General features: G+C 52.5%; 50 protein-coding genes, 1 other RNA gene and 1 pseudogene (2 of these 52 only partly in view). 27 read left to right on the top strand and 25 right to left on the bottom strand.

Annotated features, from left to right (window positions below):
• Nucleotides 1-649: the final stretch of a protein translocase subunit SecD gene (secD, locus tag DCH402_RS15380; RefSeq protein ID WP_071604721.1), read on the top strand. It extends 1199 nt beyond the left edge of the window; 649 of the gene's 1848 nt are visible here — the last part of the coding sequence; the start codon falls outside the window, past its left edge; the stop codon is at nt 647-649.
• 10 nt (nt 650-659) lie between these two features.
• Nucleotides 660-1631, top strand: a complete 972-nt coding sequence (secF, locus tag DCH402_RS15375; RefSeq protein ID WP_012770766.1) for a protein translocase subunit SecF — start codon at nt 660-662, stop codon at nt 1629-1631.
• Between the two features lie 125 nt (nt 1632-1756).
• Here secF and DCH402_RS15370 read toward each other — a convergent pair whose 3' ends face one another.
• Nucleotides 1757-2326, bottom strand: coding sequence for a SadB/YajI family lipoprotein (locus DCH402_RS15370; protein WP_040002079.1), 570 nt, complete (start codon nt 2324-2326; stop codon nt 1757-1759).
• 178 nt (nt 2327-2504) lie between these two features.
• Nucleotides 2505-5216, bottom strand: a complete 2712-nt coding sequence (mgtA, locus tag DCH402_RS15365; protein ID WP_040002077.1) for a magnesium-translocating P-type ATPase — start codon at nt 5214-5216, stop codon at nt 2505-2507.
• Nucleotides 5217-5677: 461 nt separating this feature from the next.
• Here mgtA and nrdR point away from each other — a divergent pair, with 461 nt between their 5' ends.
• The 6 genes from nrdR to pgpA all read left to right on the top strand — a co-directional run bounded on the left by nrdR (nt 5678) and on the right by pgpA (nt 9870).
• Complete coding sequence (nrdR, locus tag DCH402_RS15360) at nt 5678-6127, top strand: transcriptional regulator NrdR (protein ID WP_012770763.1); 450 nt, start codon at nt 5678-5680, stop codon at nt 6125-6127.
• Between the two features lie 65 nt (nt 6128-6192).
• Nucleotides 6193-7305 (top strand): bifunctional diaminohydroxyphosphoribosylaminopyrimidine deaminase/5-amino-6-(5-phosphoribosylamino)uracil reductase RibD, encoded by a 1113-nt coding sequence (ribD, locus tag DCH402_RS15355; RefSeq protein WP_040002075.1) that lies wholly within the window; start codon nt 6193-6195, stop codon nt 7303-7305.
• 121 nt (nt 7306-7426) lie between these two features.
• Entirely contained in the window at nt 7427-7900 is a 474-nt protein-coding gene (gene ribH, locus DCH402_RS15350) for a 6,7-dimethyl-8-ribityllumazine synthase (RefSeq protein WP_040002073.1), read from the top strand.
• 22 nt (nt 7901-7922) lie between these two features.
• Nucleotides 7923-8342, top strand: a complete 420-nt coding sequence (gene nusB, locus DCH402_RS15345; RefSeq protein WP_012770760.1) for a transcription antitermination factor NusB — start codon at nt 7923-7925, stop codon at nt 8340-8342.
• 60 nt (nt 8343-8402) lie between these two features.
• Nucleotides 8403-9377, top strand: coding sequence for a thiamine-phosphate kinase (thiL, locus tag DCH402_RS15340; RefSeq protein ID WP_040002071.1), 975 nt, complete (start codon nt 8403-8405; stop codon nt 9375-9377).
• Nucleotides 9358-9870 (top strand): phosphatidylglycerophosphatase A, encoded by a 513-nt coding sequence (gene pgpA, locus DCH402_RS15335; RefSeq protein ID WP_040002069.1) that lies wholly within the window; start codon nt 9358-9360, stop codon nt 9868-9870. The genes thiL and pgpA overlap by 20 nt, the downstream gene beginning before the upstream one ends.
• Nucleotides 9871-9955: 85 nt before the next feature.
• On the opposite strand, the pseudogene dxs reads toward pgpA, so the two are convergent.
• From dxs to xseB, 3 genes and pseudogenes are all read right to left on the bottom strand, one after another.
• Nucleotides 9956-11817 (bottom strand): annotated as a pseudogene (gene dxs, locus DCH402_RS15330) (1-deoxy-D-xylulose-5-phosphate synthase).
• A gap of 26 nt (nt 11818-11843) precedes the next feature.
• A complete protein-coding gene (ispA, locus tag DCH402_RS15325; RefSeq protein WP_040002067.1) occupies nt 11844-12755 on the bottom strand; it encodes a (2E,6E)-farnesyl diphosphate synthase in 912 nt (303 codons plus the stop codon).
• Complete coding sequence (gene xseB, locus DCH402_RS15320) at nt 12752-13000, bottom strand: exodeoxyribonuclease VII small subunit (protein WP_040003640.1); 249 nt, start codon at nt 12998-13000, stop codon at nt 12752-12754. The genes ispA and xseB overlap by 4 nt, the downstream gene beginning before the upstream one ends.
• 263 nt (nt 13001-13263) lie before the next feature.
• Between xseB and thiI the strand changes: the two genes are divergently transcribed.
• Nucleotides 13264-14712 (top strand): tRNA uracil 4-sulfurtransferase ThiI, encoded by a 1449-nt coding sequence (gene thiI / locus DCH402_RS15315; RefSeq protein WP_040002065.1) that lies wholly within the window; start codon nt 13264-13266, stop codon nt 14710-14712.
• Nucleotides 14713-14776: 64 nt separating this feature from the next.
• On the opposite strand, the gene yajL is transcribed toward thiI, so the two are convergent.
• Both yajL and panE read right to left on the bottom strand, forming a co-directional pair.
• A complete protein-coding gene (yajL, locus tag DCH402_RS15310) occupies nt 14777-15373 on the bottom strand; it encodes a protein deglycase YajL (RefSeq protein ID WP_040002064.1) in 597 nt (198 codons plus the stop codon).
• Nucleotides 15336-16256, bottom strand: a complete 921-nt coding sequence (panE, locus tag DCH402_RS15305) for a 2-dehydropantoate 2-reductase (RefSeq protein ID WP_040002063.1) — start codon at nt 16254-16256, stop codon at nt 15336-15338. The genes yajL and panE overlap by 38 nt, the downstream gene beginning before the upstream one ends.
• Nucleotides 16257-16423: 167 nt before the next feature.
• Here panE and DCH402_RS15300 point away from each other — a divergent pair, with 167 nt between their 5' ends.
• Nucleotides 16424-16915 carry a YajQ family cyclic di-GMP-binding protein gene (locus tag DCH402_RS15300; RefSeq protein WP_040002062.1) on the top strand — a complete coding sequence of 164 codons (492 nt, stop codon included), beginning with the start codon at nt 16424-16426 and terminating at the stop codon, nt 16913-16915.
• Nucleotides 16916-17069: 154 nt separating this feature from the next.
• Here the strand turns inward: DCH402_RS15300 and DCH402_RS15295 are convergent, their stop codons facing one another.
• The 8 genes from DCH402_RS15295 to DCH402_RS15260 form a co-directional block, all read right to left on the bottom strand.
• Nucleotides 17070-18443 (bottom strand): MFS transporter, encoded by a 1374-nt coding sequence (locus DCH402_RS15295; protein WP_040002060.1) that lies wholly within the window; start codon nt 18441-18443, stop codon nt 17070-17072.
• 148 nt (nt 18444-18591) lie between these two features.
• A complete protein-coding gene (gene cyoE / locus DCH402_RS15290; protein ID WP_027712834.1) occupies nt 18592-19482 on the bottom strand; it encodes a heme o synthase in 891 nt (296 codons plus the stop codon).
• A 16-nt stretch (nt 19483-19498) separates the two neighbouring features.
• Nucleotides 19499-19831, bottom strand: a complete 333-nt coding sequence (locus tag DCH402_RS15285; protein WP_040002059.1) for a cytochrome o ubiquinol oxidase subunit IV — start codon at nt 19829-19831, stop codon at nt 19499-19501.
• Nucleotides 19831-20445, bottom strand: a complete 615-nt coding sequence (locus DCH402_RS15280; RefSeq protein WP_012770747.1) for a cytochrome o ubiquinol oxidase subunit III — start codon at nt 20443-20445, stop codon at nt 19831-19833. Before DCH402_RS15280 ends, DCH402_RS15285 begins: the two co-directional genes overlap by 1 nt.
• On the bottom strand, nt 20435-22426 hold the full coding sequence (cyoB, locus tag DCH402_RS15275; protein ID WP_040002057.1) for a cytochrome o ubiquinol oxidase subunit I: 1992 nt from the start codon (nt 22424-22426) through the stop codon (nt 20435-20437). Before cyoB ends, DCH402_RS15280 begins: the two co-directional genes overlap by 11 nt.
• Before the next feature lie 20 nt (nt 22427-22446).
• Nucleotides 22447-23400, bottom strand: a complete 954-nt coding sequence (cyoA, locus tag DCH402_RS15270) for a cytochrome o ubiquinol oxidase subunit II (protein ID WP_040002056.1) — start codon at nt 23398-23400, stop codon at nt 22447-22449.
• A gap of 565 nt (nt 23401-23965) precedes the next feature.
• On the bottom strand, nt 23966-25435 hold the full coding sequence (gene ampG / locus DCH402_RS15265) for a muropeptide MFS transporter AmpG (protein WP_040002054.1): 1470 nt from the start codon (nt 25433-25435) through the stop codon (nt 23966-23968).
• A 59-nt stretch (nt 25436-25494) separates the two neighbouring features.
• Nucleotides 25495-26073: a lipoprotein gene (locus DCH402_RS15260; RefSeq protein ID WP_012770743.1), complete on the bottom strand. Its 579-nt coding sequence runs from the start codon at nt 26071-26073 to the stop codon at nt 25495-25497.
• A gap of 317 nt (nt 26074-26390) precedes the next feature.
• On the opposite strand from DCH402_RS15260, the gene bolA reads away from it, so the two are divergent.
• From bolA to DCH402_RS15220, 8 genes are all read left to right on the top strand, one after another.
• The gene (gene bolA, locus DCH402_RS15255; protein WP_040002053.1) at nt 26391-26705 is read left to right on the top strand and encodes a transcriptional regulator BolA; all 315 of its coding nucleotides are present in this window, start codon (nt 26391-26393) and stop codon (nt 26703-26705) included.
• A gap of 312 nt (nt 26706-27017) precedes the next feature.
• A complete protein-coding gene (gene tig, locus DCH402_RS15250) occupies nt 27018-28322 on the top strand; it encodes a trigger factor (RefSeq protein WP_040002051.1) in 1305 nt (434 codons plus the stop codon).
• A gap of 388 nt (nt 28323-28710) precedes the next feature.
• On the top strand, nt 28711-29334 hold the full coding sequence (gene clpP / locus DCH402_RS15245) for an ATP-dependent Clp endopeptidase proteolytic subunit ClpP (RefSeq protein WP_027712829.1): 624 nt from the start codon (nt 28711-28713) through the stop codon (nt 29332-29334).
• Between the two features lie 127 nt (nt 29335-29461).
• Nucleotides 29462-30736 (top strand): ATP-dependent protease ATP-binding subunit ClpX, encoded by a 1275-nt coding sequence (gene clpX, locus DCH402_RS15240; protein WP_040002050.1) that lies wholly within the window; start codon nt 29462-29464, stop codon nt 30734-30736.
• 189 nt (nt 30737-30925) lie between these two features.
• Nucleotides 30926-33289 carry an endopeptidase La gene (gene lon, locus DCH402_RS15235; protein ID WP_040002049.1) on the top strand — a complete coding sequence of 788 codons (2364 nt, stop codon included), beginning with the start codon at nt 30926-30928 and terminating at the stop codon, nt 33287-33289.
• Between the two features lie 194 nt (nt 33290-33483).
• A complete protein-coding gene (hupB, locus tag DCH402_RS15230) occupies nt 33484-33756 on the top strand; it encodes a nucleoid-associated protein HU-beta (protein WP_040002048.1) in 273 nt (90 codons plus the stop codon).
• Between the two features lie 254 nt (nt 33757-34010).
• The gene (ppiD, locus tag DCH402_RS15225) at nt 34011-35891 is read left to right on the top strand and encodes a peptidylprolyl isomerase (RefSeq protein ID WP_040002047.1); all 1881 of its coding nucleotides are present in this window, start codon (nt 34011-34013) and stop codon (nt 35889-35891) included.
• 138 nt (nt 35892-36029) lie between these two features.
• A complete protein-coding gene (locus DCH402_RS15220) occupies nt 36030-36422 on the top strand; it encodes a ComEA family DNA-binding protein (RefSeq protein WP_040002045.1) in 393 nt (130 codons plus the stop codon).
• A 100-nt stretch (nt 36423-36522) separates the two neighbouring features.
• Here DCH402_RS15220 and queC read toward each other — a convergent pair whose 3' ends face one another.
• Entirely contained in the window at nt 36523-37218 is a 696-nt protein-coding gene (queC, locus tag DCH402_RS15215; RefSeq protein WP_040002044.1) for a 7-cyano-7-deazaguanine synthase QueC, read from the bottom strand.
• Between the two features lie 248 nt (nt 37219-37466).
• Nucleotides 37467-38510, bottom strand: coding sequence for a PLP-dependent cysteine synthase family protein (locus DCH402_RS15210; RefSeq protein WP_040002042.1), 1044 nt, complete (start codon nt 38508-38510; stop codon nt 37467-37469).
• Between the two features lie 178 nt (nt 38511-38688).
• Here DCH402_RS15210 and DCH402_RS15205 point away from each other — a divergent pair, with 178 nt between their 5' ends.
• From DCH402_RS15205 to amtB, 5 genes are all read left to right on the top strand, one after another.
• The gene (locus DCH402_RS15205; protein WP_012770732.1) at nt 38689-39150 is read left to right on the top strand and encodes an Lrp/AsnC family transcriptional regulator; all 462 of its coding nucleotides are present in this window, start codon (nt 38689-38691) and stop codon (nt 39148-39150) included.
• Nucleotides 39151-39231: 81 nt separating this feature from the next.
• Nucleotides 39232-40998 (top strand): SmdA family multidrug ABC transporter permease/ATP-binding protein, encoded by a 1767-nt coding sequence (locus DCH402_RS15200; RefSeq protein ID WP_040002041.1) that lies wholly within the window; start codon nt 39232-39234, stop codon nt 40996-40998.
• On the top strand, nt 40991-42784 hold the full coding sequence (locus tag DCH402_RS15195) for a SmdB family multidrug efflux ABC transporter permease/ATP-binding protein (protein ID WP_040002040.1): 1794 nt from the start codon (nt 40991-40993) through the stop codon (nt 42782-42784). Before DCH402_RS15200 ends, DCH402_RS15195 begins: the two co-directional genes overlap by 8 nt.
• 293 nt (nt 42785-43077) lie before the next feature.
• A complete protein-coding gene (gene glnK / locus DCH402_RS15190) occupies nt 43078-43416 on the top strand; it encodes a P-II family nitrogen regulator (RefSeq protein ID WP_002208627.1) in 339 nt (112 codons plus the stop codon).
• Nucleotides 43417-43459: 43 nt separating this feature from the next.
• Nucleotides 43460-44752: an ammonium transporter AmtB gene (amtB, locus tag DCH402_RS15185; protein ID WP_040002038.1), complete on the top strand. Its 1293-nt coding sequence runs from the start codon at nt 43460-43462 to the stop codon at nt 44750-44752.
• 113 nt (nt 44753-44865) lie between these two features.
• On the opposite strand, the gene tesB is transcribed toward amtB, so the two are convergent.
• On the bottom strand, nt 44866-45729 hold the full coding sequence (tesB, locus tag DCH402_RS15180) for an acyl-CoA thioesterase II (protein ID WP_040002036.1): 864 nt from the start codon (nt 45727-45729) through the stop codon (nt 44866-44868).
• Nucleotides 45730-45947: 218 nt separating this feature from the next.
• Between tesB and DCH402_RS15175 the strand changes: the two genes are divergently transcribed.
• On the top strand, nt 45948-46505 hold the full coding sequence (locus tag DCH402_RS15175) for a YbaY family lipoprotein (protein WP_040002034.1): 558 nt from the start codon (nt 45948-45950) through the stop codon (nt 46503-46505).
• Nucleotides 46506-46535: 30 nt separating this feature from the next.
• Here DCH402_RS15175 and DCH402_RS15170 read toward each other — a convergent pair whose 3' ends face one another.
• Complete coding sequence (locus DCH402_RS15170) at nt 46536-46862, bottom strand: MGMT family protein (RefSeq protein WP_040002033.1); 327 nt, start codon at nt 46860-46862, stop codon at nt 46536-46538.
• A 185-nt stretch (nt 46863-47047) separates the two neighbouring features.
• Between DCH402_RS15170 and ffs the strand changes: the two genes are divergently transcribed.
• An RNA gene (gene ffs / locus DCH402_RS21575) (signal recognition particle sRNA small type) lies at nt 47048-47144 on the top strand.
• 296 nt (nt 47145-47440) lie between these two features.
• Here the strand turns inward: ffs and DCH402_RS15165 are convergent.
• The 6 genes from DCH402_RS15165 to DCH402_RS15145 all read right to left on the bottom strand — a co-directional run bounded on the left by DCH402_RS15165 (nt 47441) and on the right by DCH402_RS15145 (nt 53501).
• A complete protein-coding gene (locus tag DCH402_RS15165) occupies nt 47441-47644 on the bottom strand; it encodes an HHA domain-containing protein (RefSeq protein ID WP_009114000.1) in 204 nt (67 codons plus the stop codon).
• A 53-nt stretch (nt 47645-47697) separates the two neighbouring features.
• Nucleotides 47698-48066 (bottom strand): Hha toxicity modulator TomB, encoded by a 369-nt coding sequence (gene tomB / locus DCH402_RS15160; protein WP_027712818.1) that lies wholly within the window; start codon nt 48064-48066, stop codon nt 47698-47700.
• Between the two features lie 507 nt (nt 48067-48573).
• The gene (gene ykgO / locus DCH402_RS21570; protein WP_012770724.1) at nt 48574-48717 is read right to left on the bottom strand and encodes a type B 50S ribosomal protein L36; all 144 of its coding nucleotides are present in this window, start codon (nt 48715-48717) and stop codon (nt 48574-48576) included.
• A 15-nt stretch (nt 48718-48732) separates the two neighbouring features.
• Nucleotides 48733-48984 (bottom strand): type B 50S ribosomal protein L31, encoded by a 252-nt coding sequence (locus tag DCH402_RS15155; protein WP_040002030.1) that lies wholly within the window; start codon nt 48982-48984, stop codon nt 48733-48735.
• Nucleotides 48985-49150: 166 nt separating this feature from the next.
• Nucleotides 49151-52294, bottom strand: a complete 3144-nt coding sequence (locus DCH402_RS15150) for an efflux RND transporter permease subunit (protein ID WP_040002029.1) — start codon at nt 52292-52294, stop codon at nt 49151-49153.
• 16 nt (nt 52295-52310) lie between these two features.
• Nucleotides 52311-53501 carry an efflux RND transporter periplasmic adaptor subunit gene (locus DCH402_RS15145; RefSeq protein WP_040002028.1) on the bottom strand — a complete coding sequence of 397 codons (1191 nt, stop codon included), beginning with the start codon at nt 53499-53501 and terminating at the stop codon, nt 52311-52313.
• A gap of 142 nt (nt 53502-53643) precedes the next feature.
• Between DCH402_RS15145 and acrR the strand changes: the two genes are divergently transcribed.
• The gene (gene acrR / locus DCH402_RS15140; RefSeq protein WP_040002027.1) at nt 53644-54294 is read left to right on the top strand and encodes a multidrug efflux transporter transcriptional repressor AcrR; all 651 of its coding nucleotides are present in this window, start codon (nt 53644-53646) and stop codon (nt 54292-54294) included.
• A 153-nt stretch (nt 54295-54447) separates the two neighbouring features.
• Nucleotides 54448-57671, top strand: the 5' portion of a protein-coding gene (mscK, locus tag DCH402_RS15135) for a mechanosensitive channel MscK (protein ID WP_081642172.1). The gene runs 178 nt beyond the window's last position; 3224 of the gene's 3402 nt are visible here — the first part of the coding sequence; it begins with the start codon at nt 54448-54450; its stop codon lies off the right edge, out of view.

The raw sequence follows: 57671 nt of genomic DNA, 5'->3' as shown, positions 1-57671 counted from the left end.
TCCTCTGGGTAATAGCTTCCGCATTACCGGCATCAACAATCCGAACGAAGCTCGCCAACTGTCGCTGCTGCTGCGTGCCGGTGCGCTGATAGCGCCGATTCAGATTGTGGAAGAGCGTACCATCGGACCGACGCTGGGGATGCAAAACATTACCCAAGGTCTGGAAGCCTGTCTGGCTGGCTTGGCGGTGTCGATTCTGTTCATGATCTTCTTCTACAAGAAGTTCGGCATGATTGCGACATCGGCACTGTTGTTGAACCTGGTGTTGGTTGTCGGGGTGATGTCGTTGCTGCCGGGGGCCACCCTGACCATGCCGGGGATTGCGGGTATCGTGTTAACCCTGGCTGTAGCAGTGGACGCTAACGTACTGATTAACGAGCGTATCAAAGAGGAACTCAGCAACGGACGATCCGTTCAGCAGGCGATTGACGAAGGCTATCGCGGCGCATTCAGTTCCATCTTCGATGCCAACGTTACGACGCTGATTAAGGTCATTATCCTGTATGCGGTCGGTACCGGCTCGATCAAAGGATTTGCGATTACGACCGGGATTGGCGTGGCGACATCCATGTTTACCGCGATCGTTGGGACCCGTGCCATCGTAAACCTGTTGTACGGCGGCAAACGCATTAAAAAGCTGTCTATCTGAGGAGTGCGTTGTGGCACAGGAATATACTGTTGAACAATTGAACTACGGCCGTAAAGTTTATGACTTTATGCGCTGGGACTACTGGGCTTTCGGTTTGTCCGGTTTGTTGTTGATCCTGTCTATCGCCGTGATGGGCGTGCGTGGTTTCAACTGGGGGCTGGATTTCACCGGTGGTACGGTTATCGAGATTTCGCTGGAAAAATCCGTGGATCTGGAGCAGATGCGTGAAGCGCTGCAGAAAGCCGGTTTTGCGGATCCGCTGGTACAGAACTTCGGCAGCAGCCGCGACATTATGGTACGTATGCCGCCTGCTCACGATGAGTCCGGCGGTCAGGCTCTCGGCAGCAAAGTAGTTAACGTGATCAACGAATCAACCAGTCAGAATGCAGCGATTAAGCGCATTGAATTCGTTGGGCCGAGCGTAGGGGCTGATCTGGCGCAGAATGGCGCCATGGCGTTGATGGCGGCGTTAATCAGTATTCTGGTCTACGTCGGCTTTCGTTTCGAATGGCGTCTGGCTGCCGGGGTGGTGATTGCGTTGGCGCACGACGTGATCATCACGATGGGCATACTGTCGTTGTTCGATATTGAAATCGACCTGACGATTGTGGCGTCGCTGATGTCGGTCATCGGTTATTCGCTGAACGATAGCATTGTGGTGTCTGACCGTATTCGTGAAAACTTCCGCAAGATCCGCCGTGGAACGCCTTACGAAATTTTCAACGTGTCGTTGACCCAAACGTTGCACCGAACCTTGATCACATCGGGAACGACGTTGGTGGTGATCCTGATGTTGTACCTGTTCGGCGGTGCAATGTTGAAAGGGTTCTCGTTGACAATGTTGATTGGTGTGGCTATCGGTACGGTGTCTTCTATTTATGTCGCTTCCGCACTGGCGCTCAAGTTGGGTATGAAACGCGAGCACATGTTGGTGCAGAAAGTGGAAAAAGAGGGTGCGGACCAGCCGTCATTGCTGCCGTAACCTTCTTTGAATGCTGATGGTGCAATCAAAACCCTGCCAACCGGCAGGGTTTTTTTATCAGCCCTAAACCACCGCTCCGGGAGGTGGTGATTGTTCGTGAATAGAGAATAAATGCTGGCGCTGCTTTAGGGGGCGGACGGATTCGGAGCGCTGTGGCGCGGTTCAGGCTCCGCCATCACATCATGCATACGCACAAAACCCAACTGTTCGGGCGTCAGGCCGGAAAGTCGTATTTCTATCGTCGTTTCTGAAACCGGCGTCAAAGCCGGCGAGAACGTGATCACCTGTGTCTGCATATCGCCGGTCAATGGCTTGCCGCTGACCGGGTCAAGCGCCCCCCAGTCAAGTGTTGCCCGAAAAGCGGGTAAGGCCAGCGTGTTCATGGTGCGAATAGTCAGCAATGCGCGAGTGCCGTTAGCTTCCGGTTCAACTTTGCTGATTTCCAGACTTAACTTGCCGATGCTGCTCTCAAGCAACGCCCGGTTTCGCGCTGCGGGTAACAGATACACGCCAGACGTGGAATTGGCATTCAATGTATTTTGCTGTTCCAGAGCGATCGCCCGGTCTGTGAGGTCATGCAGTTTCTGGTTGATCTGCCCTAATTCGTTTTTGACGTGGGTAGTTTGTGGTTGCGCACATCCGGCGAGCAACATGATGACGGATAACAGCGGAATAACGCGGTGGTAAACAGTCATGGCCTGTTTCTCCCTGAGACCGTAGCGGGCCGTTTCATAAGCTAATCCGTGCCAGTTTAGACACGGGTCGTTGTCCCTTATAGTGGATGACATTTCAGGAAAAAGATAAGCAGAACAAGCTGAATCGAGAGAACTGTCACGATGCAGCGGCCGTTATTCACCGCTGCATCGGTTATCGTTATTGCCAGCCGTAGCGACGGGCGAAGAAGTCTTTCATGGCCTGAGTAAGCAGCAGATAACCGCTCAGAATCGCCAGTAGCCACGGGAAATAACTTAGCGGGAGCGCCTGTAGTTGCAGGAAACCCGCCAGCGGCGAGAACACCAGACCAATGCCTGTCGCCATGATTAATAGCGTCATCGCCATCACCGGCCAGGATGGACGGCTCTGGATAAACGGGATACGTCGGGTACGGATCATATGCACAATGAGCGTCTGTGAGAGGAGCCCTTCAATAAACCAGCCGGACTGGAACAAGGTTTGTGCCTCTGCTGTATTTGCGTGGAATAACCACCACATCAGCGAGAAGGTCAGCACATCGAAAATAGAGCTGATCGGACCGAAAAATACCATGAAGCGACCGATATCGCCGGCATTCCAGTGCTGTGGTTTTTTGACCTGATCGTCGTCCACGTTATCGAACGGGATTGCTATCTGCGAAATATCGTACATCAGGTTTTGGATCAACAGATGCAGCGGCAACATCGGCAGAAACGGCAGGAAAGCGCTGGCTATCAGCACGCTGAAGACGTTACCGAAGTTGGAACTGGCGGTCATCTTGATGTATTTCAGCATGTTGACGAAGGTGCGGCGACCTTCGATGACGCCTTCTTCCAGCACCATCAGGCTTTTTTCCAGCAGGATAATGTCTGCCGCTTCACGGGCGATATCCACCGCCGAGTCCACCGAAATACCGATATCCGCCGCTCGCAGCGCCGGCGCGTCGTTGATACCGTCGCCCATAAAGCCGACCACGTGCCCTTCCGAGCGCAGCAGGCGCACAATACGTTCCTTGTGTAACGGCGTGAGACGGGCAAATAGCGTAGTGTCGCGGGCTGCTTGCGCCAGTTGTTCATCGCTTAGCGCATCGATATCGCGGCCCGTCAGTACGCCGGTCAGTTCGATGTCCACTTCACGGCACACTTTAGCCGCCACCAGTTCGCTATCGCCGGTGAGGATTTTTACCATCACGCCGTTGTCCTTCAGCGCTTTTAGCGCCGGCGCGGTGCTCTCTTTCGGCGGATCGAGAAAAGCGATATAGCCTTCCAGAATCAGGTCGGATTCATCCACCCGGCCGTAATCCTGACGATCGGCGGGCATGAGCTTGCTGGCGACGGCCACCACGCGCAGCCCCTGACGATTCAAATCATCCGTTAAATGACGGATATGCGAGAGTAAGGCGGCGTCCAGCGGTAGCAATTGTTCAGCATGGCGCACCTGAGCGCTGGCGCTGAGGATTTCTTCCAGCGCGCCTTTGCAGATTAACAGGTGTTCATGGTTGTTTTCCGCCACCACGACCGACATACGGCGGCGTTCAAAATCAAACGGGATTTCGTCCACTTTTCGCCAGCGCGACAGCTCGGCTTGTTGTTCCTGGTATGGGATACCTGCCAATACCGCCTGATCCAGCAGATTGCGCAACCCGGTCTGGTAGGCGCTGTTTAGCCAGGCGCGGCGCAGCACTCGCTGGCTGGTATGACCAAATGCATCGGTATGGCATTCCAGTACGATTTTGTCCTGCGTCAACGTGCCGGTTTTGTCGGTACACAGGATATCCATCGCGCCGAAATTCTGGATGGCATCTAAGCGTTTGACGATCACTTTCTGGCGCGACAGTTTGACCGCGCCTTTCGCCAGCGTCGAGGTGACGATCATCGGCAGCATTTCCGGCGTCAGACCGACGGCGACCGACAACGCGAACAGTGCGGCTTCCCACCAGTCACCTTTGGTGTAGCCGTTGATGAACAGGACGATCGGCGTCATTACCAGCATAAAGCGAATAAGTAACCAGCTTACGCGGCTGATACCTTGCTGGAAGGCATTTATTTCACTGGGGTTTTGCGCTACCCGGCCGGCCAGTTGACCAAACCAGGTGTGGCGGCCGGTGGCTATCACCATTGCCAGTGCGGTGCCGCTGACCACGTTGGTGCCCATAAAGCAGAGCGTGTCGCATTCCAGTGTGGTTGCCGGCTCGCTCTGGCGGCTGTTCGCGACTTTTTCCACCGGCAGCGATTCGCCGGTCAGCGACGCCTGACTGATGAACAAGTCGCGAGCCTGTAAAATGCGCAGATCGGCTGGGATCATATCGCCTGCCGCCAGTTTAACGATATCGCCCGGAACCAGTTGGTCCAGCGGGATGTCCTGATAGTCGCTATAACCGTTGTGGGCATCGCTGCGCAGTACCGTCACCTTATTGCTGACCATTGCTTTTAACGCATCGGCCGCTTTACCGGAACGCGCTTCCTGAATGAAATTGAGCAGCGTGGAAATGAGCACCATTAGCGCGATGACCAGCGCAGCGGTCAGGTCTTCCGTGGCATAAGAAATCATTCCCAGCAGCGTCAGCAACAGGTTGAACGGGTTGCGATAGCAACGCCATAAGTGCCGCCACCAGGGCAGGGGTTGCTCGCCGGGAATGCGGTTATCGCCGTGGCGCGCCCGCGCCTGCATCACTTCATCAGGCAATAATCCTTCGGGATGGCTGGCGAATTCCTGATACAGGGCGGTTGCATCAAGATAGGCCAGATGCAGGCAACGTGCCGTCATCGCCTCGGTCATGGCCTGATTGATGTTCAATTTGCCGTCTGGCATCAGGTCGCGCTGGAACAAGCGGCGCGGCAAATGACGACCAAGTTGCGAGAACAGGTGTCTTGTGAGTCGAATAAACAGCATAAAAATACTCCCTGCCGCAGCGATGAAAAGCTGCAGCCCAATAGCACGCAGAGCCAATACACCCGCGTGTGGCTTGTTATAAAGGCAGGGGGAATGAACGCCACTGCCTTGCCTGTGTTGACCGGCAAGGCAGCGTAAAGCTGACTTACCGGTGAGTGACGCAGTACCCTGGATGAGGGTTAGGGTCAGGTCCCATTGAGGGGGTCTCCGGTAGTGGAAAAAGAAGAAACGCGGGGCGTTTCCGTTAGCGTGCCGGCTATTCCGGCGCCGATAGGTTTGTCAGTCGGCTGCCGACACACAGCATGACCAGCATGCGGCGCTACTTTAACGTAAGTCACTTCAATCAAAGCTAAACCGCAGTGATGTCGACGATGAAAAAAGGCGTTATGCCGGCATTTGGGTTATAAGCGAAATTCGGGGTAAACTAGGCCGAGATAATAAGGCTATGGTCTGGAAACGTTATGCATTGTCCTTTTTGTGCCGCTGTGGATACCAAGGTAATTGATTCTCGTCTGGTGGGAGAGGGCTCTCAGGTGCGCCGTCGCCGCCAGTGTCTGGTGTGTAATGAGCGTTTTACCACGTTTGAGGTGGCTGAATTGGTTATGCCGCGCGTGATCAAAAGTAATGATGTGCGCGAACCGTTCAATGAGGACAAACTGCGCAGCGGTATGCTGAAGGCGCTGGAAAAGCGCCCGGTCAGCTCTGACGATGTGGAAATGGCGATTACGCATATTAAGTCCCAACTGCGAGCGACCGGCGAGCGGGAAGTGACGGCCAAAATGGTGGGCAATCTGGTGATGGATGCGCTAAGAAAGCTCGACAAGGTGGCCTATATTCGTTTTGCTTCGGTGTACCGTAGTTTTGCGGATATCCGCGAGTTTGGCGAAGAGATCGCCCGTCTGCAGGATTAACGGCGCGTAGTCTTCTTACGTATCGCGCGCTTCCAACATGATTCTTAATCCAGGATAAGCACCGGATGGCTACATACTCTGATGAATTCTATATGGCTCGCGCACTGGAGCTTGCTCGCCTCGGGCGTTTTACTACGGCGCCGAATCCGAATGTCGGCTGTGTGATAGTCAGAGACGGCGAGATAGTCGGTGAGGGATACCACCAGAAGGCCGGCGAGCCCCATGCCGAAGTGCATGCGCTGCGTATGGCCGGGGACAAGGCGCACGGCGCTACGGCGTATGTAACACTGGAGCCTTGCAGTCACCATGGTCGTACCCCGCCTTGCGCCGATGCGCTGGTTGCAGCCGGTGTAGCGCGGGTGGTCGCAGCGATGCAGGATCCGAATCCTCAGGTGGCTGGGCGCGGTTTGCATCGTTTACAACAGGCGGGTATCGCCGTGCATCACGGTGTCCTGATGGAGCAGGCGGAAAAGATTAACCGCGGCTTTCTGAAACGGATGCGCACCGGCTTCCCTTATGTACAACTCAAACTCGGGGCGTCGCTGGATGGCCGGACGGCGATGGCGTCCGGTGAAAGCCAGTGGATCACCTCGCCGCAATCTCGTCAGGATGTGCAGCGTTTGCGCGCACAGAGTTCGGCTATCCTCAGCAGCAGCGCCACCGTGCTGGCGGATGATCCGTCGTTGACCGTGCGTTGGTCTGAGCTGGATGAAGATACCCAGCGCCTCTACCCTGAAAGTGCGATGCGTCAGCCGGTACGCGTGATTGTCGATAGTCAGTCGCGCGTGACGCCGCAGCATCGCCTGGTGAACCAACCGGGGCAGACCTGGCTGGCGCGTGCGCGTCAGGATGAACAGTCATGGCCGGATGGCGTAGAGCAACTGGAAATGCCGCTGCATGGCGGTGGTATCGATCTGGTTGGCCTGATGATGACGCTGGGCAAACGCCAGATTAATACGGTATGGGTGGAGGCGGGCCCTCGTCTGGCCGGTGCATTATTGCAAGCCGGCGTGGTGGACGAACTGATCGTCTATCTGGCGCCGAAATTATTGGGGGACGCAGCGCGATCGCTGTGCATCCTGCCGGGGCTGGAACAGTTGTCGCAGGCACCGATGTTCGATATGACGGATGTCTGCCAGATAGGGCCGGATGTTCGCCTGACGCTGAAGCCGCGTTAGTACGTTTCTGCCCGCGTTGAGGCGGCAGATATCCGTTACCGGGTCAAAAGCGGATACGTGCCCGGAAGAATATGATAGAATCCGCCCCCCTGCAGGGTCGTAAAACAATCAAAGGAAAGCTATGAACATTATTGAAGGTGTTGTTGCCGCTCCGAATGCCCGCGTGGCGATTGCTATTGCCCGTTTCAACCACTTTATCAATGACAGCCTGCTGGAAGGCGCGCTGGACGCGCTCAAACGTATCGGCCAGGTGAAAGCAGAGAACGTCACCGTTGTGTGGGTGCCGGGCGCCTATGAACTGCCGCTGACCGTGCGCGCGCTGGCCAACAGCCAGAAGTATGACGCCGTGGTGGCGCTGGGTACGGTGATCCGCGGCGGTACCGCCCATTTTGAATTTGTTGCCGGCGAATGCAGTTCCGGTCTGTCTCACGTCGCAATGAACAGCGGCATTCCGGTCGCCTTCGGTGTGCTGACTACGGAAAGTATTGAGCAGGCTATCGAGCGTGCCGGCACTAAAGCGGGGAACAAAGGGGCGGAAGCCGCTCTGACCGCGCTTGAAATGATCAATGTATTACACTCAATCAAGTCAGCCTGATTTATTTTGTAAGGGGTATTCCGTGAAACCTGCTGCTCGTCGCCGCGCTCGTGAATGTGCGGTTCAAGCGCTTTATTCCTGGCAGTTGTCCAAAAATGATATTGCCGATGTTGAACTCCAGTTCCTGAGCGAGCAGGATGTCAAAGGCGTGGACATCGCCTATTTCCGCGAGTTGCTGGCGGGCGTCGCCACCCAGGCGGAAAAGCTGGATGCCCAGATGGCGCCGTATCTTTCTCGTCAGTTGGAAGAGCTCGGGCAAGTCGAACGCGCTATTTTGCGTCTGGCGGTGTATGAGCTTAGCAAACGCGAGGATGTGCCGTACAAGGTTGCCATCAACGAAGCGATCGAGTTGGCTAAAGTGTTTGGTGCCGAAGACAGTCACAAATTCGTCAACGGTGTACTGGACAAAGCCGGGCCACATTTGCGGCCGGGTAAAAAATAAGTCAGTCAGGGCCGGTTTTCCGGCCTTGGTTTTTTTAGGTTAGCACTGTCTGGAAAGAGTATGGCTCAAGGTGAGTTTGATGTGATTGCCCGCTATTTCAATCGGGTGGGCTATTCACGACGGGGTGTTGAATTGGGGATCGGCGATGACTGTGCCCTGCTGAACATTCCGGACAAACAACTGCTGGCGGTCAGCACGGATACGCTGGTATCCGGCATTCATTTTCTGCCTGATATCGACCCGGCCGATCTGGCATACAAATCTTTGGCGGTCAATTTGAGCGATTTGGCGGCGATGGGTGCCGACCCGGCCTTTGTCTCACTGGCGCTCACGTTGCCTGGCATTGATACCGACTGGCTGGCCGCTTATAGCGACAGTCTGTTTGAACAGCTTTCTTACTACGATATGCAACTGATCGGCGGCGATACCACGCGCGGGCCGCTTAGCATGACGTTGACCATTCAGGGGCTGGTGCCGGCGGGGCGGGCGCTGAAGCGCAGTGGAGCGCGTATCGGCGACTGGATCTATGTAACCGGAACGTTGGGTGATAGCGCCGCCGGCTTGGCTATTTTGCAGCAACAACTACAGGTGGCTGACGCGGATGATCGTCACTGGTTGTTGCAGCGTCATTTACGTCCCCAGCCTCGAATCCTGTATGGACAGGCGTTGCGTGATCTGGCCAGTGCCGCTATCGATCTGTCCGATGGCCTGGCCTCTGATTTAGGGCATATTCTCAAAGCCAGTGATTGCGGCGCATGCATCAATCTGGAATCGTTACCTTATTCCGAGGCATTGTTGCGGCATAGCGACCCTGATCAGGCGATGCGCTGGGCGCTGGGCGGCGGTGAAGACTATGAACTGTGCTTTACCGTGCCGGAGGTCAACCGGGGCGCGCTGGAGGTGGCGATTGGTCATCTGGGGGCAAACTATATCTGCATCGGCCAGATCGCTCCTGCTTCGGAAGGGTTAAGTTTCTTCCAGTCAGGCCAGCCGGTGGCAGTCAATCTGAAAGGGTATGACCATTTTGGCGCATGAAAACAAAGGGTCGCTGATTGCCAAACGTCGTCTGCGGATGCGTAATCCGTGGCATTTTCTGGCGACCGGATTCGGCAGCGGCTTGTCGCCGTGGATGCCCGGCACCGCCGGTTCGCTGGCGGCAATCCCGGTGTGGTATCTGTTGATGCTGTTACCGTTACAGCTTTATTCGCTGTTGGTGATGCTCAGTATCTGCATTGGCGTTTACCTTTGTCACCGTACCGCTAAAGATATGGGAGTACATGACCACGGCAGCATCGTCTGGGATGAATTCGTCGGAATGTGGATCACCCTGATGGCAGCGCCGTCGACTCACTGGGGCTGGGTGATTGCCGGATTTGTGATTTTCCGGGTATTGGATATCTTCAAACCCTGGCCGATCCGCTGGTTTGATCGTAACGTTCATGGCGGCATGGGAATTATGGTTGACGATATCGTCGCCGGGGTGATGTCGGCTGCGGTGTTGTATGTTGCCGGGCATTATGTGATGTAGCGGCTGCCGGAACCGCTATTCAGCAACTGCCGAAACGTAAAAAAACCGGGATTCCCGGTTTTTTTGTCTGTACGGTTAATGCCAATCAGGCCAGCCAGTCGCGGATGCGGCGTTCAATACCCGCGCCGTCCAGCGCCAGGTCGGCGCGGATTTCCGCCTGGGACCCTTGGGGAATAAACGCGTCCGGCAAGCCGATATTGAGCACCGGAACGGCTAGGCGCTTCGCCATCAGGTATTCGTTCACACCGCTGCCAGCTCCACCCATAACGGCATTTTCTTCCAGCGTCACCAGCACATCGTGGCTGGCGGCCAGTGAGGCAATAAGCGCTTCATCCAGCGGTTTGACGAATCGCATATCCGCCAGTGTGGCGTTGAGTGCGTCGGCCGCCTGCTGAGCTTCCGGCAGCAGAGTACCGAAATTCAGAATAGCAATCTTCACCCCTTGGCGTTTGATGACGCCTTTACCGATAGGCAACGTTTCCAGCGGGGTTAGCGCCACGCCCAGCGCATTGCCGCGCGGGTAACGCACTGCACAGGGGCCTTGTTGATAGTGATAACCGGTATGTAGCATCAACCTGCACTCGTTTTCGTCGCTGGGCGTCATGATCACCATGTGAGGGATACAGCGCAGGAACGAGAGGTCAAACGCGCCCTGATGTGTTTGACCGTCGGCCCCGACGATGCCACCGCGGTCGATAGCAAACAACACCGGCAGGTTTTGAATGGCGACATCATGAATCACCTGGTCGTAAGCGCGTTGCAGGAAAGTGGAGTAAATCGCCACCACCGGGCGATAACCGCCAATCGCCAGCCCGGCGGCAAAGGTCACCGCATGTTGCTCGGCGATCGCGACATCAAAGTATTGCTGCGGATATTCACGCGAAAACGCGACCATGCCGGAACCTTCGCGCATCGCCGGGGTAATGGCCATCAGCCGATGGTCTGCCGCCGCGGTTTCTCTCAACCACTCGCCGAAAATGGCGGAGTAAGTCGGTAGCGCTTCTTTGCTTTTCGGTAATGTCCCGCTGGCCGGGTCGAATTTCGGCACGGCGTGCCAGCTGATCGGGTCCTGTTCGGCCGGCGCATAGCCTTTACCTTTTTGGTCATGATATGCAGCAACTGCGGGCCTTTCAGGCTGCGCATGTTTTTCAGGGTTTGCACCAGCGACTGCACGTCGTGACCATCCACCGGGCCGATATAGTTGAAGCCCAATTCTTCGAATAGCGTACCGGGCACCACCATGCCTTTCAGGTGTTCTTCGGTACGTTTGACCAGTTCCTTGATAGGCGGCAGGCCGGATAACACCTTTTTACCGCCCTCGCGCAACGTGGAATAGAGCTTGCCGGAAAGCAACTGCGCCAGATGGTTGTTCAGCGCGCCGACATTCTCGGAAATCGACATTTCGTTGTCGTTCAGCACGACCAGCATATCCGGTTTGATATCGCCGGCGTGATTCATGGCCTCAAACGCCATACCGGCAGTGATGGCGCCGTCGCCAATCACGCAGACGGTTCGCCGTCCCATACCTTCATGTTCAGCGGCGACGGCCATGCCGATACCGGCGCTGATGGACGTCGACGAATGGCCGACGCTCAGGACGTCATATTCGCTTTCACCACGCCATGGAAACGGGTGCAGCCCGCCTTTTTGACGGATGGTAGCGATGCGATCACGTCGCCCGGTCAGGATCTTATGCGGATAAGCCTGATGACCGACATCCCACACCAGGTGGTCGAAAGGCGTGTTGTAAACGTAATGCAACGCTACGGTCAACTCGACCGTACCCAGACCCGAGGCAAAATGCCCGCTTGAGCGGCTGACGCTGTCCAACAGATATTGTCGCAGTTCATCGCACAATTTAGGCAGGCTTTCCCTTGGCAGCAGGCGCAGTTCCTCAGGGTTTTCCGCCAGCGCCAGCGTGGGGTATTTCGCTATATCAAAGGTCATCGGATACTCATCAAGCGGTATTAAAATTATTTATCGCGTTCAACGACATAGTTCGCCAGCGCGCGCAGGGGGGCAATTTCTGCGGGCGTGTCCAGCGTTTTTTCCAGTTCATTCAACGCCGAGAGAGATTCCTGGCATAATTCCCGGGCTTTTCTCTGGGCTTGTTCAAGTCCCAGCAAGGCCGGGTAGGTACTTTTACCGAGTTGCTGATCGGCGCCCTGACGTTTACCGGTGGTAGCGCTGTCGCCAATCACATCGAGAATGTCGTCCTGCACCTGAAAGGCCAGGCCAATAGCATCGGCATAACGATCAAGGTAGGGCAGGGCAAGACAGCCACGTTCGCCCGCAGCCAATGCACCCAGACGCACTGAAGCACGAATCAGTGCGCCGGTTTTGTGGCGATGGATGCGTTCCAGCGTCTGTAGGTCGACCCGGAGACCTTCCGCCTCCAGATCCAGCGCCTGGCCGCCGCACATACCTGCCACGCCGCTGGCGCGGGCCAGCTCGGAAATCATCGCCACCCGATCACGGTCGCTCACTCCAGGCATCGGGGCATCGGCCAGAATGGAGAACGCCAGCGTTTGCAACGCATCGCCTGCCAGAATCGCTTTATCCTCGCCAAACCGGACATGACAGGTGGGTTGGCCGCGTCGCAGATCGTCATCGTCCATAGCCGGTAAATCATCATGAATCAGGGAGTAAGCATGAATGCATTCAACGGCAGCAGCCGGTGCGTCGAGGCTACCCTGTGCAATAGCAAACAACCGGCCGGTGGAATAGACCAGAAATGGGCGTAGCCGCTTACCTCCCAACAGTGCGCCGTGCGCCATCGCTGCCACCAGCGGACTACTCTGAAAAGGCAGAGCGGAAATAAAATGGCTGAGTGCGGCATCGATGCGCTGATGATGTGCTGCAAGCTGCTTGAGAAAATCTGTCATAACGACTCGTCATCCGGCGTAAAAGGTGTCAGGGCGGTATCGGCATCGTCATTCAGCAAAATCTGAACGCGTTGCTCAGCCTGTTGCAGCTTTATTTGTCCCTGACGTGCAAGCTGGACACCCTGCTCAAAGGCGTTCAACGCCTCTTCCAATGGAAGCTCGCCCGACTCCAGACGCGATACAATCTGTTCCAGTTCGGCGAGTGAGCTTTCAAAGCTGACGGGTTGTTCAGTTTTTTTCGGCATATTCGTTTCCGGATCCTGTTTATACGCGCCTGACGGCGCCGACGCCACCGGATTGTCGCGGTAAGCGCCTTTATGGTGCGCAATTATGCGCTTAATTCGCGCAGCTTACCGCAATATGGTGGTATACTCCGCGCCCTGGATGCTATTGGTAACGCCACCCTGAACAGGGGGGGGTACCAATAACGTAATTTTAGCGCTCAGGGTATCTGCGTTTGTCGCGTACCCGTGTTTTACGCCTTCAGAATTAACTAACGATAGCCGCCATGAAGTTTATCATTAAATTGTTCCCGGAAATCACCATCAAAAGCCAATCTGTGCGGTTGCGCTTTATAAAAATTCTTACCGGTAACATTCGTAACGTTTTAAAACAGTATGATGAAACGCTGGCGGTTGTCCGTCACTGGGATCATATCGAGGTTCGCGCCAAAGACGAAAGTCAACGTGAAGTGATACGCGATGCGTTGACGCGCATCCCGGGTATTCATCATATCCTTGAGGTGGAAGATTGCGCTTATACCGATATCCACCATATTTTTGAACAAACGCTGGCTACTTACCGCGAGCAACTGGAAGAGAAAACATTCTGTGTGCGGGTGAAGCGTCGCGGCAAGCACGATTTCAGCTCCCAGGATGTGGAACGCTACGTCGGCGGCGGGCTGAATCAGTACATTGAGAGCGCACGCGTTAACCTGACTGCTCCGCAGGTCACGGTGCATCTGGAAATCGATCAGGATCGCCTGCTGTTGATTAAAGGCCGTTATGAAGGCATCGGCGGTTTCCCGATCGGCACGCAGGAAGATGTGCTGTCGCTGATTTCCGGTGGGTTCGATTCCGGCGTTTCCAGCTACATGCTGATGCGCCGCGGCTGCCGGGTGCACTACTGCTTCTTCAATCTTGGCGGCGCCGCGCACGAAATCGGTGTTCGTCAGGTGGCGCATTATCTGTGGAGCCGATTTGGCAGTTCACACCGGGTGCGTTTTGTCGCCATTGATTTCGAGCCGGTGGTCGGTGAGATTCTGGAGAAGGTGGACGACGGCCAAATGGGTGTGGTGCTCAAGCGTATGATGGTGCGGGCCGCATCGCGGATTGCCGAACGTTATGGCGTGGAAGCGCTGGTGACCGGCGAGGCCTTGGGTCAGGTATCCAGCCAGACGCTGACCAACCTGCGGTTGATCGATAACGCCTCAGATACGCTTATCCTGCGTCCGCTGATTTCTCACGACAAAGAACACATCATTCGTCTGGCGCGGGAGCTGGGGACTGAAGATTTTGCCAAGACCATGCCTGAGTATTGCGGCGTGATCTCAAAAAGCCCGACGGTGAAGGCGGTGAAGGCCAAAATCGAGCACGAAGAAAGCCTGTTTGATTTCTCGATTCTCGAACGCGTGGTGGCACAAGCGCGCAACATCGATATTCGAGAAATTGCCGAGCAAACTCAGCAGGATGTGGCCGAGGTGGAAACGGTCGATGCATTTGCTGCGAGCGATGTTCTGCTGGATATTCGTTCACCGGACGAGCAGGATGAACACCCGTTGGCAGTGGAGCACGTTGAGGTAAAATCGCTGCCGTTCTATAAACTGGCGACGCAGTTTGGCGATTTGGATCAGAGCAAAACCTACCTGTTGTATTGCGAGCGCGGCGTGATGAGCCGCTTGCAGGCGCTGTATCTGCGTGAGCAAGGGTTCAACAACGTTAAGGTGTATCGCCCCTGAGGCGATTTCCTGAATTCGCTACTAGCAAAAAGCGCCGTAATCCGGCGCTTTTTGTCTTTGTGCATCAGGCCGGGTCCTGATAGTTGTAAATCCCCGGCGGCAGGACCAGTTGTGCGGCGATTTCCGCTGCTTTGCTCTTGCCCAGCAGCAGGTCGATCAACTTCAGCGCGAAGTCGATACTGGTCCCCGGTCCCTGGCTGGTCAGCAGGTTAACGCGTGGATCGAATACCACCCGTTTTTCCAGCCACTTTTCCGGTGAAATCCGTTCTTTTAGGGTGGGGTAGCCGGTCATGTTGCCGACGGGGAACAACTGATGATGCTCCAGCACCACTGCCGGCGAGGCGCAAATCGCCGCGACGATTTTACCCTCCTGATGGGTTTGCCGCAGGCGTTCAATCAGCAATGGGCTGTCACGGAAACACTCTGCGCCTTGCAGGCCGCCGGGCAACACGACGGCATCAAAGTCATGGTCGGCGACGGCGACCAGCGGGGCATCGGCAATCAGTTTCACGCCGCGAGAGCAGGTGATCTCGGTGTCGCCATCGCTTGCAACGCTGGCCGTGGTCACGCGGATCCCCGCTCTGACCAGCAGGTCGATCGTTGTCACGGCTTCGATTTCTTCGCTACCAGGCGCCAGACAGACCAGAACCGAGGCGGTCATATTCATTCTCCTTTCGTTTGATATAGTCGAACAGGCGGCTGTTTTCCGGCAGAGATAGGCCATGAGCGCGGGCGCGGCGCAACAGGTAACCGGTGATATAGTCGATTTCCGTATGACGTTGCGCCAGCACGTCCTGACGCATTGACGACGTATTCGCCGCCGTGTTCTGGATGATTTGATTTACATAGAGCAGCAAACTTTCCGTCGATGTGTGGAAACCTTCTCGCTCCATAACCAGCGCCACTTCCTGACTGAGCGCCGCTATTTTTTCAGGATAAGCCTGCAATTCGCCATTGGTGCACTGGTGCAGCACGGTTAGCGGGTTGATCACGCAATTGGCGGCCAGTTTCAACCAACAGGTGGCGGCGATGTGATTATGCCAGGCGACGTCTGGCAGCGCCTGGTGCAGTGTTTCGGCGAGTTGGCTTTGATCTTCTTCCCGGTATATCGATCGGTCGAGCGTACCGATGTGGGTGACCCCCGCCGCTACGTGTACCACCGATGAGACATCCCGACGTGCCGCGTGCGTGGTGACGCCCAATAACAATGGCTGGCTAATTGCCGGCAGCTCCTCCCAAGTCCCCATGCCGTTGTGTAACAAGAGAATGGTGCAGTCAGGACGTAATCGGGGTAGTAAAGCGGAAATCGCATCGGATACCTGCCAGGCTTTCAGTGTGACCAGCAGCAACTCACTTTGCGCCAGATGTTCCGTGTTGTTGGCCGGCAGATTAAGGTTACAACGCTCGCCGGAGAGCATCGTAACGTTAATCTGGCAAGAAACTTGCGGGATACGTAACCACCCTTGCACATCATGCTCTTGCCGATGCAACGCATTAAGCCAGAGTTGACCGATGGCGCCACAGCCAAGAACGGTAATTTTCATCCACGATTTCCTTTGTCGGGGCCAGCTTATGTTTGTCCGGCTTATCATAAAGTATTCCGCTGCCGTCTGCCCGTTGCTTATGGGATGGGTGCGCCGAAGTCGGGTGAATTTGCTTATTTGACGTGAGCGGTTATCATGCTCGGCAGCTATTGTCAGGAGAAAAAATTATGCCATCTTTCGATATCGTTTCGGAAATCGACATGCAGGAAGTCCGCAATGCGGTGGAAAACGCGACCCGTGAACTGGATACCCGTTGGGATTTTCGTAATGTGCCTGCCAGCTTTGAGCTGAATGAAAAAGCACAAACCATCAAGGCGACCAGCGAATCAGATTTTCAGGTTAAGCAATTAATTGAAATTATTAGGGAAAAACTGGCGAAACGCGGCATTGAAGGCGGCTCGCTGGAAATCCCTGAAGAAATGGAGCACAGCGGTAAAACCTATAGTGTGGAAGCGAAGCTGAAACAAGGTATTGAAACTACGCTGGCGAAGAAAATCGTTAAACTGATTAAAGACAGCAAGCTCAAGGTTCAGGCCCAGGTCCAGGGGGAACAGGTACGCGTTACCGGGAAATCCCGCGATGACCTGCAAGGCGTGATTTCGCTGGTGCGCGGTGCTGACCTGGGGCAACCCTTTCAGTTCAATAACTTCCGCGATTAAGCCAACGGTTTAGCCGGTAATGACAAGTCCTAACGCCATGAGGCACCGAAAGGTGCCTCATACTTTTCTGACGACAGATTTTTCAGACGACGGACAGCGTAGCGTGGCCTGATTAGCGATGCTGATAGCAGCCATTTTGCTCTGTTGCGGTTAACTAACCGGCGACCCGACTGACCAATTGTTCCAGTTGCTGTCGATTGGTTTTACTGCGATCAATTTTGACGTAAGCGCTGAATTCATCCGGAACGATGACCACATCCGCCACACCTGGGTGATGTTGCAGTTTATCGGATAACCGGCTATCTCGTAGCGCTTCATTCGGCAGGGTAATGCGCAGGCTGCTCAAATACGGCGGTTCTTGCATAGTAAAGCTGACCAGTAACCAGACCAATCCCAACAGCGCACCCGTGCTGAAGACCAGTGAGGCGCCATGCAGGTCATACAGCGCGCCGCCGAGGCTGCCGCCAATCGCCACCCCGATAAATTGCGTGGTGGAGTAAACCCCCATCGCGGTGCCTTTGTAGCCGGCAGGCGCTTCTTTGCTGATCAGGGAGGGTAGCAGCGCCTCCATGATATTGAATCCCAGAAAGAATAACTGAATGCCGATAAATAACTGCCACAATGCATGAGCGCCTGCCTGCAGCAAAACCAGCTCCGCGGCAATTAGTATCATTACGCAGACGATAAATACCTGTCTCATCCGGCGTTTGACCTCGGCATAAATGACAAACGGCACGACAGCGGCGAATGATATCAACATGGTGATCAGATAAACTTTCCAATGTTGCTGCGGTGGCAGGCCTGCCTGTTCCATCACTCGCGGTAATGCGACAAAGCTCGACATCAACAGAATGTGCAGACACATGATGCCGAAGTTGAGTTTGAGCAGTCGGGGGTTAGCCAACACCTTGCCGACGCCGCCGCGAACAATCGCCGATTCTCGATTGAGCACATGGGAAGGGGCTGATGGAATGACGGTCAGAGTGATGACGATAGCCATTAGCGCCAGCAACGCAATTCCCCAAAACAGCGCATTCAGACCTAGCGCATGGGTGACTATCGGGCCGACCACCATGGCAATAGCAAACGTAATGCCGAAGCTGACGCCGATGAACGCCATCGCTTTGGTTCGGTTTTGCTCACGCGTTAAATCGGACAGCAGCGCCATGACTGCCGCAGAAATAGCACCGGACCCTTGCAACGCCCGGCCCAGAATAATTCCCCAGATGGAGTCACTGAGTGCGGCGAGGACGCTACCCAGCACGAATATCAGCAACCCGCCAACAATCAGCGGTTTACGACCAATGCGGTCAGACATCAACCCAAACGGGATTTGGAAGACAGCCTGCATCAGGCCATAAATGCCGATGGCAATCCCTATCAGTGATTCGCTGGCGCCCTGCAGGGCCATACCGTAGGTGGTTAATACCGGGAGCACCATAAACATGCCCAGCATGCGAAGTGAAAAAACCAGTCCCAGTCCCCATGTCGCCCGCTGTTCAACAGGGGTCATGTGATTATCGTTCATTGCTACCTCTGATATTTAGTCGGCGCTATTTTAGTGTTCAGGTGAAAAAGCGTAAACGACGGCTTTGTTTCTGTATTTGGCAAAATAGGGGAGGGGATAAAAAAACAGACGGGCAGGCCCGTCTGTCTGGATGTGTACACAGATGATATCAGTGCAGGTAAGTCAGCAAGGTTTCCTGCATGGGCGCCATCGAATCGACCGACATCATTACACTCAATGAGGTGATGGCGACGATGGAAAACAAGAACAGTTTTTTTGCCCATGCGCGGTCGTCATTCGGGCGCTTGTAGCCAGATAGCGCCATACCCAGCCACCAAACGCTGACTGCCGCCGCAACCACCAGATATTTATACCCGGCGTAACCGCCCAGCGACAGCATCAGGGTTGCGATCATAAACGCCAGAATATATAGCGTAATATGGTGCTTCGCCACCGAAATACCTTTAACGACCGGCAATACCGGAATATTCGCTGCCTGATAATCCTTAAAGCGGAAAATCGCGATGGCATACGAATGCGGCATTTGCCACAGGCTGAAAATCAACAGCAGGATCAGCGCGCCGGCATCAAACTGATTACTGACGGCGCAGTAACCGATGACCGGCGGCGCGGCGCCGGACAGGCTGCCAATCAACGTGCCATAGACCGAATGGCGTTTCATGTACAGGCTATACACGCCGACATAGACCACAAACCCCATCACCGCCAGCCACATGGCCAGCGGGTTTGCCGCAAGATACAGTAATGCAAAGCCAGCAATACCCAACAGCGAAGCGTAAATCAGCGTATTTTTCAGCGGAATCAGCCCCTTGACCAGAACCCGATTCTTGGTCCTCTCCATTTTTTTGTCGATGTCGCGATCGATAACGTTGTTAAAGACGCAACCCGATGCAACAACCAACGATACCCCGATCAGGGTCGCGACAAATAGCGGATAATTGATGGTGCCTTTGGCCGCCAACAAGAATCCACCGATAACGGAAATCAGGTTGCCAAAAATGATGCCGGGTTTGGTGACCTGCAGGTATTGCTTAATCATCATGTAAAAGGCTCGGTTACTGAATCATCATATTGTGGTGCGCGTTCATCATGATCCACAGGGATCCCACCACCACAATTGCGATAATCAGGGCGGTAAACACAATAGCCACCACGTTCCAGCGCTCTTCTGATGACGTGTTGAGGTGCAGGAAGTACACCAGATGAACCAGGATCTGGATAACCGCACAGCCCAACACAGCCAGCAGAATGACGTTATGGGAAGCCGAACCGTTCATTACCAGACCGAACGGAATAACGGTCAGGATAATGGACAGGACGAAACCGACCAGATAGGACTTCACGCTACCGTGGCTGGCACCTGCATGATCGTGTGTGGAATGACTCATTACATCGCCCCCATCAGATAAACAACAGTGAAGACACAAATCCATACCACATCAAGGAAGTGCCAGAACAGACTCAGGCACATCAGACGGGTTTTGTTGGTGCTGGTCAGGCCGAACTTCGACACCTGAATCATCATGACGGCAATCCAGATCAGACCGGAAGTCACGTGGATACCGTGAGTGCCGACCAGAGCAAAGAATGCGGACAAGAACGCACTGCGATCAGGGCCGGCGCCTTCCGCAATCAGGTGATGGAATTCGTAGATTTCCATGCCGATGAACACCAACCCAAACAGGAAGGTCAGGCCCAGCCAGGCGTTAACCTGGCTTTTGTTGCCTTTGTTCATGGCAATCATCGCCATGCCGTAAGTAATACTACTAAACAGCAGGGCGAAGGTTTCTACCAACACGAACTTCAGATCGAAAAGTTCTTTGCCGGTCGGGCCGCCAGCTGTGCCGTTAACCAGTACGGCGTAGGTGGCGAACAACATCCCGAACAGGATGCAGTCGCTCATCAGATAGATCCAGAAACCGAAGACCTTGGTGGCGCCGGTGTCGTGGTGCCCATGCTCGGCATGGGCTGCATTGTGATGAGTTAATGTATCAGTGGCCATTTTTCACGCCTGCCTTGCTGAGTTTATCGAAGTTTTGATTTTCGATTTGTTCGACCTCTTTAACCGGTACGTAGTAATCCACGTCCTGATTAAAGCTGTGGACGATCCAGGTCGCAACCATGCCCACAAAACCGATAATCGCCAGCCACCAGATGTACCAGATCATCGCGAAACCAAACACCAAGCTGAATGCGGAGATGATTACGCCTGCACCGGTATTCTTCGGCATATGAATTTCTTCATACTGCGCCGGTTTGCGATAGGCTTCGCCTTTTTCCTTGCTTTCCCAGAAGGCATCGCGCTCCTGAACATGCGGTACGATAGCAAAGTTGTAGAACGGCGGCGGTGATGATGTTGCCCATTCCAGCGTACGGCCACCCCATGGGTCACCCGTCAGATCGCGATTTTGGTCGCGGTCACGGATACTGACGGCAAACTGGATGAGCTGACACAGGACGCCCAAGGCGATCAGACCGGCGCCGATAGAGGCCACCACCAGCAGTGGGTGGAATTCCGGGTTGATCTGCTGACTCAGACGACGGGTCATCCCCATGAAGCCCAGTACGTACAGCGGCATGAAGGCCACAAAGAAGCCGATGATCCAGAACCAGAAAGCGCGTTTACCCCAGGTTTCATTCAGCGTGAAGCCAAATGCTTTCGGGAACCAGTAGGTAATCCCGGCGAAGCAACCGAATACGACGCCGCCGATAATCACGTTATGGAAATGGGCAATCAGGAACAGACTGTTATGCAGCACAAAGTTGGCGCCCGGCACGGCCAGCAGTACCCCGGTCATACCACCGATAGAGAAGGTGATGATGAAGCCGGTGGTCCATAGCATGGCGGAGTGCGGCTGAATGCGCCCTTGATACATGGTGAACAACCAGTTGAAGATTTTCACCCCGGTCGGGATTGAAATAATCATCGTGGCTATACCGAAGAAGGCGTTGACGTTGGCCCCTGACCCCATAGTAAAGAAGTGGTGCAGCCAAACGATGAACGACAACACGGTAATGGCGATGGTTGCCCATACCAGCGAGGTATAACCAAACAGGCGTTTTTTACAGAAGGTCGCTACGACTTCGGAATAAATACCGAAGACAGGCAGCACAAGAATGTACACTTCCGGATGGCCCCAGGCCCAAATCAGGTTGATGTACATCATCATGTTGCCACCCATATCATTGGTGAAGAAATGGGTGCCGAGATAGCGGTCCAGCGTCAACAGCGCGATGGTGACCGTCAGAATTGGAAACGCTGCAATAATCAGGATGTTGGTGCACAACGCCGTCCAGGTGAACACCGGCATTTTCATCAGAGTCATGCCGGGCGCACGCATTTTCATTATGGTGGCGAAGAAGTTAACGCCGGTCAGCGTGGTACCTACGCCGGAAATCTGGAGACTCCAGATCCAGTAGTCGACCCCAACGCCGGGGCTATATTCCTTACCTGACAGCGGCGGGTAGGCCACCCAACCGGTCTGGGCGAATTCACCGATCCCAAGAGAGATGTTGATCAGAACCACACCGGCGACAAACAGCCAGAAGCTGAGTGAGTTCAGGAACGGGAAGGCAACATCGCGAGCGCCGATCTGCAAAGGAACCGCCAGGTTCATCAAACCGACGATAAACGGCGTGGCCACGAAGAAGATCATGATTACGCCGTGGGCGGTGAAGATCTGGTCATAGTGGTGAGGGTTGAGGAAACCCGCTTCACCGGCGGAGGCCAGCACCTGCTGACCACGCATCATGACGGCATCGGCAAAACCACGCAACATCATCACCAGACCGACGATGATGTACATAATGCCGATTTTCTTATGGTCCACGGAGGTGAACCATTCGGACCACAGCCATTTCCATTTACCAAAATAGGTAACGGCAGCCAGCAGCGCCAATCCGCCTACAATGATTGCCGCCACCGTGACCATGATAATCGGCTCATGGTAGGGGATCGCATCAAGAGTTAATTTTCCGAACATCGTTTATCCCTCGACTCCTTTTAATGAGAGGAGTGCTCGCTCATGTTCATGCCCTGGTGATTCTGCGCGCCTTCTTCTTTCTTCGGCTCGCTTTCGGCACCGTGCTGCATGTGCATGTTATTATTGCCAATGAATTTGTTAATGATCTGGCTGAAAAGCTCTGGTTGAACCTGAGAGTAGTACTCTACCGGGTGATATTCGGTAGGCTGCGCCAGTTTGTTAAAGTCATTCATCGTGCTCAGCGTCTTGGATGACTTGCGTACATTCTCAACCCATTGGTCAAATGCTTGCTGATCCGGGGTCGCAATGGCGGTGAACTTCATGCCTGAGAACCCTTTGCCGCTATAGCCGCCGGAGATACCGTCGTACTTGCCCGGTTCATTGGCGATAAGGTGCAATTTGGTCTGCATTCCTGCCATGGCGTAGATCTGGCCGCCAAGACGCGGAATAAAGAAGGAGTTCATCACCGTGTCGGACGTAATCTTGAAGTTGACCGGAACGTTGGTCGGGAATGCCAGTTCATTGACCGTGGCGATGCCAAGATCCGGGTAGATGAACAGCCATTTCCAGTCAAGAGACACCACTTCAACATTGATGGGTTTGACATTGGAATCCAGAGGCTTGTAAGGATCAAGCGAATGGGTGGTTTTCCAGGTGATTGTCCCAAGGATGAGGATAATGATGATAGGGACCGTCCAGACAACGGCTTCGATTTTGTTTGAATGCGACCAGTTTGGCGTGTACTTCGCTTTTTCGTTGGAGGCTCTGAACTTCCAGGCGAAGGCAATCGTCATAATGATCACCGGGATAACAACGATCAGCATCAAACCGAGTGCTGTCAGTATCAACGAACGTTGCTCTAACCCGACTTGTCCTTTGGGGTTCATCAATGCCATATCGCAACCACTGAGAAGCAGTGTGGCGGCGATTAAAGACAACATCCCAAAAATTTTATTGTATTTCCTGAGTCTCATCTAGCGACCTCAATTACAAGGGCTCTATTGTCATTTCACGCGAGCGGGCATTTTACGGGAAGGTTATCGCACTGTAAACATCATTAAAGAGATGTCAGTCTGTTGTTTACGTCTTTTGCCTGACATGTCACATATGAGATGCAATTTTCAAAATTACTTTTAAAAACAGTGGGTAAACCGCCTATGAAAAAGTATGTATCGCTTTTCAGGAATTACAACTCTTTCTGAACATTATTTTAGTCTGGTGTTAATATTTCGTTTCTGTAACGTTGCAAAAATTAATGGGTCGACCGAATTATTAAGGATAATGAAATAAATGTTTTTGAGAGGCAGGCGCTCGGGAAGAAAAATAACTTAATTAAGTGCTAATAGATAATGACGGTATGTTTTTTAACGATATACCGTCATACTTCAAGTTGCAGGTGCGTTGGTTTTATTGCTCGGCTCCTCCCTGGTCTCGCCCTTTCAGGGCCGCAGCCAGCTGCGTTCAACTCAGCTCCCGGCAGCGTTGTCGTTCACCACAAACTGATTAGGGCTGGCAGCTATTGATTGATAGCCAGCGGATTTAGTTGTGCTGTGAAGACAGATAGTCAAGCAAGCCGCCAAGCAGAATAGCAAGAGCCGCCAGTGTCGCGCCTGCCGTCATCAGTATGTTTTTGATGTATGAACTCTCCAGCCAGCCTAATCCTTGTAACCCCCAACTGACCAGGCCACCGACGAACAGCGTACAGCCGATGAAAAACAAGCGGGATGCCAGCTTATACAGGCGCGGATAGGCGTTGCGCTGCAAAAATACGCCGTCTGATTGTGCTTGCTCCAGTGATGAGCGGCAAATATTCAGCAGGACCAACCCTGGAATAGCGATGATAATCGAGAATAGATAGAACCATGCCCATCCGTACAGTTCTACAAACCAGCCGGCAACTGGGCCAACGTATACCCGTCCTACTGCCGACAGGGCCGACAGCAAGGCAAATTGGGTTGCAGAAAACGATTTATTACAAAGCGCCATCAGTAGTGCTACGAACGCAGCGGTTCCCATGCCGCCGCAGATGTTTTCCAGAAATACCGCCGACGCCATGGTGAATAATTGTTTGTCAGTGATAGCCAGCAACCAGTAACCGGCATTTGATACGGCTTGTAGCAGACCAAATAACATCAATGAGCGAAACAGCGTCCAGCGCTGCATCAACACCCCGCCATACAATGCGCCGATGATGGTGGCGAACAGGCCGAGAGTCTTGTTGACTAATCCGACTTCGCCTGGATTGAAGCCCACTCCTCGAATCAAAAAAGTGGTGCTGAGGCTGGCGGCGAAGGCATCCCCCAGTTTGTACAGCACAATCAACATCAAAATCAGCCAGGCATCATTGCGGCTGAAAAAATCTTTCAGCGGCGCGAAGATCGCCTGTTCAAGAGAGCGTGGCGCGGGTTCGCTAACGACCGGTTCCGGAGATAACCAGGTTGCCAGCGTGCACAGCAACAATAGGGCTGCCATCAACCAGTAGGTGGCGTGCCAGCCGAGAAAACGATCGGCAATCCATAATGCCAGACCGCCGGAGACTAACATGGCCAGGCGATAGCCCAGCACGGAAATAGCCGCGCCGCTGCCGCGTTCCTCTGGTAGCAATAAATCGGTCTTGTACGCATCAAATACGATGTCCTGCGAGGCGGAACAGAACGCGATGATGACCGCCAATAGCGCCAGCCACCATAAATGTTGAGACGGGTTCAACGTACCAATGAAGATGATCGCCGCCACCAGCGACAACTGCGTCACCAGCAACCAACCGCGGCGGCGCCCCATAAACGGTGGCGTGTAGCGATCCATCAGCGGTGACCACAGAAACTTGAAGACATAAGCCTGGCCCACTAGGGAGAAGAACCCGATGGTTTTCAGATCGATGTTTTCCACCGTCATCCATGCCTGTAACGTGCCGGAGGTGAGTGCCAGGGGGAGACCTGAAGCAAACCCTAAAATCAGCAGTGCGGTATTGTTACGTTCACGGAAAAGCAAAAAAAGACGACTGAACATGTTGAGGTCCTTTTCCCTTGCCCTGAAGAGGGCAAGGGAAGGTGAGGCAGAATAAACTATTACCGGGAGTTGGTTTTGATGAAGGTGCTGATGCTGGTGTCCTGAGCCATATCGCTGATGACATCACTCAACACCTGATTGACCGACTCGGTAATTTTGCTGTTGGTCGCCGTTAGAGCGCCTTGTACATTATAGCTGGCGCGGTAATTCTTGATCTGCTTATTGCCGTTGGCTGCCTGCGCGATGATGGAGATATCCGCGCGAGTCGTAATGTTGTAACGCAGATTGCCTTCGGAGACATCGGCATACAGAGTATTCACCACCACCTGCAGCGCCACAGGGCCGCCGGTGCCAATCATATAACCTCGGGCCGACATCTGTTTCTCCAGTACTTCCTGCAGCAGGAAGCGCAGATCGCGCGATGGCGTCAGCGTTACCAGTTGGCCGTCACGGTTGACGCGCGCCAGCGACTGATCGGCACGCTGGTCGGCGCCATTGATGCTGATAGTTACGCCCATCAGGGTCGGGTCTTGCGACGGCAGGGCGATTTTCGGGGTGACATCCAGCGTGTTGCTCTTACTGGCGCATCCCGCCAGCACGAGTGCGGCGAACAACGGTAAAATGAATTTTTTTAACATGCGTGTCTTCTCGTCATAAAACGGTGGTTGGCGGATAAATATAGTTCGGTATCATATCATCGTCTTGGACAAGGGAAAGAGCAGAAATTGGCCGGTATCCTGCTGAGCCTCATTCGTTTTTTCCATTGTGTCTGACGTGAATGCCGTCTGGAATCGGATAATGCCATGCCGAAGTGGCGTCGCTGCCTATCCGAACAATCAGTTACTCTCATTCATAATCAAAAAATGACTAAAATTGAAGTGGATAAGCGCGAAATCAGTAATATAAAGCCGTTTTATCGAGATCAACTTCACAGATGCCTGAAAAAGGTAACCCCATGATTCGCGAAACGATAGAAGCTAAGTTGCGTTCTGAATTTGAACCGCAACATATTGAAGTTATTGATGAAAGTTATCGTCATAATGTGCCGGCCGGCTCTGAAAGTCATTTCAAAGTAGTGCTTGTCAGCGAACACTTCTCCGGCGAACGGGTTATCGGCCGTCATCGCGCGATTTATCGCGTGCTGGCTGATGAGCTGGCCGGTACGGTGCATGCGCTGGCGTTGCATACTTATACGCCGAAAGAATGGCTGGATTTGCAGATGGCGGTGCCTTCGTCTCCGCCCTGTGGTGGTGCAGGACTGGCGCGTTGAAGTATAAGATCATCTGTTTGGTGAGGCGCTTACGGTGATTTGCAGATGACTTGCGCTGATTCGTAGATAAAAAGTGTGAAAGCCCTCTGCCAATAGTCTGGTTACTCTCCTCGACTCGGTCTATCGATGCCGCTATAATGTCGCGTCTTATTTTCCGGAATGTATTCGGGACGCTTCTGACTATAGGGAACTGGTCCGGTAAAGTGGCCGTCCTGGTTCTGTGAGACTGTGATCAGCAAGGTCGCCCCAGGGGCGCTTTATGAAAACGGCCTCTGAGGTTGACCGAGCACTGTGATTTTTTGAGGTAACAAGATGCAAGTTTCAGTTGAAACCACTCAAGGCCTTGGGCGCCGCGTAACGATTACTGTTGCTGCTGACAGCATTGAGAATGCCGTTAAGAGCGAATTGGTCAGTGTGGCTAAAAAAGTTCGTATCGATGGTTTCCGCAAAGGCAAAGTGCCGGCGAAAATTGTTGAACAGCGTTATGGCGCTTCCGTCCGTCAGGACGTACTGGGCGATTTGATGCAGCGTCACTTCGTTGATGCCATCATCAAAGATAAAATCAATCCGGCTGGTGCGCCGAGCTATGTTCCGGGCGAATATCAGGTCGGCGGCGACTTCACCTACTCCGTAGAGTTTGAAGTTTACCCGGAAGTCGAACTGAAAGGCCTGGACACCATCGAAGTTGAAAAACCGCTGGTAGATGTGTCTGACGCTGATGTCGATGGTATGCTGGATACCCTGCGTAAGCAGCAGGCAACCTGGAAAGAAACCGACCGCGCTGCGGCGGCTGAAGACCGTGTAACCATCGATTTCACCGGTTCTGTCGGCGGTGAAGAATTCGAAGGCGGCAAAGCCTCCGATTTCGTACTGGCTATGGGCCAGGGCCGTATGATTCCTGGTTTTGAAGATGGAGTTGTGGGTCACAAAGCGGGCGATGAGTTCACTATTGATGTGAAATTCCCGGAAGATTACCACGCTGAGAACCTGAAAGGTCAGGATGCCAAATTCGCTATCGTTCTGAAGAAAGTGGAAGAGCGCGAGCTGCCGGAACTGACTGCTGATTTTATCAAACGTTTCGGCGTTGAAGACGGTTCTCTGGATGGTCTGCGCGCGGAAGTGCGTAAGAACATGGAGCGTGAACTGAAAGGTGCGATCCGTAATCGTGTGAAATCTCAGGTTATTGATGGCCTGGTGAAAGCTAACGAGATTGACGTACCGGCTGCACTGATCGACGACGAAGTCGACGCACTGCGTCGTCAGGCGGCTCAGCGTTTCGGCGGTAACGAGAAACAAGCGCTGGAACTGCCGCGTGAGTTGTTCGAAGAACAGGCGAAACGTCGTGTCGTTGTTGGCCTGCTGCTGGGCGAAGTGATCGAATCCAACGAACTGAAAGCGGATGAAGATCGCGTCAACGTACTGATCGATGAAATCGCATCTGCGTATGAAGATCCGCAGGAAGTCGTAGAGTACTACAAGAAAAACAAAGAAATGATGAACAACATGCGCAACGTCGCTCTGGAAGAGCAAGCGATTGACGCGCTGTTGTCCAAAGCGAAAGTGGTAGAGAAAGCTGTTAGCTTCAATGAGCTGATGAATCAGACCACTGCTGCTTAATTACGCTTTTTCATCTGGCATCGTTTCTTCAAAGGCCCACAGCTTGCGCTGCGGGCTTTTTTCTTCCCTGAGACGGCAAGTGACATGGCGTTCGCCAACTGCTGCCAAATCTGCACTATGATTAATAACGGTTCATCAGGGCGCAATCCACCACCGGTTTTCGGCGCAGGATATCGCTTTAACCGAAATCAATCACTGGTGTAAGCTTGAAAAAGGATGCATCGGTCCCCAACTGGTTAGGTAGCCGCGTAGATTGCATCGTCAGGGAAACTCACCTGATCCCGGTCACGGAGAGATGGCTAACTGCGTGTCTTAGCATGGTCATCACTTTCTATCTCAAGTAGAATCAGGTTATATGCGCCAAATGCATTTTATCTAGGAGACGTTAATGTCATACAGTGGCGAACAAGAAAAACTGGCCCCGCACATGGCTTTAGTGCCGATGGTGGTTGAGCAGACTTCGCGTGGGGAGCGTTCTTACGATATCTATTCCCGGCTACTTAAGGAGCGGGTGATCTTCCTGACCGGTCAGGTTGAAGATCATATGGCTAATCTGATTGTGGCGCAGATGCTGTTTTTGGAAGCCGAAAACCCTGAGAAAGATATCTACCTGTACATTAACTCTCCGGGGGGAGTCATTACTGCCGGAATGTCGATTTACGACACCATGCAATTTATTAAGCCGGACGTCAGCACCATCTGTATGGGACAGGCTGCGTCGATGGGCGCTTTCCTACTGACGGCGGGGACAAAAGGCAAGCGTTTCTGTCTGCCGAATTCCCGGGTGATGATCCACCAGCCGTTGGGGGGATTCCAGGGACAAGCGACGGATATTGAGATTCATGCCAAAGAGATTCTCAAGGTTAAAGCCCGGATGAATGAGTTGATGGCCAAACATACCGGTCAGCCTCTTGAAGTGATAGAAAGGGACACTGAGCGTGACCGTTTCCTCTCTGCCGCCGAGGCAGTAGACTATGGGTTAGTGGATTCCGTTCTGACCCATCGTGAATAACGCCATGGATGCGAAATAGCCCGAGGTCGCGGGTTGCCGGCCTGAGTGATAGTCGGCTGGCGTTTGTTGTGGCGTGATGGCTATGTGGTTGGCCTGCGGGCAAGAGACTAAAGAAGAGGTTTGACTCATGACAGATAAGCGCAAAGACGGTTCAGGGAAGCTGCTGTACTGTTCTTTCTGCGGCAAAAGCCAACACGAGGTTCGTAAGCTGATTGCCGGGCCGTCAGTGTATATCTGCGATGAATGTGTTGACTTGTGTAACGACATTATTCGCGAAGAAATTAAAGAAGTAGCGCCACACCGTGAGCGCAGCGCGTTACCGACGCCACACGAAATCCGTCGTCATCTGGATGATTATGTCATTGGTCAGGAGCAGGCGAAAAAGGTATTGGCGGTTGCCGTCTACAACCACTACAAACGTTTGCGCACCAGTGACAGCAATAATGGCGTCGAGCTCGGCAAAAGCAATATTTTGCTGATCGGCCCGACGGGTAGCGGGAAAACGCTGCTGGCGGAAACACTGGCCCGTTTTCTGGATGTGCCGTTCACTATGGCTGACGCCACGACATTAACCGAAGCCGGTTATGTGGGCGAAGACGTTGAGAATATCATTCAGAAGCTTTTGCAGAAGTGTGATTACGACGTGCAAAAAGCGCAACGGGGCATCGTCTATATCGATGAAATCGACAAGATTTCTCGTAAATCGGATAACCCTTCCATTACTCGCGATGTGTCGGGGGAAGGGGTGCAGCAGGCGTTACTGAAGTTGATTGAAGGCACCATCGCCGCTGTTCCGCCGCAAGGTGGCCGTAAGCATCCACAGCAGGAGTTTTTGCAGGTTGATACCTCCAAGATTCTGTTTATTTGTGGTGGGGCATTCGCCGGGCTGGACAAGGTCATTGAACAGCGCACGGATACCGGTCGTGGTATCGGTTTCAACGCGACAGTGAAAGGCGTGTCTCAGAAAGCGACGGAAGGTGAACTGCTGGGCCAGGTTGAACCGGGAGACTTGATTAAGTTTGGTCTTATTCCCGAGTTTATCGGCCGTTTGCCGGTAGTAGCAACGCTTAAGGAATTGGATGAAGAAGCGTTGATCCAGATCCTGCGTGAACCGAAGAATGCGCTGACCAAACAGTATCAGGCACTCTTTAAGCTGGAAGGTGCAGAACTGGAGTTCCGGGACGAAGCGCTGACGGCCATTGCCAAGAAAGCGATGGCACGTAAAACCGGCGCGCGTGGGTTGCGTTCCATCGTGGAAGCGGCGTTGCTGGAGACGATGTACGATCTGCCTTCACTGGAAAACGTAGATAAAGTGGTGATCGACGAGTCTGTCATTTCAGGGCAGAGCGAGCCGCTGCTGATTTACGGTAAGCCTGAAGCACAACAGGCGTCTGGTGAATAATTAGCCTAAAAAACAACGGCAAACGATAAAATGGGGGAATTTAGTCCCCCATTTTTTTTTACACACGTTCAGTCGTTGAATGTGAGATATTTATCCCCATATACTCGATTACCTATAGGCGAAGCCCGTGATGCACGCGTTTCACGGAATTCCCTTAACCTGGCGGAAACGAAACTAAGAGAGAGCTCTATGAACCCTGAGCGTTCCGAACGCATAGAAATCCCCGTATTGCCGTTGCGCGATGTGGTGGTTTATCCGCACATGGTCATTCCGTTGTTTGTTGGTCGGGAGAAATCAATTCGGTGCCTTGAAGCGGCTATGGATCACGATAAAAAGATCATGCTGGTGGCACAGAAAGAGGCCTCAACGGATGAGCCTGGTGTTAACGATCTTTTCTCGGTAGGGACGGTCGCCTCTATTCTTCAAATGCTGAAACTGCCTGACGGTACTGTTAAGGTGCTGGTTGAAGGCTTGCAGCGCGCGCGCATCACGACACTCTCTGATAGTGGAGAGCATTTTGCGGCTCAGGCGGAATACCTGGAGTCGCCGGCAATTGAAGAGCGTGAGCAGGAAGTGCTCATGCGCACGGCCATCAATCAGTTTGAAGGCTACATCAAACTGAACAAGAAAATTCCTCCTGAAGTATTAACGTCTCTTAATAGTATTGATGATGCAGCGCGCCTTGCCGACACCATTGCTGCGCACATGCCGTTGAAGCTGGCGGATAAGCAGTCCGTACTGGAAATGTCCGACATCACCGAGCGTCTGGAATACCTGATGGCGATGATGGAATCCGAGATTGACCTGCTGCAGGTAGAAAAACGGATCCGTGGTCGCGTCAAAAAACAGATGGAAAAAAGTCAGCGCGAGTATTACCTGAATGAGCAGATGAAGGCTATTCAGAAAGAACTAGGTGAAATGGATGATGCGCCTGATGAACAGGAAGCGCTGAAACGCAAAATCGATGCTGCCAATATGCCGAAAGAGGCGCGCGAAAAAGCGGAGGCGGAGCTGCAGAAACTGCGTATGATGTCGCCGATGTCGGCGGAAGCGACGGTGGTGCGCAGCTACATCGACTGGATGGTGCAGGTGCCGTGGCAAGCGCGCAGCAAAGTGAAGAAAGATCTGACTAAAGCTCAGGAGATGCTGGACAGCGACCATTACGGTCTGGAGCGCGTTAAGGAGCGTATCCTTGAGTATCTGGCGGTGCAGAGCCGGGTCAGCAAGATAAGAGGGCCGATCTTGTGTCTGGTTGGGCCGCCGGGGGTGGGTAAAACCTCTTTAGGGCAGTCGATAGCTAAAGCGACCGGTCGTAAGTACATTCGTATGGCGTTGGGCGGCGTACGTGATGAAGCGGAAATTCGCGGTCATCGTCGTACTTATATCGGTTCCATGCCGGGTAAACTGATCCAGAAGATGGCGAAAGTGGGTGTGAAAAACCCATTATTCCTGTTGGATGAGATCGATAAAATGTCTTCCGATATGCGCGGCGATCCGGCTTCTGCATTGCTGGAAGTTCTTGATCCGGAACAGAACGTAGCGTTTAACGATCACTATCTGGAAGTGGATTACGACCTGTCCGACGTGATGTTCGTCGCGACGTCGAACTCCATGAATATTCCGGCGCCGTTGCTGGATCGTATGGAAGTGATCAGGCTGTCCGGCTATACCGAGGATGAAAAGCTCAATATCGCGCGTCAGCACTTACTGCCGAAGCAAATTGAGCGTAACGCCCTGAAGAAAGGCGAGCTGACGGTTGAAGATAGCGCCATCATCGGCATCATTCGTTATTACACCCGTGAGGCTGGGGTACGTAGTCTGGAGCGTGAAATCTCCAAGCTGTGCCGTAAGGCGGTAAAATCGTTAATGATGGATAAAGCTATCAAGCACATCCTGATTACCGGCGATAATCTGAAAGAGTATCTCGGCGTTCAACGTTACGATTATGGCCGTGCCGATGAAGAAAATCGTGTCGGTCAGGTGACCGGCCTTGCCTGGACGGAAGTGGGCGGCGATCTGCTGACCATTGAAACCGCCAGCGTGCCGGGTAAAGGCAAGCTGACGTATACCGGTTCGTTGGGTGAGGTGATGCAGGAATCCATTCAGGCTGCATTAACCGTGGTTCGCGCCAGAGCAGAAAAGCTGGGCATCAATTCCGACTTTTATGAAAAACGTGATATCCACGTGCATGTGCCGGAAGGTGCAACGCCGAAAGACGGGCCGAGCGCCGGTATCGCAATGTGCACTGCGTTGGTGTCCTGCCTGACGGGGAATCCGGTGCGCGCGGATGTGGCGATGACCGGAGAAATCACCCTGCGTGGTCAGGTATTGCCGATCGGCGGGCTCAAAGAGAAATTGCTGGCTGCGCATCGCGGCGGCATTAAGACTGTACTGATTCCGGAAGAGAACAAGCGCGATCTGGAAGAGATTCCGCAGAATGTGATTGCCGATCTGGATATTCATCCGGTAAAACGCATTGAAGAAGTGCTGACTCTTGCTTTGCAGAACGCGCCTTATGGTATGGACGTGGTAAAGTCGATGGCTAAAAAATAGTGAGCTATCGCAAAAACCACTGAGAAAATAAGGGCTGGTAAGTGAAATGGTGCTTGCCAGCCTTTTTTCGTGTCGCTAAGTTAGAGCACTGTTGAGCCTGTTGGTTGGTAGCCTGCGGTTTGACTGAATAGATAAAGCTACGTGTTGCGCTGGGCGCTCTGGCGTAATGACAGTATTTCAGAGGGGATGAGAGTGTGAACAAGTCACAATTGATCGACAAAATTGCCGCAGATGCTGATATTTCCAAAGCGGCAGCAGGGCGTGTGTTGGATGCAATTATTGGGTCTGTTACCGAATCTCTGAAAGCCGGGGATGACGTTGCTTTAGTCGGTTTTGGTACGTTTTCCGTGCGTGAGCGTGCGGCGCGTACCGGCCGTAACCCTCAAACCGGGAACGAAATCAGTATTCCGGCTGCTAAAGTGCCGGGTTTCCGCGCTGGTAAGGCACTGAAAGATTCAGTGAATTAATGATTAAGTAGCAAAATCTGAGTGAGGACGGTTTTCCAGTCCAAACACTACCTGACTCGGCGCGATGGGTAAGGTAAGATATAAGGCGCATCATGGTATGATGTGCCTTTTTTTACAGGTAATTAAGATTACTGTTATCAGGCAAATACTTGAATGCGCCCTAGCCGGATGCGGCTATAGCAATAGCAGGGATGTATGGCTACGGCCTGCGCAGGGGAAGTGTTATCCATTCTACAGCGGAGTGTTGTCACATTATGATGGACAATTTACGCGCGGCCGCTAACAACGTCGTGCTGAAAATTATTCTTGCCTTGATTATTGGTTCGTTCGTGTTGACTGGAGTGGGAGATTACCTGATTCGAGGTTCAGGTGATTACGCGGCCAAAGTGAATGGGCAGGAGATTAGCCGGTCTCAGCTTGAGCAAGGGGTACAGAATGAGCGCAGTCGCCAGCAGGAAATGCTGGGAGATAATTTCTCTGCACTGGCCGCGAACGAAGGGTATATGCAGCAGTTGCGCGGGCAGGTGTTGTCGCAACTGGTCGACGAAACGCTGGTTGTGCAGTATGCCCATAATCTGGGGCTAAATATTAGCGACGAGCAGGTCAAACAGGCGATTTTCTCCGTACCCGAATTTCAGACCAATAATCGGTTTGATAATGAAAAATATCTGTCGCAGGTGCGTCAACTGGGCCTAACCTCGGATGCGTATGCACAGTTCCTGCGTAAACAGTTATTGACTCAGCAGTTGATTCGCGGGTTGGGCAATACCGACTTCGTATTGCAGCAGGAGCTTGATAACCTGGTGGCGATAGCGGCGCAAGATCGTACCGTTCGTACGGCAACCATTGATCTCGGCGCACGAGCCAAGAGCCAGACTGTTTCTGATGAAGAAGTGAAGAATTTCTATGATCAGAACAAAGCGCGTTATCTGGCGCCGGAGCAGTTCAAAGTCAGTTATATCATGCTGGATGCGGCGTCTATCATGGATAAAACCAAGGTAGATGGTAATGATATCGCTGCCTACTATGAACAGCATAAAAGTGAATTCACTCAGCCGGAACGTAAGAAGTACAGTGTTATTCAGTTGAAAACCGAGGCAGATGCCAAGGCTGTTCTGGAGCAGTTGAAGAAAGGCGCGGATTTCGCTGCGTTGGCCAAAGACAAATCCACCGACATTGTTTCCCGTCGTAATGGCGGTGATCTTGGATGGATGGACGATGGCTCTACCGTCGATGAAATCAAGCAGGCTGGGCTGAAGCAGAAAGGTCAATTGTCGGATGTCGTTAAATCTTCAGTCGGTTACCTGATCATTCGTTTGGATGATGTCCAGGCGCAGCACGTTAAGGCGTTGGATGAGGTTCGTGCCGATTTGTCTGAAAAGGTAAAACGCGAGAAGGCGCTGGATGCGTTTTACTCCTTGCAGCAGAAGGTCAGTGAAGCTGCCAGCAACGATAATGAGTCGCTGGCTTCAGTTGAGAAAGTCGCCAATATCAAATCCGTTCAGACTGATTGGTTTACGCGTGATAATGTTCCTGCCGCACTGAACTTCCAGCCGGTTACTCAGGCCATTTTGGGCGGCTCTCTGGTGGGTGAAAACGGCACGCCGGGTAATAACTCGGATGTGATTAGCGTGGAAGGCGATCGTGCATTTGTGTTGCGTGTAACCGAGCATAAACCGGAAACGACCCAACCGCTGGATCAGGTGCGTGAGCAGGTCGTACAGTCGCTGAAACGCCAGAAAGCCGAACAGCAAGCCAAAGTGGAAGCCGAAAAGATTCTGGCTGATCTCTATCAGGGTAAAACCGATAGCATGGCCGCTGCTGGTTTGAGTTTCAGTGCAGCAAAAGAGATCTCCTCTATGGGGCAGACCGATGCACTGGCAGAAACCGTGTTTGCGATGGCGCAACCGAAGAAAGACAAGCCGTCTTACGCCGTAGCTCAGGATCAATCTGGGAATATCGTACTGGTGGTGTTGGATGCCGTGAAACCTCATGTGTTACCTGACGCTCAGAAGAAACAGTTTGGCGCTCAGATTGAACAGAGCAACGTTGGTGCGCTGTTTGATACACTGATGACCAGCCTGCGTAGTCAGGCGAAGATCAAGTACGGTAACGCTGCACAAGAAGTGCAGTAAGCCTCGCAGAATTCTGCAAATCACTGCAATGTTCAAAGGCCGCTTTCGCGGCCTTTTCCACATTTTGAGTTTGCTGTTTGCCGTGTGTCGAGTGCTCGGGCATTGTAGCCGTGCTGTCAAACACAAGGAGGAAACAGCATGAAAAACTCAGGAATCAAAGCGTTATGTTTTATTGTAGGCATGAGCCTGACCGGTGTCTCAACGTGGCTTCACGCCTCACCCACCACGTCTGCGCCGGATAAAACCAGCGTCACGACGGCAAAATCCCCTTCTTCATCCCCTTCTTCGGATTCGAAAGTGGAAAAAGCGGCTAAGCCTTTGGTAGCGGCAGATGAAGAGGAAGTGAGTATTAACACGGCAACGGCGGAACAACTGGCTACGGTACTGAATGGTGTGGGCCTGAAGAAGGCGCAGGCAATAGTTTCTTATCGTGAGCAAAACGGGCCGTTTACCCAAATCGAACAACTGCAGGAAGTACCGGGAATCGGTAGTGCATTGATCGAACGTAATCAGTCCCGTCTGCGTCTGTAAGTCTGCTTATCGTCGGGGAAACGAGTTCGCGTGCTATTCCCCGACGAGAGCGAAAGTTCGATACCAGATAAGTATCGTCTTGTCTGGTACTTGATACTGCTTATTTCAACCCGGTTTTATGTTTCAGCGCTGCCATTATCGCTGCCGGATTACGCTGATACTCCGCCAGCCCTTTAGCCCGCAGGTGACACGCGGCGCATTGTCCGCATCCCGTTCCTTTAATACCGTTGTAGCAGGTGAGCGTATGGTTTTTCACGGTCTCAAGCTGTTGGTAATAATCCGCCAGCGCCCAGGTTTCCGCTTTGTTGAGCCACATCAACGGTGTGACAAAGCGGATATCTTTGGCCAGGCCCAATGCTACCGCCTGATTCAATGCCTTGACGAATTCGTCCCGGCAATCAGGATAACCGGAAAAGTCGGTTTCGCAGACGCCGGTAATCACGGTCTCTGCTCCAACCTGATAGGCGTAAATCGAGGCCAATGTCAGAAAAAGAATGTTTCGACCGGGAACAAAAGTACTCGGCAATCCATCGGCAGCCGCGTCAAACTCGGGGACCGGTATGTTGTCGCGAGTCAGGCTGCTCACTGCCAGTTCGTTGAGCAAACCGACATTCAGCACTTTATGCGCTCTGGCTCCAAGCGTTTGCGCCAGTGCGGCGGCGACATCGATTTCAGCGCGGTGGCGCTGCCCGTAGTCAAATGTGACGCAGTGGACTTCATCGTACTGCTGCAATGCCTGTATCAGGCAAGTAGTCGAGTCCTGACCGCCGCTGAACACTACAACTGCGCTCGTCATTTTTGTTTTCCTTCATACGTAGGTGCAGCCAGACAGCTGCTATCCGTCAAATATATTCCGGCGGTTATATACCCGTCATACTTCAAGCTGCAGGTGTGTTGGCTGCGTTCGTTCACCCGAATCACTTACCTGAGTAAGCTCATCGGGATTCTCTCTCTTGCCGCCTTCCTGCAACTCGAATTATGTTGGGTATAGTACTTGAAATCTCAACGCAGTTCAGTGCAAGGCGTAGAAGGCTTTCAGGAATGTCAATGTCCTGCGTGCAATTGCTGGAGGTAAGGCGTGATATCGCCGATGTGGTTCTTGACCCACTCCTGATTGTAATAGGTGTCGAGATAACGCTCGCCGCTGTCGCACAGCAAAGTAACGATCGCGCCGCTGCGCCCTTCCGTCACCATTTTTCCAGCCAGTTGCAGCATACCCCAGACATTGGTTCCGGTAGACGGGCCGACCTTGCGCCCCAGAATTTTCTCCAGCCAGTACAATGTCGCAATGCTGGCGGCATCGGGGACTTTTATCATGTCGTCTATTACGCCTGGAATAAACGAGGGTTCGGCGCGCGGGCGACCAATACCTTCTATCCGGCTGCTGCATTTCCCGGTGATGGTACTATCTTGCCGGCGATAGCAGTCGTAAAACACCGAGTTTTCCGGATCTACAACGATCAACTGTGTATCCAGACCTTTGTAGCGGATGTGGCGACCCAACGTAGCAGAGGTACCGCCTGTTCCGGCACTCATTACCAGATAATCCGGTATCGGGAATGGCTCTCTTACCATTTGCCGATAGATACTGTCGGCAATGTTGTTATTTCCACGCCAGTCGGTGGCGCGTTCGGCATAAGTGAACTGATCCATGTAGTGGCCGTGCAACTCTCTGGCCAGCTCTTCGGAGGCGGCGTAAATCTGGCCGGATTGTTCGACAAAATGGCAAGTGCCGCCGTAGAAGGTGATTTGTTCGATTTTTCGTTTGGCGGTGCAGGAAGGCATCACGGCAATAAACGGCAGTCCCAGCAGGCGGGCGAAATAGGCTTCCGACACCGCGGTGCTGCCTGATGAGGCTTCAATAATCGGCGTACCTTCGTTAATCCAGCCATTACACAGGCCGTACAGAAACAGCGAACGAGCAAGGCGATGTTTGAGGCTACCGCTCGGGTGTGTGCTTTCGTCTTTAAGGTAAAAGTAAATACCGGGATAGTCCGGCAGTGTCAGGCGAATCAGATGAGTGTCCGCTGAGCGTTGAAAGTCTGCTTCAATCGCGCTGACGGCGTCGCGTACCCAAGTGCTGGTCATGTGATGTTGTCCTGCTTAATAAGCGTTACGTTTTTTTAAGGTATGGCCTGCCTGTTGGCGCAATGCGTGAGCGCCATTGGCGAGATATGACTAGCGTATCGATTTTTGCAGAAAAAAAGATTGCCTTTTTGTCTGTAAAAAGGGCTAATGGGAGAAAATTTTTCTCTTTTATGCCATTATGCTGGATAAAACTGACCGTATGCTGCTGGCCTTATTGCAACAGGATTGCACGCTCTCATTGCAGGCGTTGGCCGAAGCGGTGAATCTCACGTCGACCCCGTGCTGGAAACGGCTAAAGCGACTGGAGGATGAGGGATATATCAAGTCCCGCGTGGCATTACTGGATAACGAAAAATTAGGGTTAGGGTTGACTGCATTTGTACTGCTGAAAACTCAGCAGCATAACAGCGCCTGGTATCTTGAGTTTTCCCGTTTTGTCTCCGAGATGCCGGAGGTGCTGGCATTTTATCGTATGGCAGGGGAGTACGACTATTTGATGCAGGTTCAGGTTGCGGATATGAAAAGCTACGATGCTTTTTACAAGCGTCTGGTCAATGGTATTCCGGGGCTGGTGGATGTGACTTCCAGTTTCGCCATGGAGTGTATGAAACAGACAACCGCCTTGCCGCTACAGGTATAAAATTTATTCGCTATGCACTTTATGTATAATGATTCGTTTACTGCGTTCTAATTTGCTATGTCGCTAATGGATTGAAATCGCGTGAGACTTTTTGTTCAACTGGGATGGTATTTCCGCCGTGAATGGAAGCGCTATCTGGGTGCTGTCATCCTGTTGATTGTGATAGCTATCCTGCAATTGCTGCCGCCCAGAATGGTTGGCGTTATCGTGGATGACGTCACACAGCATCGTATGACCACCGCGTCTGTGCTGTGGTGGATTAGCGGAATTTTGCTGATCGCTTTATTAACGTATCTGTTGCGTTATTTCTGGCGAATCTGGTTATTCGGCGCCGCTTACCAGTTGGCCGTCGAATTACGTGAAGACTTCTATCGTCAACTCAGTCGACAACATCCCGCTTTTTATCTCCGCCACCGTACCGGAGACCTGATTGCCCGTGCGACCAATGACGTGGATCGCGTGGTGTTCGCGGCCGGTGAAGGCGTGCTGACGCTGGTGGATTCACTGGTGATGGGGTGCGCGGTGCTGATAGTCATGAGCACTCAGCTCAGTTGGCAACTGACGCTGATGGCGCTGGCGCCGATGCCCGTGATGGCAATAGTCATCAAGCGCTATGGCACGCAGTTGCATCAGCGTTTCAAAGACGCTCAGGCCGCGTTTTCCTCGCTCAATGATCATGCGCAGGAGAGCCTTACCAGTATTCGTATGATTAAAGCATTCGGCCTGGAGGATCATCAGTCCGGCAGTTTTGCTCAGGTTGCCGCCGATGCCGGTCGGAAAAATATGCGAGTCGCGCGGGTAGACGCGCGTTTTGATCCGACTATTTATATCGCTGTCGCTTTTGCCAACCTGCTGGCGGTTGGCGGCGGGAGTTGGATGGTCATTAATGGGGCGCTGACGCTGGGGTCATTGACCAGTTTTGTGATGTATCTCGGGTTGATGATTTGGCCGATGCTGGCGCTGGCCTGGATGTTTAATATTGTTGAGCGGGGTAGCGCGGCTTATGCGCGTATCCGCCAATTATTGTCTGAAGCGCCGGTGGTTGTGGATGGTTCTCAGCCATTACCTGCAGACCCCGGAACGCTGGCGGTTCAGATCGCCGCTTTCCATTACCCTGGGCACTCGACATCAGCCATTAATGATGTCCGTTTTACGCTGCTCCCGGGTAAAACGTTAGGGCTGTGTGGCCCAACCGGTTCAGGAAAGAGCACGTTGCTGGCATTGTTGCTGCGCTATTTTGATGTTGAACAGGGGCAAATTGCCTATCATGGGCAACCGTTGCATGACATCCAGTTGGATGCGCTGCGTGGGCGGTTTGCCGTGGTTGGTCAGACGCCATTCCTGTTTTCGGACTCTGTCGCCAATAATATTGCATTAGGTCGGCCTGATGCTTCCCGGCAACAGATCGAAGAAGCGGCTCGATTGGCAAATGTCCATGATGACATTTTGCGTCTGCCTCAGGGATACCAGACTGAGGTGGGGGAGCGGGGGGTGATGCTGTCTGGAGGGCAAAAACAGCGCATCGCTATTGCCCGCGCGTTGCTGCTGGAGGCCGAGATACTGGTGCTGGATGATGCGCTGTCCGCGGTTGATGGACGCACGGAACACCAGATTTTGAGCAACCTGCGGCAGTGGGGACGGCAACGGACTCTGATTATCAGCGCGCATCGTTTGTCTGCGCTGGTGGATGCCGATGAAATTCTGGTACTGCAGCAAGGCCATGTGGCGCAACGTGGCGATCATGAGCAATTATCGCAGCAGCCTGGATGGTATCGCGATATGTATCGCTATCAACAACTGGAAGCCGCTCTGGATGATTCCCCCCGAGAGGAACAACCGAATGAATAATTCCCAGGCGTTATGGCCGACGCTGAAGCGGCTGTTGGCTTATGGATTGCCGTGGAAAAAAACGGTGGGAACCGGTGTGTTGCTGTTATGGATAGCGGCTGGCGCGGAAGTCGCAGGGCCGGTACTGGTGAGCTATTTCATCGACCACCTGGTAAGTAAAGGTGAGTTTCCGCTCATGATGGCAACCGTGCTGGCGGTGGGATATATTCTGCTGCAGGGGATGGCGGCGCTATTACATTATATTCAGGCGCTGATGTTCAATCGCGTTGCCGTGGGCGTCGTGCAGCAGTTGCGCACGGATGTGATGGATGCGGCTTTGCGCCAACCGTTGGCTGTGTTCGACACGCAACCCGTCGGGCAATTAATTTCCCGCGTAACCAATGATACGGAGGTCGTGCGGGATCTGTATGTGATGGTGGTAGGCAGTGTGTTGCGCAGCGCAGCTCTGATTGGAGCGATGCTGATAGCCATGTTTAGCCTGGACTGGCGTATGGCGCTGGTGGCTACGGCGATTTTTCCGGCTGTGGCGATGGTTATGGTGATTTATCAACGTTACAGCACGCCGATTGTCCGCCGGATGCGTAGCTACCTCGCGGATATCAATGATGGCTTCAACGAGTCGATTAGCGGCATGAGCGTCATCCAGCAGTTTCGCCAGCAGATGAGGTTTGGTAAGAAGCTGAGTGATGCCAGTTGGTCGCACTATGAGACAAGGATGCAGACGCTGAGGTTGGATGGGTTTCTGTTGCGTCCGTTACTGAGCCTGTTTTCGGCATTGGTGATGTGCGGCTTGTTGCTGCAATTTGGATTCAGTGCTGTCGGCTCTGTTGGGGTTGGTGTGTTGTATGCCTTTATCAACTATTTGGGGCGCTTGAACGAACCGCTGATTGAACTCACTACCCAGCAATCGATGCTGCAGCAAGCGGTTGTTGCCGGGGAGCGTATTTTTGAACTGATGGATGGTACTCGTCAGCGTTACGGCGACGATGTTCGTGCGTTGGAAAGCGGTCGTATCGATATCAGGCAGGTGACGTTTTCTTACCGTAAAGACAAGCCGGTATTGCATCATATTGAGTTGAATGTACCGGACCGGGGATTCGTCGCGTTGGTTGGGCACACCGGGAGCGGTAAAAGTACGCTGGCAAACCTGCTGATGGGGTATTACGTACCGGACAGCGGGGAGATCCGCCTGGATGGCCGACCTTTGCAAACCCTGTCGCATCAGGTGTTGCGTCAGCATGTGGCGATGGTACAGCAGGATCCGGTCGTTCTGGCTGATTCTATGTTTGCGAATGTCACGTTGGGGCGCGACATCAGTGAGGAAAAGGTCTGGCAGGCGTTGGAGGCAGTACAACTGGCACCGTTGGTGCGAGAAATGCCCGACGGGATTCATAGTCGTATTGGCGAACAGGGTAATAACCTGTCTGTCGGGCAAAAGCAATTGCTGGCGTTGGCCAGGGTGCTGGTGGCGACGCCCAGAATTCTGATTCTTGATGAGGCAACCGCCAATATCGATTCCGGCACCGAACAGGCCATTCAGCGCGCACTGCGGTTGGTACGCGCTCATACCACTCTGGTCGTGATTGCCCATCGATTGTCCACCATTGTTGAGGCTGACCATATTTTGGTGCTGCATCATGGCAGAACAGTAGAGCAGGGAACGCATGAACAGTTGCTGGCGAAGGAAGGACGATACTACCAAATGTATCAATTGCAGCAGGCGAGCAGCGCATTGACCTTTTCATCGTCGCATGATTCCGGTGAATTGATCTCTCAGACACCCTGATTGTCAGCACGGTGCAGCGTTTCGCACCATAATTTGGCAGAGCATTCCTCAGTGTGCAGTGATACGCACTGAAATTAGGCGTGGCGCACCATTTTTGTGCGTCACGTGCTCCTGTTTTTCCCATTCATTGACCATACTTCATTCAGTCATCTTCCTTTCCGTCGTTAAAGCGTCACGTTTCATCACTTTTATATCGGTATGTGATTTATGGCACATGATTTGCTTTAAGTGATGCGTGGACATATTGAGAGTGACGGGCACAGGCCTGAACTTACATGGTTAGGGGGATGATGATGAAACTGGTTACTGTGGTAATTAAGCCGTTCAAATTGGAAGACGTACGTGAAGCGCTGTCTTCTGTGGGCATCCAGGGGCTCACCGTCACTGAGGTGAAAGGGTTTGGGCGTCAGAAAGGACATGCAGAACTGTATCGCGGCGCAGAATACAGCGTTAACTTTTTACCGAAGGTGAAGATTGATATCGCGATCGCGGATGACCAATTAGATGAGGTGATCGACGTCATCAGCAAAGCTGCTTACACCGGTAAGATTGGCGACGGCAAAATTTTTGTCGCGGAGCTGCAGCGTGTCATCCGCATTCGCACCGGCGAAACTGACGAAGCCGCACTATAACAACTACCTGATTTAGCCTTATTAAATAGGGATGAATGAAAAAATGAAGAAATTTTCCTTGTCGTTAGGTTTAGGGGCGGCAACCATGCTTCCGGCATGGGTTATGGCGGATACGCCGGCACCTGCAGTGGATAAAGCGGATAATGCGTTCATGATGATTTGTACCGCTCTGGTGCTGTTCATGACCATTCCCGGCTTGGCATTGTTTTACGGCGGTCTGATTCGCAGCAAAAACGTGCTGTCTATGTTGACGCAGATAACGGTGGCGTTTGCGCTGGTTTGTATTCTGTGGGTTATTTATGGCTACAGCGTGGCGTTTAGCGCCGGTAGCCCATTTTTCGGCGGCCTGACCAACTTCATGTTGAATGGCATTGATATCAATTCAGTCAGCGGTACTTTCTACCAGTTTATTCATGTTGCTTATCAGGCATCTTTTGCCTGTATTACCGTAGGCCTGGTACTGGGTGCATTGGGTGAACGTATCCGTTTTTCTGCTGTGCTGATTTTCTCTGCACTGTGGTTCACCTTATCTTATCTGCCGATGACCCACATGGTATGGGGCGGCGGTTATCTGGCAGCCGATGGCGCGCTGGACTTCGCCGGCGGTACTGTGGTGCATATTAACGCAGCGGTAGCCGGTTTGGTGGGAGCGCTGTTGCTGGGTAAACGCGTTGGTTTTGGTAAGGAGGCTTTCAAGCCGCACAGCCTGCCGATGGTGTTCATCGGTACCGCTATTCTGTATATCGGTTGGTTCGGTTTTAACGCCGGCTCTGCCGCTGCCGCCAACAATATCGCCGGTCTGGCATTCCTGACCACGGTAGTGGCTACCGCTGCTGCGATTCTGGCGTGGGTCGTGGGTGAGTGGATTACTCGTGGTAAGCCATCACTGTTGGGTGCTTGTTCTGGTTGTATCGCAGGTCTGGTTGCTATTACGCCGGCTGCCGGTACCGTGGGTGTCGGTGGTGCCATGGTCATCGGTTTCGCTGGTGGGTTCGCCGGCTTGTGGGGCGTAACCGTTCTGAAAAAATGGCTGCGTGTCGACGATCCCTGCGATGTGTTTGGCGTACACGGTGTTTGCGGTATCGTAGGTTGCCTGCTGACAGGCGTGTTTACCGCTTCATCACTGGGTGGTATCGGTTATGCGCAAGGCGTGACAATGGCTCATCAGGTATGGGTGCAGTTGTTTAGCGTGATCGTCGCTATCATTTGGTCCGGTGTCGCTGCATTCATCTCCTTTAAAGTTGCGGATATCGCTGTCGGCCTGCGTGTACCGGAAGAGCAGGAACGCGAAGGTTTGGACGTCAACAGCCACGGCGAGAACGCATACAACCAGTAATCGCCTCTTGGTGATCGGCAATCTCGTCACCGTAATAAATAAAAACCACCTTGAGAAAGGTAATGCCAGTCAGTTAAGCCACTGACTGGCATTTTTTATGTGTAAGGGAGAGGCTATTGGCTGTGACGCCGGATTACACCTTCCTGCACACTGGAAGCGACCAGAATGCCGTCTCGGGTGTAAAACTGACCGCGAACAAATCCGCGGGCACCGGAAGCTGAGGGGCTTTCGACGGAGTAAAGCAACCAGTCATCCAGCCGGAACGGCCGGTGGAACCACATGGAGTGATCAATGGTTGCAACTTGCATACCACGTTCAAGAAACCCTACGCCATGAGGTTGCAGAGCCGTAAGCAGGAAGTTGCAATCGGAGGTATAACCGAGAAGATATTGGTGAGTACGCTCGTCATCCGGCATAGTGCCGTTGGCACGGCACCATACTTGCCTGACGGGAGGCGATGTTTCACCTTTCAATGGATTGTGAAATTTTACCGGCCGAATCTCAATTGGCCGATCGTTAGTAAAAACTTGTCGCATGGCGGGTGGAATCAGGTGTTCCATGCTACGGGCAATTTCCTGTTCCGACAGTAAATCGTCAGGTGGCGCGACTGATGGCATCTCATTTTGGTGTTCGAAGCCACTTTCGCGAGTCTGAAATGAGGCGGTCATGTAAAAAATCGAACGGCCATTTTGAATAGCGCTGACGCGTCTGGCACTAAAACTGTTACCGTCTCGTAGCGTTTCAACATCGTAAATAATGGGTTTCTGGCTATCGCCAGGAAGTAAGAAATAGCTGTGAAACGAGTGGATAGCGCGTTCCGGCGGTACAGTCTGCTTGGCGGCAGATAAGGCCTGACCCACCACCTGTCCACCAAATACCTGACGTAACCCCAGATCCTGACTTTGGCCGCGAAACAGACCCTCCTCCAGTTTTTCCAGATGTAGTAGGTCGAGAAGATGTTGTAATGCCTGACTCATAGTTCTGCCTTGGGAGAGTAATGTGATTACGCAAATAAATTCATCGTATAAATGAACCGGTTTTCCTTAAATCGTCCTGGCGGATCCTGGGTATTACTGGGGATGTTATAACTATCAGAATTTTCCACCATAATTATGATGCTGGTTGGTTCATACTTCTTAACAGATGCGGTTTAACTGATCGCATCCTGAATAAAATAATTAAGGAGGCTTAGCCTATGAGATTATGGCATATCTTTAGCGGTATTACGGTATCGATCGCGCTCTCTGGTTGCGTGAATAGCCATAGTGTTTCTTCTGAGTTAACTGCGCCGGCAACGGGGCAGGCTCAGACGCTTTCTCAACCCGTTAGCGGCATGCCTGCCGTGACTGGCACAGTCAATATTCGCCAAAAAATCGCACTACCACCAGATTCTGTACTGACGGTGACAGTGTCTGATGCGTCTATCCCGGATGCGCCATCAAAAGTGATTTCACAGCGGGTTATCCGTACTGAAGGCCAACAGGCGCCATTTCAGTTTTTACTACCCTACAATCCAGCGGATATTCGGCCTGATGCGCGCATTCTGCTCAGTGCCGCCATCGCCATTAATAACCGTGTGACGTTGATTACTGAACGTGTGATGCCGGTAGTCAGCAATGGGGTCAATAGCGCCGACCTGACCCTGGTACCGGTTCCTGCCGTCCCGGTGCCGACAAAACCTGCCGGTTTTTTGACGCCGGGCGCATCTGCTGCATCTGATGAGGCTTCAGGTTCGTCGGTGCAATTGTATTAACGCCATTCTTGCTGGCGGGTATATGCCTTGCTAAACGCCTTGCATGTATCGCCAGCGGAATTTCTCCAGATTGATCTTCCCCTCTGAATTCACGATGACGCCTTCGGATTGAAGGGCTGCTTTTTGCCGCTGAAAATCTGGGCCAGTCAATGAAATCTCGCCTTTACGATTGATGACCCGATGCCAGGGCAACTGGCTGCCGGTAGGTAATCTTCGTAATATACCGCCTACCTGTCGTGCCGCACGCGCGGAGCCGGCAAGGTATGCGACATCACCGTAGGTAACGACACAGCCGTAAGGAATGGCGGCGATCACATGGATAACGTGTTGGCGAAAATTATCGGTTTCAGTATTCATAGGGTTCAATGGCTATGGATGGAGTTTTAATGGTTGCTAACCGGCAGGCGTGTAAATGCAGTATTTAGTATAAAAGCGGATGCTGAGTAAGAAAACAGCGGTCAGGCGGTGTTAACTTGCAATTGTTTAGTCCATCACCGATAATGCCCACCGCCCTACAATAGTGGGGCTGTCAATGGAGGCCCCGTTGGTTCTCCCGCAACACTAACCTGTGGACCCGGTCAGGTCCGGAAGGAAGCAGCCGCAGCAGGCGACGTGTGTGCCGGGATGTAGCTGGCGGGGCCTCCACCATTTTGTCCTTCTTAATCCGCTGTAATCCCTTCTCAATATTTCACCCCGAACATTGATTAATAAAAAATAGAACGGCTCATCTTCACAGTGAAACTAACGAAAAATTTATAATAAGGCGGTTAAATTTAATTGAGAGGGGAGGGTTGGTCTGGATAAAAAGAACATTAAATCATGAAATACATCTTTTGTTACAAAGTGGTGAGGCTTTCATTTAGCTAAAAAACAAAGGCCGACAAACATATCGGCACAGTGTATTTATGTACGTACGAGCTTGCAGTTTCAGCGGGTTACCGAACGTATTTCCACACAGCAGTCGGCACTTTGTCGTAGAGCTTATTCATTGTCAATTCAGCCAGACGATGGTCTGCCGCTGAATAGAACATTTCAAGTTCGTCGTTAGAAAGCTCGTACTTGTTTTTTTCTATAACACGCTCAAGCGTATCGATGGTCGTACATTTACGCAAACGCATTAAATAGTCGATTTTTTTCATAGTGACCTTGTTAATTTTCCTGGATTTAAATTAAGTTTGAGACAAATTATTGCTTAAGTTTTAACTACCGTACAGTTGCTCTTTTCTGAGAACATTCTGAATAATTGTGATTTGGATTTTTTCCATTTCTGCAACTCAGCATCGTTTATACCGTAGTTGCTGAAAAGAATATAAGTATCGTCCAGATATTTTTCAACCCGTTCACATAGCGCCGCTTCATGCGGATATTTTATTTTGTAGGTAACAACAAATGCCGCAATGTGCTCGATAAGTTCGTTTAACTGAAGATTGACCGCAGAGGTCGGATCATTCACCCAACCATGACTGCTGTCACCTAATGTCGCGATACTTTCGTCGTGCAGATTTTCACACAAGAATCTGAGTTGGGCAATATCATAATGTTGGGGTGTGTACTCATCCATTTCTATCCCTCCGTAAGCTACGATTCAGTGTCACTTAGGGCCACCACGTTGCCAGACAGGTGGTGTGATGAAGTGCAGAAGATAGAATGCCCCTCAGTATGCCTCAATGTCCCTTAATCTTAAGACGAACAGGGGTAACACGGTGAATGCCAAAGAATGATGCAACGTCACTGTCAACAATCATTCTGAATTCATTATAGCAAAAAAGCTAACGTTTACGGTGTGGTCGAACCATTTTTATGGCTATGGCTGTCATCGGTATGAACTTCTTCCGGTGAGCTCTGATATATTTATCGGCCACTAGTATGAGTATATTTAATTTTTTTCGACGTTAGCAAGAATCACTGTGTTAATTAATTTTTCTGGCTTGTCTTTATTTGTAAAGATTTTGACAGTGTAAAAAAAATTTATTTTATCTTTTTGTTTTTAAAAGAAAATGGATAAGTGGTCTGATGTGATGGAAGGCACAACAATCGCACCTTCCGATCAATTTTGAGCTAATAATAATTAGCGTTTTTTCTTTTTCCTGCCCTGTACCGCGTTGAAACGTGGGTTAGTTTTACAGATGACATAGACGCGTCCGCGTCGTTTTACGACGATGCAGTCTTTGTGACGCGTTTTGGCGCTGCGAAGAGAACTTAATACCTGCATGGATGATTTCCCTCATTATGATTTCAGAAAACGGCCGAAACGCTGCTGGAAGCGCGCTGCGCTACCCTCTTTGGCGTATTCTTTTTGCTTGCCGGTGTAATAAGGGTGTGAGGCGGAAGAAACGTCGATAGTGACGTAAGGGTAAACTTCGCCTTCATATTCATAAGTACGATCGGTTTTGATGGTAGAGCCGATTTTATAAAACACATCCTCACTGGTATCGTGGAACAGCACAGCGCGGTAATTAGGATGGATTCCTGCTTTCATGATAACTCCATAAGTTATGTTATAACATAACTATATTGTGCGCTTTTTTAGCGTGATGATCAACGCTATGGTCTGCAGGGAGATTGAGAAGCGGAAATCGTATCGGGTTTGTCGCTCGAAAAAACAAAAGGCCGCAAAGCGGCCTTTTGATAAGGGATATCACACGTTAGTGACTGGTCTGGGTGTGCTCGTGGGGCTCGCTCGCTTCTTTTTTCTTACCGAAGCGACGGCGTACCACCACAAAGAACACCGGCACGAAATAAATGGCCAATACTGTCGCGGTGATCATCCCACCCATTACGCCGGTACCCACTGCGTTCTGTGCGCCTGAGCCTGCGCCGGTGCTGAACACCAGCGGAACCACGCCCAGAATGAACGCCAGTGATGTCATCAGAATGGGACGCAGACGCATACGTACAGCATCCAGCGTCGCTTCCACCAGGCCTTTTCCTTCTTTCTCCATAAGATCCTTGGCGAACTCGACGATCAGAATAGCGTTCTTGGCGGACAAGCCAATGGTTGTCAGCAGGCCGACCTTAAAGTAGACATCGTTTTCCAGCCCACGTAAGCCTGCCGCTACCACCGCACCAAACACACCGAGCGGCACAACCAGCATTACGGAGAAGGGGATTGACCAGCTTTCATACAGTGCAGCCAGACACAGGAATACGACGACAGCGGAGATGATGATCAGAGCCGGGGCCTGGTTACCTGCCAGTCGTTCCTGATAAGACATGCCGGTCCAGTCGAATCCGATCCCCGGTGGTAATTGCGCCGCCAATTCTTCCATCAGTGCCATCGCTTCCCCGGTACTCTTACCAGAGGCCGCTTCACCCACCAACTCAACTGCCGGCAGGCCGTTGTAACGTTCCAGACGTGGCGAGCCGTATTCCCAGTGCGCGGAGGCAAAAGCGGAGAAAGGAACCATTTGACCGGAAGTGCCGCGGACATACCACTTTTGGATATCGTTAGGCAGCATGCGGAATTTGGCTTCTGCCTGAACGTACACCTTTTTCACCCTACCGCGGTCAATAAAGTCATTAACGTAGGTGCCCCCGAGAGCGGTGGACAAGGTAGAGTTGATGGTGGCAATGGATACACCAAGCGATTCGGCTTTTTCCTGATCGATCTCCAGCCGGTATTCCGGCATATCTTCCATCCCGTTGGGACGAACACGCACCAGCGTATCTGGATGTTGAGCGATCATGCCCAGCAATTGGTTACGGGCAGCCATCAGTTTATCGTGGCCGAGGTTGTTCTGATCGATCAGTTCAAAGTCAAAACCGCTGGCGGTACCCAGTTCAATGATAGCCGGTAGGTTAAACGGGATAACCATCGCTTCTTTGATTTGTGAGAAGGCGCCAAAAGCACGACCGATGATTGCATCAACTTTGTTGGCCGCTCCAGAACGTTCATCCCAATCTTTCAGGCTGGCGAAAGCGATACCCATATTCTGACCGCGGCCGGCAAAACCGAAGCCGTTAACGGTAAAGACGGATTTTACGTTGTCTTTTTCGCTGTTCAGATAGTAGTCATTCACCTGATCCAGCACTTTCTGCGTACTTTCCTGAGTGGCGCCTACCGGCAACTGTACCATCGTCAGCAATACGCCCTGATCTTCCTGCGGCAGGAAAGAACTGGGGATGCGGGTAAATAGCAGACCTAAACCAGCCACAATAATCAGGTACAAAAAGACATAGCGGCCAGTGCTGCGCAGGATATTGGCGACACTGTTGGTGTAGTGATGGGTACTCTTGTCAAAAAGACGGTTGAACCAACCAAAGAAGCCTTTTTTCTCGCCGTGGTTGGCGAGGGGTTTCAGGATGGTTGCACACAGTGCTGGTGTCAGGATCATTGCAACCAGTACCGACAACACCATGGCGGAGACGATGGTAATCGAGAACTGGCGATAGATAGCCCCGGTTGAGCCCCCTGAAAACGCCATAGGTATGAATACGGCAGACAACACCAGTGCAATACCAACCAGCGCACCCTGAATTTGTCCCATCGATTTGCGCGTGGCTTCTTTGGGCGAGAGCCCCTCTTCCGCCATGACACGTTCTACGTTCTCCACGACGACGATGGCGTCATCCACCAATAGGCCGATCGCGAGCACCATGGCGAACATCGTCAAGGTGTTAATCGAATAGCCGAAGGCGGAGAGAATAGCGAATGTTCCCAACAACACTACCGGTACGGCGATGGTGGGAATCAATGTCGCGCGGAAGTTCTGCAGGAACAGATACATCACCACGAACACCAGCACGATGGCTTCAAGCAGGGTTTTCACCACTTCGTAAATAGAAATTTGTACGAACGGCGTGGTGTCATACGGATAAACCACTTTCAGACCAGCAGGGAAAGTCGACTGCAACTTAACGATTTCTGCTTTTACCGCCGACGCTGTATCCAGCGCATTGGCACCAGTGGCAAGTTTAATCCCCAGCCCCGCGGCAGGACGGCCATTAAAACGAGCCACAACGCTGTAGCTTTCGCCGCCAAGCTCAATGCGGGCAACGTTATTCAGGCGGACCTGCGAACCATCCTGATTGACTTTCAGCAGGATTTTGCCGAACTGCTCCGGTGAATTCAGTCGGGTTTGCGCGATAATCGATGCATTCAGTTTCTGGCCTGGAACTGGCGGCGTACCGCCTAACTGACCGGCGGCGATCTGGTTATTCTGCACCTGAATCGCGGAAACTACATCGCTGGTCGTGAGTTGGTAATTGTTCAGTTTGTCCGGATCCAACCAGATACGCATCGCGTACTGGGCACCAAACAACTGAGTGTCACCCACACCGCGTACACGACTGATTGGGTCTTTGATGCTGGCGCCGACAAAATCGGAGATATCCTGCTGGGTCATGTTGTCGTCATCACTGACAAAACCCAATACCATCAGGAAGCTACTGCTGGATTTTTGCACGCTAACGCCTTGCTGCTGTACTTCTTGCGGCAGTAACGGCATCGCCAGTTGCAGTTTGTTCTGTACCTGTACCTGGGCGATGTCCGGGTTGGCGTCGGCATCAAATGTCAGCGTGATCTGAACGGTACCGGACGAGTCACTGTTAGAAGACATATACAGTAATTTGTCGATCCCGTTCATGTTCTGCTCAATCACCTGCGTGACGGTATCCTGCAGGGTTTTCGCATCCGCCCCCGGGTAGTTTGCAGTGATCTGCACCGCAGGTGGAGCAATAGTCGGGTACTGTGCAATAGGCAACTTCAGGATTGCCAGTGTCCCGGTGAGCATCACCATAATGGCGATGACCCAGGCAAAAATCGGGCGATCTATGAAAAACTTGGCCATGGATTACCGGCTCCTGTTAAGACTTAGCGGGTTGAGACTGCGGTTGCTGCTGCGCATTACCTGCGGTCACTTCCTGCGCTTTTACCTGCATACCCGGTCTGATTTTCTGCAGGCCTGTCACGATGATGCGATCACCAGACTTGACGCCTGAGGTTACCAGCCATTTATCGCCGAGAGCCTGGCTGGTGGTCACCGGATGGACTTCCACTTTGTCACCCTCGCCAACCACCATTACGGTGGCATCGCCACGCGGTGTGCGAATTACGCCCTGTTGCGGTACCAGGATCGCATTCGGATTTACGCCGGAATCCATTTGCGCGCGAACGAACATCCCCGGCAACAGATTGTGATCCGGATTGGGGAATATGGCGCGCAACGTAATGGACCCGGTGGTCTCGTCAACCGTAACGTCAGAGAATTCCAACGAGCCGGTTTGGTTGTAGCGCGTGCCGTTGTCCAACGTTAACTGAACATTGGCTTTGCCGTTGGTCTGTTGCAGGGTGCCGCTTTCCAGTTCCTTTTTCAGACGCAGGAAATCGTTAGTGGACTGCGTGACATCGACATAGATTGGGTCTAACTGCTGGATTGTCGTCAGTGCCGTCGCCTGCGCATTCGATACCAGAGCGCCTTCCGTTACGGTGGATTTTCCTACCCGACCGGTAATCGGAGCCGTGACGCGAGTGTAATTCAGGTTGATTTGGGCGCTGTCCAGACTGGCTTTGGCGGCGGCAACCGCTGCTTCAGTCTGACGCGCCGTGGCTACGGCCTGATCGTAGTCCTGCTTGCTGACATAGTTAGTGCCTAACAGTGGTTTATAGCGGTTCACGGTCAGTTGTGCGATTTCAGCATTGGCCTGAGCCTGCGCCAGCGCAGCCTTGGCATTGTTGTACTGAGCCTGATAAGTGGCCGGGTCTATCTGGTACAACGAGGTGCCGACTTTAACGTCGCCGCCTTCTACAAAGTTACGCTTCAGAATAATACCATTCACCTGAGGGCGTACTTCGGCGATGCGATAGGCGCTTGTGCGTCCCGGTAGTTCAGTGATGATATTCAGAGTTTGTGATTTTATGGTAACGATGCCGACTTCGGGTGCGCCTCCCTGATGGGCTGCACCCTGAGACGACTGGTTGTCACATCCCGCGAGTACGAGGCCGCCAGAAAGCATCAGCATTGTCACCAGAGGCGTAAGCCTTCTGTTTTTATTCATAGATAAACCCCAAGTATCCGATTTTTAATTGACCAATGGATCACAAGCTTTTAAACCCATTGCTGCGATAAATTTAGGTTCGTGCTATGTTACATACATACGTGAATGTATGTAAATCTCGCTTCTCCTGAAAGTCAGCGCTATGGCACGAAAAACCAAACAACAGGCACATGAGACCAAACTTCAGATTATGGACGCAGCGATGCGTTTGTTTTCTGAACATGGCGTTTCTTCAACTTCATTGTCCGATATTGCGACTGCCGCTGGCGTGACTCGTGGTGCTATTTACTGGCACTTTAAAAACAAAGCTGAACTGTTTGATGAGATATGGACGCGATCAGAAGCCAAAATATCTGATTTCGAAACTGAGTATCAGGCAAAATTTCCTGATGATCCACTGCATGTGCTCAGAGAGTTGCTGATTTATATGCTGAGATTGACCGAATCCGATGCCGAATGGCGCTCAATGATGGAGATCATCTTCCATAAATGTGAGTTTGTCGGCGAGTTGCTGCCGACATTCAATGCCCGCCAAGACCTGCATTTCGACTGTTACGTTAAAATAGAGATCTCTTTGATGAACTGCATCCGGCAGGGGATGCTACCGTCAAACATTAATCCCCGACGTGCGGCGGTGGCAATGCGTGCTTACCTTTCGGGTATTATGGAAAACTGGCTGTTTTTGCCGGAAAGCTTTGATCTGAAAAGTGAAGCGCCGTATCTGATTGACGGGCTGATCGACATGTTGCGTACCAGCCCGGCTTTACGCCTGGCGGTGAATTCAGTGGCTTGAGCGCTGCCACCGCTATCCGCGTTGTCATTGCTATACCGATGCCGGTAGGCTTATCCGCGCGACGGAAATGACGACCAGAAATCCAGCCTGACATACCTCGCATCCCGGTAGACGTGGTAGACTGCGCTATCTCTATAAAACCGATGATGCATCATGAACTGCCGTTTTGCCCTTTCTGATTTATTTGCCGTTCTTTTCCGTTTATTTCTTTATACCCGTTTCTTGATGGAACACGGCATTCGCCGCAGCTTGCCGTGCGTCTGGATAGTGGCGATCGTCATGACGCCGTTGTGGCCCGCGTTTGCCGCAGGCAATGATGCGCCGACCCGTGCTGAGATCCAGAATCGCCTTGATACGCTCAATAAGCAAAAGAGCCTGACCTCGGTGGATAAACTCACCCAGCAGGACTTAACCCAGACGCTGGATGTTCTGGATTCCGTTGATCGCGTGCGGCAGGAAACCAGTCAATTGAAGCAGCAGGCGGCACAAGCCCCCGCAAAACTCAAGCAGGTAAATGAAGACCTGGTGTCGCTGGGCGGCGCGGTGCCGGTGTCTCAGCAATCGCTGGAATCGTTGTCGCTCAAGCAGTTGGAAGCGCGCCTGAGTCAAACACTGGATGATTTGCAGTCTGCACAGGAAAATTTATCCACCTACAATAGCCAGCTGATTTCGCTGCAAACCCAGCCGGAGCGGGTGCAAAGCGCATTATACGCAGCGTCGCAGCGCAGCCAGCAGTTACGTACTCAGCTCAGTGGGCTTGACCCGTCACAGGAGCCGCTGCGGCCGAGCCAGCAGATTTTGCTGCAGGCGGAGCAGACGCTGGTCGGTTTGCAGATGGAGCAGCAGCGTAAAAGTTTGGAAGTGAATACCACCATGCAGGATCTGCTGCAAAAACAGCGGGATTACACCGCCGCTCAGATCGGTCAACTGGAACATATGGTACAGACGCTGCAAGGGTTTATTAACAATAAACGCCTTAATTTGTCGGAAAAAACCGCCAAGGAAGCGCAGAATTCGGATGAGTTACAACGTATTCAGGAAAACCCGCTGGTGAAGGCGGAAATGGAGACGAATCGTCAACTCAGCCAGCGGCTGATCAAAGCGACCGAAGCGGGCAATACGCTGGTTCAGGAGAGTATTCAGGTTAAAAACTGGTTGGATCGGGCCACACAGTCGGAACGTAACCTGAAAGAACAAGTTACGGTACTAAAAGGCAGTTTGTTACTGTCGCGTATTCTGTATCAGCAACAGCAAAATCTGCCGTCAGCCGATGCGATGAGCGATATCAGTACCCAGATAGCCGATCTGCGTCTGGAGCAGTTTGATATAAACCAGCAACGCGATGTGCTGTTCCGTGGCGATGAATATATCCAGCAATTGGTTCAGCATAGCAACGCTACCGTCGATGCCGAGGTGACGGATGCGTTGGGACAGATTCTGGACATGCGTCGCGAATTGCTCGATCAACTCAATAAGCAACTCGGCAATCAACTGATGCTGGCGATTAATCTGCAAATCAGCCGCCAGCAGTTGGTGAGTGTTAATAATTCGCTGCAACGTACCCTGACTCAGCAAATTTTCTGGGTCAGCAGTAATAAACCCATGGATTGGAGCTGGATTAAAGATCTGCCGTCGGCGCTGAAACAGCAGGTAAAAAACCTGCGTTTCAATCTTAAAGGGGTGCAGTTACGTCAGGCGTTGATGGATTCACTGCTGTTGGTTATCCCGGCATTGGTGTTGGTCGGTCTGCTTTGGTGGCGACGCAAAAGTATTGATGCCTATATGGGGAAACTGGCGGGTGATGTGGGGCAACTGAAGCGCGACAGCCAGCTACATACGCCAAAAGCCATTTTGTTGTTGATTCTGCGCACCTTGCCGGGGGTGTTGGTCATCCTCTCGCTGGGGGTATGGCTGAAACGAACCGATAGCCAGATGAGTGGCTTCGCCTGGCTGCTGAGCGAGCATCTGGCACTGTTCTGGATGGTCTTCGCCACAGCCTGGTTCAGCCTTAAGCCGGGTAGCCTGAGCGAGCGGCACTTCAATATTCCGGCTTCCCGTTGTGCGCATTACCGGCGTCAGACGGTGCGACTCGGCGGCGCGTTGCTGCCGTTGATGTTCTGGTCGGTGGTAGGAGAGAAAGCGCCGCTATACTTGGTGGATGACGTCATTGGGCAGATGATCGTCGTCTGTAACCTGCTGTTGTTGACCATTTTAGTCTTTCCGGTATGCCGTGATTGCTGGCGGGAAAAAGAGCGCCATACCGTGCAACTGATTGTGGTGACGATGATGGCGGCCATGCCGCTGTTTCTCATCGGACTGATGCTGAACGGGTTTTTCTATACCACGCTGCGGCTGGCAAGTCGTTGGGTTGACAGCCTTTACCTGTTGATCGTCTGGAATATCGTTTATTTCGCCACGATTCGTGGTTTAAGCGTTGCCGCTCGTCGTCTGGCATATCGTCGCGCCGTGGCGCGCCGTCAGAATCTGGTCAAGGAAGGCGCTGAAGGGAGCGAACCCGTTCCGGAAGCGCCGCTGGCGTTGGAGCAGATCAGCCAGCAATCTCTACGCCTGACCACGATGGTGTTGTTTCTGGCATTTTCCGGTGCGTTTTACTGGATCTGGACTGATCTGGTGACCGTCTTCTCTTATTTGGACAGTATAACCCTATGGCATTACAGCACGGCGAATGCCAGCGGCACGGTATTGCAACCGGTCACGCTCGGTAACTTGTTGGTCGCGCTGGTGATTGGCGGCGTGGCGTATGTGATGACCCGTAACCTGCCGGGCTTGCTGGAAGTGCTGGTGCTCTCGCGTTTGCAACTGCGGCAGGGAACGTCTTATGCCATCACTACGGTGCTGACCTATTTGATTACCGCTGTCGGTGCGGTGACGTCGCTCGGCTCGCTGGGGGTATCCTGGGACAAGCTGCAATGGCTGGTGGCGGCACTATCCGTAGGTCTGGGGTTTGGTTTACAGGAGATTTTCGCCAACTTTGTGTCGGGCCTGATTATCCTGTTCGAACGACCGGTGCGCATCGGCGATACCATTACCATCGGTACGTTTTCTGGTTCAGTCAGCAAGATCCGTATTCGCGCCACCACGATTACCGATTTTGACCGCAAGGAAGTGATCATTCCCAACAAGGCGTTTGTGACTGAACGACTGATCAACTGGTCGTTGTCGGATACCATCACACGCGTGCTGATCCGTATCGGTGTCGCTTACGGTTCCGATCTGGATAAAGTGAAAGAGATTTTGCTGCAGGCGGCGCGTGATAACCCGCGAGTAATGACGGATCCGGAACCGCAGGTCTTTTTCCTGTCGTTTGGTGCGAGTGCGCTGGAACATGAGCTGCGTTTGTATGTGCGCGAACTGCG

The organism is Dickeya chrysanthemi NCPPB 402 (genome assembly GCF_000406105.1).
Classification (GTDB): domain Bacteria; phylum Pseudomonadota; class Gammaproteobacteria; order Enterobacterales; family Enterobacteriaceae; genus Dickeya; species Dickeya chrysanthemi.
The sequence above is the reverse complement of the archived record's forward strand: the minus strand, read 5'-3'. Positions and strand labels throughout refer to the sequence as shown.

What these genes read in the sequence shown, in the direction of transcription:
- DCH402_RS15285 (WP_040002059.1), bottom strand. Translation starts at nt 19,831, where the DNA reads ATGAGTCATTCCACACACGATCATGCAGGTGCCAGCCACGGTAGCGTG.
- DCH402_RS15295 (WP_040002060.1), bottom strand. Translation starts at nt 18,443, where the DNA reads ATGAACGATAATCACATGACCCCTGTTGAACAGCGGGCGACATGGGGA.
- xseB (WP_040003640.1), bottom strand. Translation starts at nt 13,000, where the DNA reads ATGCCGAAAAAAACTGAACAACCCGTCAGCTTTGAAAGCTCACTCGCC.
- DCH402_RS15170 (WP_040002033.1), bottom strand. Translation starts at nt 46,862, where the DNA reads ATGAATACTGAAACCGATAATTTTCGCCAACACGTTATCCATGTGATC.
- DCH402_RS15210 (WP_040002042.1), bottom strand. Translation starts at nt 38,510, where the DNA reads ATGACCAGCACTTGGGTACGCGACGCCGTCAGCGCGATTGAAGCAGAC.
- DCH402_RS15165 (WP_009114000.1), bottom strand. Translation starts at nt 47,644, where the DNA reads ATGAAAAAAATCGACTATTTAATGCGTTTGCGTAAATGTACGACCATC.
- ykgO (WP_012770724.1), bottom strand. Translation starts at nt 48,717, where the DNA reads ATGCAGGTATTAAGTTCTCTTCGCAGCGCCAAAACGCGTCACAAAGAC.
- queC (WP_040002044.1), bottom strand. Translation starts at nt 37,218, where the DNA reads ATGACGAGCGCAGTTGTAGTGTTCAGCGGCGGTCAGGACTCGACTACT.
- clpP (WP_027712829.1), top strand. Translation starts at nt 28,711, where the DNA reads ATGTCATACAGTGGCGAACAAGAAAAACTGGCCCCGCACATGGCTTTA.
- panE (WP_040002063.1), bottom strand. Translation starts at nt 16,256, where the DNA reads ATGAAAATTACCGTTCTTGGCTGTGGCGCCATCGGTCAACTCTGGCTT.
- DCH402_RS15260 (WP_012770743.1), bottom strand. Translation starts at nt 26,073, where the DNA reads ATGTTAAAAAAATTCATTTTACCGTTGTTCGCCGCACTCGTGCTGGCG.
- DCH402_RS15205 (WP_012770732.1), top strand. Translation starts at nt 38,689, where the DNA reads ATGCTGGATAAAACTGACCGTATGCTGCTGGCCTTATTGCAACAGGAT.
- DCH402_RS15145 (WP_040002028.1), bottom strand. Translation starts at nt 53,501, where the DNA reads ATGAATAAAAACAGAAGGCTTACGCCTCTGGTGACAATGCTGATGCTT.
- DCH402_RS15280 (WP_012770747.1), bottom strand. Translation starts at nt 20,445, where the DNA reads ATGGCCACTGATACATTAACTCATCACAATGCAGCCCATGCCGAGCAT.
- ribD (WP_040002075.1), top strand. Translation starts at nt 6,193, where the DNA reads ATGGCTACATACTCTGATGAATTCTATATGGCTCGCGCACTGGAGCTT.
- nrdR (WP_012770763.1), top strand. Translation starts at nt 5,678, where the DNA reads ATGCATTGTCCTTTTTGTGCCGCTGTGGATACCAAGGTAATTGATTCT.
- DCH402_RS15195 (WP_040002040.1), top strand. Translation starts at nt 40,991, where the DNA reads ATGAATAATTCCCAGGCGTTATGGCCGACGCTGAAGCGGCTGTTGGCT.
- mgtA (WP_040002077.1), bottom strand. Translation starts at nt 5,216, where the DNA reads ATGCTGTTTATTCGACTCACAAGACACCTGTTCTCGCAACTTGGTCGT.
- ppiD (WP_040002047.1), top strand. Translation starts at nt 34,011, where the DNA reads ATGATGGACAATTTACGCGCGGCCGCTAACAACGTCGTGCTGAAAATT.
- acrR (WP_040002027.1), top strand. Translation starts at nt 53,644, where the DNA reads ATGGCACGAAAAACCAAACAACAGGCACATGAGACCAAACTTCAGATT.
- clpX (WP_040002050.1), top strand. Translation starts at nt 29,462, where the DNA reads ATGACAGATAAGCGCAAAGACGGTTCAGGGAAGCTGCTGTACTGTTCT.
- cyoA (WP_040002056.1), bottom strand. Translation starts at nt 23,400, where the DNA reads ATGAGACTCAGGAAATACAATAAAATTTTTGGGATGTTGTCTTTAATC.
- thiL (WP_040002071.1), top strand. Translation starts at nt 8,403, where the DNA reads ATGGCTCAAGGTGAGTTTGATGTGATTGCCCGCTATTTCAATCGGGTG.
- amtB (WP_040002038.1), top strand. Translation starts at nt 43,460, where the DNA reads ATGAAGAAATTTTCCTTGTCGTTAGGTTTAGGGGCGGCAACCATGCTT.
- tomB (WP_027712818.1), bottom strand. Translation starts at nt 48,066, where the DNA reads ATGGATGAGTACACACCCCAACATTATGATATTGCCCAACTCAGATTC.
- ispA (WP_040002067.1), bottom strand. Translation starts at nt 12,755, where the DNA reads ATGACAGATTTTCTCAAGCAGCTTGCAGCACATCATCAGCGCATCGAT.
- lon (WP_040002049.1), top strand. Translation starts at nt 30,926, where the DNA reads ATGAACCCTGAGCGTTCCGAACGCATAGAAATCCCCGTATTGCCGTTG.
- DCH402_RS15175 (WP_040002034.1), top strand. Translation starts at nt 45,948, where the DNA reads ATGAGATTATGGCATATCTTTAGCGGTATTACGGTATCGATCGCGCTC.
- thiI (WP_040002065.1), top strand. Translation starts at nt 13,264, where the DNA reads ATGAAGTTTATCATTAAATTGTTCCCGGAAATCACCATCAAAAGCCAA.
- ampG (WP_040002054.1), bottom strand. Translation starts at nt 25,435, where the DNA reads ATGTTCAGTCGTCTTTTTTTGCTTTTCCGTGAACGTAACAATACCGCA.
- cyoE (WP_027712834.1), bottom strand. Translation starts at nt 19,482, where the DNA reads ATGATTAAGCAATACCTGCAGGTCACCAAACCCGGCATCATTTTTGGC.
- glnK (WP_002208627.1), top strand. Translation starts at nt 43,078, where the DNA reads ATGAAACTGGTTACTGTGGTAATTAAGCCGTTCAAATTGGAAGACGTA.
- bolA (WP_040002053.1), top strand. Translation starts at nt 26,391, where the DNA reads ATGATTCGCGAAACGATAGAAGCTAAGTTGCGTTCTGAATTTGAACCG.
- DCH402_RS15155 (WP_040002030.1), bottom strand. Translation starts at nt 48,984, where the DNA reads ATGAAAGCAGGAATCCATCCTAATTACCGCGCTGTGCTGTTCCACGAT.
- ribH (WP_040002073.1), top strand. Translation starts at nt 7,427, where the DNA reads ATGAACATTATTGAAGGTGTTGTTGCCGCTCCGAATGCCCGCGTGGCG.
- DCH402_RS15220 (WP_040002045.1), top strand. Translation starts at nt 36,030, where the DNA reads ATGAAAAACTCAGGAATCAAAGCGTTATGTTTTATTGTAGGCATGAGC.
- DCH402_RS15300 (WP_040002062.1), top strand. Translation starts at nt 16,424, where the DNA reads ATGCCATCTTTCGATATCGTTTCGGAAATCGACATGCAGGAAGTCCGC.
- tesB (WP_040002036.1), bottom strand. Translation starts at nt 45,729, where the DNA reads ATGAGTCAGGCATTACAACATCTTCTCGACCTACTACATCTGGAAAAA.
- DCH402_RS15370 (WP_040002079.1), bottom strand. Translation starts at nt 2,326, where the DNA reads ATGACTGTTTACCACCGCGTTATTCCGCTGTTATCCGTCATCATGTTG.
- yajL (WP_040002064.1), bottom strand. Translation starts at nt 15,373, where the DNA reads ATGACCGCCTCGGTTCTGGTCTGTCTGGCGCCTGGTAGCGAAGAAATC.
- pgpA (WP_040002069.1), top strand. Translation starts at nt 9,358, where the DNA reads ATGACCATTTTGGCGCATGAAAACAAAGGGTCGCTGATTGCCAAACGT.
- cyoB (WP_040002057.1), bottom strand. Translation starts at nt 22,426, where the DNA reads ATGTTCGGAAAATTAACTCTTGATGCGATCCCCTACCATGAGCCGATT.
- DCH402_RS15150 (WP_040002029.1), bottom strand. Translation starts at nt 52,294, where the DNA reads ATGGCCAAGTTTTTCATAGATCGCCCGATTTTTGCCTGGGTCATCGCC.
- tig (WP_040002051.1), top strand. Translation starts at nt 27,018, where the DNA reads ATGCAAGTTTCAGTTGAAACCACTCAAGGCCTTGGGCGCCGCGTAACG.